Annotated in this window: 49 protein-coding genes, 1 riboswitch and 1 other annotated feature (2 of these 51 cut by a window edge); of the genes, 17 read left to right on the top strand and 32 right to left on the bottom strand. The window is 38.7% G+C overall.

What is annotated here, in order from left to right:
• From UFO1_RS13780 to sdaAB, 7 genes are all read right to left on the bottom strand, one after another.
• On the bottom strand, nt 1–1,090 hold the 5' portion of the coding sequence (locus UFO1_RS13780; protein ID WP_038671671.1) for an NADH-quinone oxidoreductase subunit C. 416 nt of this gene lie to the left of the window's left edge; the window shows 1,090 of its 1,506 coding nt (coding positions 1–1,090); it begins with the start codon at nt 1,088–1,090; the stop codon falls past the left edge of the window.
• 2 nt (nt 1,091–1,092) lie between these two features.
• Nucleotides 1,093–2,562: a hydrogenase 4 subunit F gene (locus UFO1_RS13785; RefSeq protein WP_038671673.1), complete on the bottom strand. Its 1,470-nt coding sequence runs from the start codon at nt 2,560–2,562 to the stop codon at nt 1,093–1,095.
• Between the two features lie 4 nt (nt 2,563–2,566).
• A complete protein-coding gene (locus tag UFO1_RS13790) occupies nt 2,567–3,193 on the bottom strand; it encodes a hydrogenase (protein WP_038671675.1) in 627 nt (208 codons plus the stop codon).
• 77 nt (nt 3,194–3,270) lie between these two features.
• Nucleotides 3,271–4,164, bottom strand: coding sequence for a respiratory chain complex I subunit 1 family protein (locus UFO1_RS13795; protein WP_236639197.1), 894 nt, complete (start codon nt 4,162–4,164; stop codon nt 3,271–3,273).
• 3 nt (nt 4,165–4,167) lie between these two features.
• Nucleotides 4,168–6,189 (bottom strand): hydrogenase 4 subunit B, encoded by a 2,022-nt coding sequence (hyfB, locus tag UFO1_RS13800; RefSeq protein ID WP_038671677.1) that lies wholly within the window; start codon nt 6,187–6,189, stop codon nt 4,168–4,170.
• 253 nt (nt 6,190–6,442) lie between these two features.
• On the bottom strand, nt 6,443–7,324 hold the full coding sequence (gene sdaAA, locus UFO1_RS13805; RefSeq protein WP_038671679.1) for an L-serine ammonia-lyase, iron-sulfur-dependent, subunit alpha: 882 nt from the start codon (nt 7,322–7,324) through the stop codon (nt 6,443–6,445).
• Between the two features lie 45 nt (nt 7,325–7,369).
• A complete protein-coding gene (sdaAB, locus tag UFO1_RS13810) occupies nt 7,370–8,032 on the bottom strand; it encodes an L-serine ammonia-lyase, iron-sulfur-dependent subunit beta (protein ID WP_038671681.1) in 663 nt (220 codons plus the stop codon).
• A 260-nt stretch (nt 8,033–8,292) separates the two neighbouring features.
• On the opposite strand from sdaAB, the gene UFO1_RS13815 reads away from it, so the two are divergent.
• The 3 genes from UFO1_RS13815 to UFO1_RS13825 all read left to right on the top strand — a co-directional run bounded on the left by UFO1_RS13815 (nt 8,293) and on the right by UFO1_RS13825 (nt 11,860).
• Nucleotides 8,293–8,952 carry a response regulator transcription factor gene (locus tag UFO1_RS13815; RefSeq protein WP_038671683.1) on the top strand — a complete coding sequence of 220 codons (660 nt, stop codon included), beginning with the start codon at nt 8,293–8,295 and terminating at the stop codon, nt 8,950–8,952.
• Between the two features lie 204 nt (nt 8,953–9,156).
• Nucleotides 9,157–10,539, top strand: a complete 1,383-nt coding sequence (locus UFO1_RS13820; protein ID WP_038671686.1) for an FAD-binding oxidoreductase — start codon at nt 9,157–9,159, stop codon at nt 10,537–10,539.
• Between the two features lies 1 nt (nt 10,540).
• Nucleotides 10,541–11,860, top strand: a complete 1,320-nt coding sequence (locus tag UFO1_RS13825) for a (Fe-S)-binding protein (protein ID WP_038671689.1) — start codon at nt 10,541–10,543, stop codon at nt 11,858–11,860.
• 209 nt (nt 11,861–12,069) lie between these two features.
• On the opposite strand, the gene UFO1_RS13830 is transcribed toward UFO1_RS13825, so the two are convergent.
• The 4 genes from UFO1_RS13830 to UFO1_RS13845 all read right to left on the bottom strand — a co-directional run bounded on the left by UFO1_RS13830 (nt 12,070) and on the right by UFO1_RS13845 (nt 18,368).
• Nucleotides 12,070–12,771, bottom strand: coding sequence for a TerC family protein (locus UFO1_RS13830; RefSeq protein ID WP_038671691.1), 702 nt, complete (start codon nt 12,769–12,771; stop codon nt 12,070–12,072).
• Nucleotides 12,772–13,073: 302 nt separating this feature from the next.
• Nucleotides 13,074–15,200: an anaerobic carbon-monoxide dehydrogenase catalytic subunit gene (gene cooS / locus UFO1_RS13835; protein WP_038671693.1), complete on the bottom strand. Its 2,127-nt coding sequence runs from the start codon at nt 15,198–15,200 to the stop codon at nt 13,074–13,076.
• Nucleotides 15,201–15,420: 220 nt separating this feature from the next.
• Entirely contained in the window at nt 15,421–17,094 is a 1,674-nt protein-coding gene (locus UFO1_RS13840; RefSeq protein ID WP_038671695.1) for a ribonuclease J, read from the bottom strand.
• Nucleotides 17,095–17,276: 182 nt separating this feature from the next.
• Entirely contained in the window at nt 17,277–18,368 is a 1,092-nt protein-coding gene (locus tag UFO1_RS13845) for a sugar diacid recognition domain-containing protein (RefSeq protein ID WP_038671697.1), read from the bottom strand.
• A 149-nt stretch (nt 18,369–18,517) separates the two neighbouring features.
• Nucleotides 18,518–18,692, top strand: a riboswitch (Lysine riboswitch).
• Nucleotides 18,693–18,774: 82 nt separating this feature from the next.
• Here UFO1_RS13845 and UFO1_RS13850 point away from each other — a divergent pair.
• The 7 genes from UFO1_RS13850 (at nt 18,775) to pgaD (ending at nt 28,410) form a co-directional block, all read left to right on the top strand.
• Nucleotides 18,775–20,196, top strand: coding sequence for an amino acid permease (locus UFO1_RS13850; RefSeq protein ID WP_038671700.1), 1,422 nt, complete (start codon nt 18,775–18,777; stop codon nt 20,194–20,196).
• Nucleotides 20,197–20,323: 127 nt separating this feature from the next.
• Nucleotides 20,324–21,280, top strand: a complete 957-nt coding sequence (locus tag UFO1_RS13855) for a metal-dependent hydrolase (RefSeq protein WP_038671702.1) — start codon at nt 20,324–20,326, stop codon at nt 21,278–21,280.
• Between the two features lie 168 nt (nt 21,281–21,448).
• Nucleotides 21,449–22,318 (top strand): hypothetical protein, encoded by an 870-nt coding sequence (locus UFO1_RS13860; protein WP_038671703.1) that lies wholly within the window; start codon nt 21,449–21,451, stop codon nt 22,316–22,318.
• Between the two features lie 11 nt (nt 22,319–22,329).
• Nucleotides 22,330–24,624, top strand: coding sequence for a hypothetical protein (locus tag UFO1_RS13865; protein ID WP_038671705.1), 2,295 nt, complete (start codon nt 22,330–22,332; stop codon nt 24,622–24,624).
• Between the two features lie 35 nt (nt 24,625–24,659).
• Nucleotides 24,660–26,510, top strand: coding sequence for a poly-beta-1,6-N-acetyl-D-glucosamine N-deacetylase PgaB (pgaB, locus tag UFO1_RS13870; protein WP_038671707.1), 1,851 nt, complete (start codon nt 24,660–24,662; stop codon nt 26,508–26,510).
• A gap of 31 nt (nt 26,511–26,541) precedes the next feature.
• Nucleotides 26,542–27,786, top strand: coding sequence for a poly-beta-1,6-N-acetyl-D-glucosamine synthase (pgaC, locus tag UFO1_RS13875; RefSeq protein ID WP_038671709.1), 1,245 nt, complete (start codon nt 26,542–26,544; stop codon nt 27,784–27,786).
• A gap of 72 nt (nt 27,787–27,858) precedes the next feature.
• Nucleotides 27,859–28,410 carry a poly-beta-1,6-N-acetyl-D-glucosamine biosynthesis protein PgaD gene (pgaD, locus tag UFO1_RS26220; protein WP_371256729.1) on the top strand — a complete coding sequence of 184 codons (552 nt, stop codon included), beginning with the start codon at nt 27,859–27,861 and terminating at the stop codon, nt 28,408–28,410.
• Between the two features lie 72 nt (nt 28,411–28,482).
• Here the strand turns inward: pgaD and UFO1_RS13880 are convergent, their stop codons facing one another.
• On the bottom strand, nt 28,483–28,902 hold the full coding sequence (locus UFO1_RS13880) for a bacteriohemerythrin (RefSeq protein ID WP_038671711.1): 420 nt from the start codon (nt 28,900–28,902) through the stop codon (nt 28,483–28,485).
• A 391-nt stretch (nt 28,903–29,293) separates the two neighbouring features.
• Between UFO1_RS13880 and UFO1_RS13885 the strand changes: the two genes are divergently transcribed.
• The 3 genes from UFO1_RS13885 to UFO1_RS13895 all read left to right on the top strand — a co-directional run bounded on the left by UFO1_RS13885 (nt 29,294) and on the right by UFO1_RS13895 (nt 31,654).
• On the top strand, nt 29,294–29,506 hold the full coding sequence (locus UFO1_RS13885) for a hypothetical protein (RefSeq protein WP_038671713.1): 213 nt from the start codon (nt 29,294–29,296) through the stop codon (nt 29,504–29,506).
• 358 nt (nt 29,507–29,864) lie between these two features.
• Nucleotides 29,865–30,158, top strand: a complete 294-nt coding sequence (locus tag UFO1_RS13890) for a zinc-ribbon domain containing protein (RefSeq protein ID WP_038671716.1) — start codon at nt 29,865–29,867, stop codon at nt 30,156–30,158.
• A 356-nt stretch (nt 30,159–30,514) separates the two neighbouring features.
• Nucleotides 30,515–31,654, top strand: coding sequence for a DUF2920 family protein (locus UFO1_RS13895; RefSeq protein WP_038671718.1), 1,140 nt, complete (start codon nt 30,515–30,517; stop codon nt 31,652–31,654).
• A 500-nt stretch (nt 31,655–32,154) separates the two neighbouring features.
• On the opposite strand, the gene UFO1_RS13900 is transcribed toward UFO1_RS13895, so the two are convergent.
• Nucleotides 32,155–33,366 (bottom strand): MFS transporter, encoded by a 1,212-nt coding sequence (locus UFO1_RS13900; protein WP_038671720.1) that lies wholly within the window; start codon nt 33,364–33,366, stop codon nt 32,155–32,157.
• A gap of 192 nt (nt 33,367–33,558) precedes the next feature.
• Between UFO1_RS13900 and UFO1_RS13905 the strand changes: the two genes are divergently transcribed.
• Nucleotides 33,559–34,434 carry a LysR family transcriptional regulator gene (locus tag UFO1_RS13905; RefSeq protein ID WP_038671722.1) on the top strand — a complete coding sequence of 292 codons (876 nt, stop codon included), beginning with the start codon at nt 33,559–33,561 and terminating at the stop codon, nt 34,432–34,434.
• Nucleotides 34,435–34,523: 89 nt separating this feature from the next.
• On the opposite strand, the gene UFO1_RS13910 is transcribed toward UFO1_RS13905, so the two are convergent.
• The 9 genes from UFO1_RS13910 to trpD all read right to left on the bottom strand — a co-directional run bounded on the left by UFO1_RS13910 (nt 34,524) and on the right by trpD (nt 42,821).
• On the bottom strand, nt 34,524–35,285 hold the full coding sequence (locus tag UFO1_RS13910) for a DUF4931 domain-containing protein (RefSeq protein ID WP_038671725.1): 762 nt from the start codon (nt 35,283–35,285) through the stop codon (nt 34,524–34,526).
• A 156-nt stretch (nt 35,286–35,441) separates the two neighbouring features.
• Nucleotides 35,442–36,317 carry a prephenate dehydratase gene (gene pheA / locus UFO1_RS13915; RefSeq protein ID WP_038671727.1) on the bottom strand — a complete coding sequence of 292 codons (876 nt, stop codon included), beginning with the start codon at nt 36,315–36,317 and terminating at the stop codon, nt 35,442–35,444.
• Between the two features lie 31 nt (nt 36,318–36,348).
• A complete protein-coding gene (locus UFO1_RS13920; RefSeq protein WP_038671729.1) occupies nt 36,349–36,912 on the bottom strand; it encodes an aminodeoxychorismate/anthranilate synthase component II in 564 nt (187 codons plus the stop codon).
• On the bottom strand, nt 36,896–38,395 hold the full coding sequence (trpE, locus tag UFO1_RS13925; RefSeq protein ID WP_038671731.1) for an anthranilate synthase component I: 1,500 nt from the start codon (nt 38,393–38,395) through the stop codon (nt 36,896–36,898). The genes UFO1_RS13920 and trpE overlap by 17 nt, the downstream gene beginning before the upstream one ends.
• Nucleotides 38,370–39,188: a tryptophan synthase subunit alpha gene (gene trpA, locus UFO1_RS13930; RefSeq protein ID WP_038671733.1), complete on the bottom strand. Its 819-nt coding sequence runs from the start codon at nt 39,186–39,188 to the stop codon at nt 38,370–38,372. Before trpA ends, trpE begins: the two co-directional genes overlap by 26 nt.
• The gene (gene trpB, locus UFO1_RS13935; RefSeq protein WP_038671735.1) at nt 39,188–40,369 is read right to left on the bottom strand and encodes a tryptophan synthase subunit beta; all 1,182 of its coding nucleotides are present in this window, start codon (nt 40,367–40,369) and stop codon (nt 39,188–39,190) included. Before trpB ends, trpA begins: the two co-directional genes overlap by 1 nt.
• Before the next feature lie 39 nt (nt 40,370–40,408).
• Nucleotides 40,409–41,173 (bottom strand): indole-3-glycerol phosphate synthase TrpC, encoded by a 765-nt coding sequence (gene trpC / locus UFO1_RS13940; protein ID WP_038671737.1) that lies wholly within the window; start codon nt 41,171–41,173, stop codon nt 40,409–40,411.
• Nucleotides 41,167–41,793 carry a phosphoribosylanthranilate isomerase gene (locus tag UFO1_RS13945; protein ID WP_038671739.1) on the bottom strand — a complete coding sequence of 209 codons (627 nt, stop codon included), beginning with the start codon at nt 41,791–41,793 and terminating at the stop codon, nt 41,167–41,169. The genes trpC and UFO1_RS13945 overlap by 7 nt, the downstream gene beginning before the upstream one ends.
• Entirely contained in the window at nt 41,790–42,821 is a 1,032-nt protein-coding gene (trpD, locus tag UFO1_RS13950) for an anthranilate phosphoribosyltransferase (RefSeq protein WP_038671742.1), read from the bottom strand. Before trpD ends, UFO1_RS13945 begins: the two co-directional genes overlap by 4 nt.
• 87 nt (nt 42,822–42,908) lie before the next feature.
• Nucleotides 42,909–43,169: a binding site (T-box leader), on the bottom strand.
• 495 nt (nt 43,170–43,664) lie between these two features.
• Here trpD and aroF point away from each other — a divergent pair.
• The 3 genes from aroF to UFO1_RS13965 are packed head-to-tail and all read left to right on the top strand — an operon-like array spanning nt 43,665 to nt 46,312.
• Nucleotides 43,665–44,678, top strand: a complete 1,014-nt coding sequence (gene aroF, locus UFO1_RS13955) for a 3-deoxy-7-phosphoheptulonate synthase (RefSeq protein ID WP_038671745.1) — start codon at nt 43,665–43,667, stop codon at nt 44,676–44,678.
• Between the two features lie 56 nt (nt 44,679–44,734).
• On the top strand, nt 44,735–45,802 hold the full coding sequence (gene aroC / locus UFO1_RS13960; protein WP_038671747.1) for a chorismate synthase: 1,068 nt from the start codon (nt 44,735–44,737) through the stop codon (nt 45,800–45,802).
• A 12-nt stretch (nt 45,803–45,814) separates the two neighbouring features.
• Complete coding sequence (locus tag UFO1_RS13965) at nt 45,815–46,312, top strand: shikimate kinase (protein WP_038671749.1); 498 nt, start codon at nt 45,815–45,817, stop codon at nt 46,310–46,312.
• Between the two features lie 62 nt (nt 46,313–46,374).
• On the opposite strand, the gene UFO1_RS13970 is transcribed toward UFO1_RS13965, so the two are convergent.
• The 10 genes from UFO1_RS13970 to UFO1_RS14010 all read right to left on the bottom strand — a co-directional run.
• Complete coding sequence (locus UFO1_RS13970) at nt 46,375–47,385, bottom strand: TRAP transporter substrate-binding protein (protein ID WP_051788938.1); 1,011 nt, start codon at nt 47,383–47,385, stop codon at nt 46,375–46,377.
• Nucleotides 47,386–47,458: 73 nt separating this feature from the next.
• Nucleotides 47,459–49,201 carry a methyl-accepting chemotaxis protein gene (locus UFO1_RS13975; protein ID WP_051788939.1) on the bottom strand — a complete coding sequence of 581 codons (1,743 nt, stop codon included), beginning with the start codon at nt 49,199–49,201 and terminating at the stop codon, nt 47,459–47,461.
• A 374-nt stretch (nt 49,202–49,575) separates the two neighbouring features.
• On the bottom strand, nt 49,576–50,877 hold the full coding sequence (locus UFO1_RS13980; protein ID WP_038671751.1) for an amidohydrolase: 1,302 nt from the start codon (nt 50,875–50,877) through the stop codon (nt 49,576–49,578).
• A 179-nt stretch (nt 50,878–51,056) separates the two neighbouring features.
• Complete coding sequence (locus tag UFO1_RS13985; protein WP_038671753.1) at nt 51,057–52,307, bottom strand: M20 family metallo-hydrolase; 1,251 nt, start codon at nt 52,305–52,307, stop codon at nt 51,057–51,059.
• Between the two features lie 203 nt (nt 52,308–52,510).
• Nucleotides 52,511–53,278, bottom strand: coding sequence for a formate/nitrite transporter family protein (locus tag UFO1_RS13990; RefSeq protein WP_038671754.1), 768 nt, complete (start codon nt 53,276–53,278; stop codon nt 52,511–52,513).
• 353 nt (nt 53,279–53,631) lie between these two features.
• A complete protein-coding gene (locus UFO1_RS25800) occupies nt 53,632–53,832 on the bottom strand; it encodes a hypothetical protein (RefSeq protein WP_236639199.1) in 201 nt (66 codons plus the stop codon).
• 591 nt (nt 53,833–54,423) lie between these two features.
• The gene (locus UFO1_RS13995) at nt 54,424–55,314 is read right to left on the bottom strand and encodes a LysR family transcriptional regulator (RefSeq protein WP_038671756.1); all 891 of its coding nucleotides are present in this window, start codon (nt 55,312–55,314) and stop codon (nt 54,424–54,426) included.
• A 245-nt stretch (nt 55,315–55,559) separates the two neighbouring features.
• Nucleotides 55,560–56,318 carry an amino acid ABC transporter ATP-binding protein gene (locus UFO1_RS14000; protein WP_038671758.1) on the bottom strand — a complete coding sequence of 253 codons (759 nt, stop codon included), beginning with the start codon at nt 56,316–56,318 and terminating at the stop codon, nt 55,560–55,562.
• A 12-nt stretch (nt 56,319–56,330) separates the two neighbouring features.
• Nucleotides 56,331–56,984: an amino acid ABC transporter permease gene (locus UFO1_RS14005; protein ID WP_038671760.1), complete on the bottom strand. Its 654-nt coding sequence runs from the start codon at nt 56,982–56,984 to the stop codon at nt 56,331–56,333.
• 71 nt (nt 56,985–57,055) lie between these two features.
• Nucleotides 57,056–57,671, bottom strand: the 3' portion of a protein-coding gene (locus tag UFO1_RS14010) for an amino acid ABC transporter substrate-binding protein (RefSeq protein ID WP_038671762.1). Its footprint extends 167 nt past the window's final position; only the last 616 of its 783 coding nucleotides appear in the window; its start codon lies off the right edge, out of view; its stop codon occupies nt 57,056–57,058.

Here is a 57,671-nt window from a genome sequence, read left to right on the forward strand (position 1 = left end):
CTATATTAATTCCCGAAGCTCTTGCGGCCACACCAACTACACCTAAATCAGAGCCAGCCTTATGAGTCAATATACCTGTATTTTCTACTCTGTCTAAAAAAGCACTGTTATCCTTTAATAATCCAATTAAATCTTTAAATTCTCCAGTTAACTCCTCTAAGGTGTTGCGTATGTCCCAAGCTAAGTCTGGTGTTACTTCCATACTCACACCACCAGGTATTATCATACCTCTAAGAAAGCGATTGCCTGTGATTTTTTCATTCAACCGCATTAATATTTCCTTTAACCTAGATCCATTACTAATTCCTATAGCAAAACCGACTCCAGCACACAAATTGCCAATATCGCCTACATGATTATACAGACGTTCTAATTCTGTTACTACTATCCTTATTACTTCTGCCTGTTCAGGGATTTTTATATTGGCTATGGATTCAATGCCTTGGGCATAGGACAAGGCATGCGACACACTGCAAGCACCACAGATCCGTTCTACCGAGAAGGCAGCCATCTCTATAGGCAAACCTTCTACTGACTTTTCAATGCCTCGATGAGTAAAGAATAATTTTGCATCTAAATGAACAACCTGTTCACCCGATTGGCTAAACCGAAAGTGTCCTGGCTCAATAATACCTGCATGAATGGGTCCTACAGGTACTTCAAACACACCTTCCCCCTCTACTCCCACCATATCGTACTTTTTATGTGCCTCAGATACATGAAGATTCGCTGGAAAATCCTTACGCATAGGATAAAGGCCATTTGGCCAATTCTCATGCAGTACTAGAGGGCGCAGATCCGGGTGTCCAGTTGGCTGTATACCAAACAAATCATGTATTTCTCTTTCAAACCATGCAGCTGTTGAAAAAAAAGGTGTCAAGGAAGGGAATTCTAGTTTTCCCCCTTGGTTTAAAACGCCCTTTATTGCCTTAATCTGACCCGCCCCAATAAAAATACAATAGATAGCAAAGCATCCATGAATCATACGCTCATCATTGGCAAACATAGCAGTAAGTCCATACTCTCCTGTCCGACATATGCTTCTTGCTTCTTTTACGAGATTCGTGGCAGTTACTTCTTGATACTCCATATCTAGTCTCCCCCCATAACAACAGATGCAGCCTTAATTAATAGTGTATGCAACCACAATGGAACATATAAACCTGTCACTATCATTACCCCTATAGAAAAGACAATTGACCAAAGAGCTGGCTTACCAACCTTTCCAACAGAAATATTGTGTCCTGGGTTACCAAAAACCATTTCTAAGCAGTAATACATCATACCCGCAAAAATACCAGCCAGTAAGAATAATACTCCTGCCCCTAACCAAAACCGTCCATCATTAAAAGACGCCCAAATAATGGTGAATTTACTGATAAAAAGACTAAAAGGAGGAGTACCTGTAATGGCCAAGATACTTATGATAAATAAGGTTCCTACTAACGGCATGGTGCGAATGAGCCCTCGAATACGCATAATATATTTTGTTTTATACTCCTGCGTAATTATCCCAGCTAGGTAAAACAAAGCAGATTTAGCAATCGCATGATTGATCACGTGGAGCAAAGCTCCATAAATTGCCAGAGGAGTAGAAATGCCGATACCAAGTAAAACAATCCCCATATGTTCTACACTCGAATAGGCCAATAGTCGCTTTATATCATGCTGAACTAAGATAAAAGGAATAGCAATCCCAATGGAAAACAGGGCTAAACCAATTAATAGGTATTGTAAAAATTCATGATTCAAAATAGCTTGCACCACGATTAGGTTACGTACAATAGCATAAATTGCACAACTTAAAAGTGCTCCTGATAGTAAGCCACTAATCGGTGATGGGGCTTGGCTGTGGGCATCAGGCAGCCAGGTATGCATTGGCGCTAACCCAGCTTTCGTCCCATATCCAATTAGTATAAAAATAAAGGCCAATTTTGTAATCGTTGGATCAAGCTTAGAGGCAATAGTTTTTAATTCTAACCAACTTAAAGCTTGCACATTTATACCTACCACATTAACCTGGGCATAATACAAAAGAATGGTCCCAAGTAGTGCTAAACAAATCCCAACCGTACATACCATAACGTACTTCCAGGCTGCTTCTAAAGCCGATTGGTTAAAATAAAAGGCAACTAACAATGCTGATGCCAATGTTGTAGCTTCCACTGCTACCCACATTAAGCCTAAATTTTCTACAACCAATACACTAATCATGGTAAAAATAAATACATTAAACAATCCATAATACCGCTTGAGCATTTTAATCGTAATATGGCCTTCCACTAATTCCTTTTCCATATAGGACATGGAAAACACCATGGAAGTAAGGCTTAATACTGCCACCACAGTTAGTAACACAGCACTTAGAGAATCAACATATAACAGCCCATTCAAAAATGCGCCTTGTGTACTAATACGAAAAACAATAAATGCTAATACGGAACTTGTCATGCTACTACCAACTAGATTTAAACTTTTTATTATGACTACTTTATCCTGGAACATAGACAGTAAACCCGTTACTAGCGGAATAAACAAGGCCAATAGCAGTAACTCCCCCACAATATCATCCCTTTAATTTTTTTAATCTACTAATATCTGTCGATATACCTGATAACTTGAGCCGGTGTGTCAAAATTACCAGTACCACTACTGCTACTAATACATCAAAAAAAATACCCATTTCGATGATTAAAGGCAATCCTTTTGTGGCCGATAATCCCACTAAGTAGATACCATTTTCCATCGTAATCAGTCCTACAATTTGCATAATCGCTTGCCTTCTCGTCATAATGATTAATAAACCAATCAAAGTCATAGCTAGTGCAGTGGCCAATGCATCACGACTATTTGCACCAGGTAAGGCCTGATCAATTAAACCATAGGCTAACACAATAGCAATACAAGCTGTCACTGAAGAGGAGTTTACGTTTAAAATTGGATGATCCTCCCGCTCGTACTGCAGCTTTTCAACAATATTCAACAAGGCATAGGGAATGAGGCCCACCTTTATAACTGCAGTGAGTATTGCAGCAACATACATATGAACTGCCCCTGCTTCTAGGCCATCTATCCCGCAGGCTAAAGCTACCATAAAAGACTGGATTAAAATAATAGTAACCGCTGTTTTTAGTCTAGATACACGGGTTAACAGCAACGATGTGACTAACAATATTATAATTAAAAAATTCATAGGCTCCTCCTTCCTCTTATACGAATAGAAGAATCAAAGAATCTTAAATGTACGTTATCTTAAAAATAGCTGTTTTTCTATTGCGCTACTAAAGCTAATAGGGATAGTAAACAAGATACAGCTAAAAAATTCGGTACTTTAAATAAACGCATCTTATTTGTACTGGTTTCAGCAAAGGCAATCCCTATCGATACTAACAATATTTTCCCGATTAACCCAATAACGCTAGCAGCACCTACTATATTCCATGGTATAAATAAGATGACAAAGAGTAATATCATAATCATTTGTTTTATCGCTGCCGCCCAAAGGATCAAAGCGAGTCTACGGCCCGAATATTCTAATACCATACCTTCATGAATCATAGTTAATTCTAAATGAGTATCTGGGTTATCAACTGGAATACGTCCAGTTTCCGTAATAAGTACAATAAAAAAAGCAATTGCAGCAAAAATATAAGCCAAGGAAAAAGGACTATTTGCTGCACTACTTGCCAATGCACCGAGACTACTGGAATGTGCTTTGAAAGCTATAGTGCATATGGGAAGTAACATAGCTGGCTCAACCAGCACGGCAATAAACATTTCTCGTGCTCCGCCCATGCCACCAAAAGCACTACCTGCATCCAGTGATGCCAGTACTAAAAAAAACCGCCCCAATGCTAACAAATAAAGTAGCGTAAATATATCACCAAAACCTCTGCCGGAAAAAATAAAGAGAGGCACTAAGGAACTAGCTGCCAGTACACCTGCAAAATAAATATAGGGTGCCCCTTTGAAGATCCAAGAAACAGTTGGAGATATTACACTATCTTTCTGAAGTAACTTCGCTATATCAAAGTAGGTCTGTAGAATCTTCGGACCGCGTCTACTTTGTAATCTTGCTTTAATTTTTTTAATAATACCTGCCAGCAAAGGTGCACATACTAAAATCCCCACAGATTGCAGTACACTAAAGAAAAAATCCATCATTTTTCACCACCTTGTACTCCAAATCAACACTACCACCGTTACGAACATAATATAGCCCACATACAACTGAACACTCCCCGTCTGAATGTTCTTCATAAATGTTGCAGTTTTGATTATCGCTTCATTTATTGGTCGATAAACTAAAGATACAAAAACATATTGTATGCGTACGTGATATGACAATTCACGTCCATAATATTGATTACTGCTTCTATTTACCAAAGTCTCATCGTAAGAATGAACAATATTTTTAAATACCATTCGTATTGATTTTGAAAAACCAGTAGCTGTATATTCCATACGGGGATTAGGCACAATTCCGCAGGTCCATGTCTCACTACCCGAAATCTTTTCCCGTTCCCAATTGCGATACAATACGTAGGCCAATAGACCTCCACCAACTAAAATTAAACCAATCAGAGCTGTTGATATTCCCTCTCCTGCCGCTCTCTGTACTAAAGGAATTTGATACCACACTTGATTACCTAGCATTGACACATCTAAACTCGAAAAGTTTTGTAATGTTTTATGAAGTAATAAAAGCATGACTTGAGGCCATATCCCTAACAAGATGCATAAAACTGCTAACAGCCCCATGGCGATCAGCATAGTGGGTGCAGCCTCAACAGCTTCTTCCGCTTTCTTATTACGTGGTTTTGCCAAAAAAGTAATCCCAAAAGTTTGAACAAAACAAGCTGCAGCTAATGCTCCTGTCAAACCTAATAGGGCAATCAATGAAGCGCTACTTACTTTGCCAATAATACCTGTTAAGGCAAGTGGCAAACATAGCAAAGCCTGAAATGTCAGCCACTCACTCACAAAGCCATTTAACGGCGGCAACGCCGAAATAGCCACTGCAGCAACTAGAAAAAATCCTGCAGTATAAGGCATCCTCTTAATTAATCCGCCTAATTGTTCCATATTTTTAGTATGAGCTGATTGCAACACTGCTCCAGCACCCATAAAGGCGAGTGACTTAAATAAAGCGTGATTAACAACGTGATACAATGCTGCGGTAAAAGCTACTCCAGCTAAAACAGGTTCATGGGAACTGATAAATACCATACCAGCACCCATTCCTAATAAAATAATCCCTATATTTTCAACACTGCTATAGGCTAACAATCTTTTCATGTCATGCTCAATAAAAGCATAAAGCACACCTAAGACTGCCGTAATGCTGGCAATGACAAGAATAACTACGCCCCACCATACAGGCCCTATACCTAAGAAATCTAGAAAAAAACGGCACATACCATAAATTGCAGTTTTTAGCATAACTCCAGACATTAATGCAGAAACATGACTAGGTGCCGCTGGATGAGCTCTTGGCAGCCAAATATGTAAGGGAACCATTCCTGCCTTCGTACCAAAGCCGATAAGTACACAAATAAATACGATATTTTTCATAAAAGAATTCACTGAGTTGCCACTTAAATGCTCAAAATTCATACTGCCAGCTGCCACAGCTAATAATAAGAAGGCCGTAATAATAAAAACCGTGCCAATATGGGTCATTAATATATAAATATAAGCCGACCTTGTATTCACTTTTTTTTCATATTCATGATTGACCAAGAAAAAGGATACTATGCTCATCAATTCCCAAGCAACTATAAAAGCAGCTACATGCTGGACTGTTAATACTAATACAATGGATAATAAAAATGCATTGTACAAACCTGCCATCAGCGGCAACCGGCACTCTTCATATTCACGACTATACCCGTAGGCATATAAGCTGGTAGCTACTCCCACCACTCCAACAACTAATAGAAAAAATGCTGACAAACCATCCATCCTGATTCCCATTTCGCCAAAGGGCAGCAGCACAGGCAAAGTAAATTTAAATTCCCCCTGAAAAAAAACAAAAATTGCACATAGTATAGCCATGGCACACCCCATGAGCGCTATACTATGTGCAATATAATTTGTGTATTTCACATTCCTTCTAGTGAAAAAAGCCGACAATATGCCTGTGCTAAATAATAACAGCATTATAAGATACAAATCTTCTGCAATCATTAGCTCACCACCTTATCATACTAAGCTATAATAAGTATAGTATAACATAAAAAAGGATTAAAGAAGTGAGAATAATCTGTATAATATATTTTTTACGGAATCAGAAAGTATAACCCTTCCTTGATTCCAAGTAAGAACGACTAAGACTTCTGCCTGTGTCCGAGGACTTGGCACAAGCCAAGTCTTTTCTTATCTCATTATGCGTCTTTTGCTAATGCCTTTATGCAAGTAGACTTTACTTACCCTCCAGCTGCTACTTAGCAAACAGTTTTTCAGCCCACGCTAAGCCTGTCGGCGATACAGCCAATCCGCCTTGCGCCGTTTCTTTTAATGAACAAGACATACTATTACCAACTGACGCCATCGCATCAATCACTTCATCCACGGGTATTACACTCTCAACACCTGCTAATGCCATTTCAGCAGCTACCATTGCTTGCGCTGCCGCACCTGCATTGCGCTTTACACAAGGTACTTCCACTAAGCCTGCTACGGGGTCACAGACCAATCCCAACATATTTTTTAACGTCATGGCCACTGCTTGCCCAACTTGATTCGGAGTACCACCATATAATTCTACCGCGGCACCAGCCGCCATAGCCGCTGCCGAACCACACTCAGCTTGACAGCCCCCCTCTGCTCCTGATAAAGAAGCTCGTGAAGCAATTACCATACCAATCGCTCCTGCTACAACTAAAGCCTTGGCAAGCTCTGCCATACTAAAATTTCGGGCTTCAGCCAAAGAAAATAGCACCGCGGGCAGAGTACCACTAGCACCAGCAGTTGGTACGGCAACAATACGCCCCATGGAAGCATTTGCCTCTCCTACTGCCAAAGCGATCATAATGGCCTTAGACATCGCACTACCTACAATACTCTTATCAGCAAATGCTTCGCGATAAGATTCTATCTTTTTTCCGTTACCACCAACCAAGCCACCCATAGATTTTACCCCTGTCAACCCCATCTCAATGGATTGTTGCATAACCTGTAGCATTTCTTCCATACGCCCCATTAAGACTGCTTCTTCTATTTCTAACTGCTTAACTTGGGCTGCTATGCAAAAATCACCGAAACTCTGATGATCTTGTGTTGCTAATTCAATCCATTCCTGCAAGGATAATTTTTCTTCCACTTTATGTCACCTCTACCATTTAAAAATTTATTACATCTACAGTTACTATACCAATTGAATGCGTCGCACCGATTGAATATGAGGTAATTTGCCAATCCCTTCATAAGTCCTATCATCAATGGGTTGATCTGTTTCCACAATCATCGCTGCCAAACCACCCTTTTCTTTCCGGAACACCTTCATCTGCGCAACATTTACACCTTGCGTAGATAAAACACTGGTCACTATAGCAATGGCACCAGGGCGATCGTAGTGCATTGTTAAAATAGTAGGAAAATCACCACTAAATTCTACGGGAAAATCGTCTATACTAGTAATAACAACACGCCCCCCGCCAATTGACTTTCCTGTCACTATACACTGGTTTCCTCTAACACCCGTTAACCAAAATCGAACGGAATTGGGATGAGCAAAGTCACCTAACTGAATGGTTTTAAAAGAAATGGCAATACCTGCATCCTTTGCAACCTCAAATGATTTTGGAATACGTTCATCATCCGTCGCCCATCCTTGCAGTCCAGCTACCAAAGCCACGTCAGTACCGTGACCTCGATAAGTTTGGGCAAAGGAACCGTGTAAGCCAATCACAGCCTCTTTTACATCTTCCCCTAAAATTGATAATGCCAAATTCCCTAAACGAACTGCACCTGCAGTATGAGAACTAGAGGGGCCAATCATAACTGGACCTATTACATCAAAAATATTCATATTATATCTGTCTCCTTTAAGATGCCATCTATAATTATAAAACCATGAAATCCCATAGAAAATTACCTCTTATTATAGTAGCATGTTTACTCTCAGTGGACAATAACTCAAAACGTTTATATTTCCATTATATGCTATAATTTTATTCTTTTAATCGTTGGAAACACAACAATTACAATATGTTAATAGGTTTACTCCGATATATATATATGTTACAGTATTAGAAAAACTTTCTACTCTGATAATAAGGAGGGAGTGTTATTATAAATAAGATCCATATTATCTTAGCCGATGATCATGCCGTTTTACGTTCAGGACTAAAAGCACTACTAAATAGTTCTTCCCAATTTGAAGTGGTCGGAGAAGCAGAAAATGGTCTTGAAGCAATTGAATTAGTAGAAACTCTTACCCCTGATGTGTTAATTCTTGACTTATCTATGCCCGACATGAATGGTATTGACTGTATCAAAGAAATTAGATCTCGTGGTCTAACTTGTCCCATTCTTGTGCTAACCATGTATGATGATGAAGAATATATCAAAGAAGTCATGCGTTCAGGAGCAAATAGTTATGTATTAAAAAAATCCGCAGATACGGAATTGATGGAGAGTATCATTAAGATTCACAAGGGCAAACGTTACTTAAGTGAAAATCTCTCCCAATCCTTACTGAATAGCCTGCTTTATGATGACGAGACTGCACCTGATAATCAAAGTCCTTACCGGGTTTTAAGTGTACGAGAACGGGAAGTACTTCGCTATCTAGCCCATGGCCATACCAACAGCGAAATTGCTGATATGCTTACACTTAGTCCCAAGACTATCGATACGTATCGTTCTCGTATTATGAACAAGCTAAATATCCATAAAAAATCAGACCTAGTTAATTATGCCATTCAATATAAGTTAATCACTATTTAACTTTTACATTGTTGTAGGACTGCATCCTACAACAATGTAAGGGACAACCTTACACAGCTTTACTGTATCTGCCTTATTTACATTTTTCTATATTTGAGTGAAAATGAAAATAGTCTATATTTTTTGTATATGCTGAAAATATAGATATATTTTTCTATTTCAGTCCAAACTTTTCAAAGTAAAAGATAAAGGGGTTAAAAAAAAATGGAAAAACACCACATCAATGCGTTAAAAGAGATTGTTGGAGAAGAAAATGTATTGACAAGCGCCGAGGACTTATACTGTTATTCCTATGATGCAACACCTGGTCATGCTCATATGCCTGATGCCGTTGTATCACCAGCTAATACTATGGAAACTTCACAGATTTTGAAACTGGCGAATGACAATCGCATTCCAGTTTACACACGAGGATCAGGCACCAATCTTAGTGCCGGTTGTGTTCCTACTAAAGGCGGTATTGTCTTACTAATGACTCGCCTAAACAAAATTCTTGAAGTTGACTTAGAAAATCTAGTAGCAGTAGCAGAACCTGGTGTTATTGTGGCCGACTTAAATAAAGAAATCGCAACTCTTGGACTTATTTATCCACCAGACCCTGGTACTGTAGCAACTGCGACTTTAGGTGGCACTGTTGCGGAAAATGCTGGTGGCCTTAGAGGCCTCAAGTATGGCGTTTCCAAACATTATATTATGGGCCTAGAAGTTGTCTTAGCAAACGGTGATATCATGAATACTGGCGGTAAAAATGTAAAAGATGTGTCTGGTTATGATATGACTAAATTATTCACTGGATCAGAAGGCACTTTGTGTGTTATCACCAAAATTATTACCAAACTTGTTCCTGCCCCAGAAGCAAAAAAAGCTATGATGGCGATATTCAAAGACTTGGATAACGCAGGTAAAGCAGTTTCTGCTATCATTGCAGCTAAAATTATTCCAGCTACGTTAGAAATTATGGATAATGCTACGATACGCACAGTAGAAGATTATGCAAAAGTAGGCCTGCCATTAGATGCGCAAGCTGTGCTTTTAATTGAAGTTGACGGCAATCCTATCGTTGTTGAAAAAGAAGCAGAAAAAGTTATGGAAGCATTAAAAGCAAACCATGCTGATTTTGTTCAAATCGCGAAAGATGATGCGGAAAGGGACAAATTATGGGCTGCTCGCCGCGCTGCTCTGCCTGCACTAGCAAAACTTCGCCCTACTACTTATGTAGAAGATGCTACTGTACCTCGTAACAAAGTACCTGATTTCCTTCGTGCTGTAAGTAGCATTGCAAAAGCGAATAACGTAACCATTGGTACTTTCGGTCATGCAGGTGATGGTAATATGCATCCTACTATCGTATGCGATATTCGTCAGCCAGAAGAAATGAAACGTGTATACAAAGCTATGGATGAAATGTTTTCGGCTGCTATAGAACTTGGCGGCACCTTAAGTGGCGAACACGGCATTGGTCTTGGCAAACTTCCGTGGATGGAACAACAACATGGTCCTGTAACAATGAACGCCATGAAATCCATCAAACGCGCACTTGATCCTAACTTGATCCTAAACCCAGGAAAACTAGTGGGAGAGTGTTAATATGACTGATAAAATTACTGCAAAGGATATTAATGAACAAGACAAAACCTTGTTAGCAGATCTTCAGGATGCTCTTGCCAATTGTATGAAATGCGGCAACTGTATGGAAGTCTGCCCTGTATATAAAGAAGTAGGAAAAGAAGCAGCCGTAGCTCGTGGGAAACTTTCCTTAATGGAAGGGGTACTTAAGGGTGCCATTCCACTGTCTGCCGCTTTTGATACTGCTATGTCGAAATGTGTTTCTTGCAAAGCCTGTACAGCGAAATGCCCGTGTGGTGTACCCGCTGATGAACTCATCCTTCGCGGACGTCAGGCCGCTGTAAAGGCAAGAGGCTTACACCCTATTAAGAAAAAGGTATTTGCCTTACTAAAAAGTAGACAGTTATTTGATTTTTCTCTGCGGATGGCTGGCATTTTTGGACCGTTAAATTTCAAAAAGCTCCCTGGGAAAATGGCGTCATTGGCTCGCTTCCCTATGCCTGGTATGGACTATAAAAGGGTAACAGCCCCTTTTGCTTCCACACCTCTTAGAAATCAGTACCCTGAAGTAATCAAAGTGGACAAACCTAAAATGAGAGTGGGCTTCTTTACGGGCTGCACCATCAACTATATGTATACAGATGTTGGACAATCCGTTCTTAATGTATTAAAAGAAAATGATATCGAAGTAACGATGCCTAGCCTTCAGCATTGCTGCGGTACACCTGTCTATATGTCAGGAGACGTAGACTCTGCCAAGATATTAGCAAAACACAATATTGAAGTTTTCGATGAATACAACTTTGACTATATTGTATCTGCTTGCGGTTCCTGTACAGAAGCTTTCCGCATCGAATTTCCTCATCTCTTTCACGATGAGCCAAGGATGAAGGAAATGACGGAAAGATTAGCTAAAAAAACCTATGAAATTAGTGAGTTTCTTATCGATGTGGTCAAAATTGATAAATCAAAACTCGGTCCAGTAAATACTACTGTAACTTTACACGATCCATGTCACATGGCGAGAGGCATTAAAGTAACAAAACAGCCTCGTGAGGTTTTAAAATCCATACCTGGATTAAAATTTGTAGAAATGAAACAGCCTGATCGTTGCTGTGGTTCAGGTGGTTCTTTCAGCCTCGGAAATTATGAACTGTCCCGTAAAATCAATGATAAAAAAATTGCGGATATTGCATCCACCAATGCTGATCTTGTGGCTACTAGTTGTGGAACCTGCCGCATGCATTTGATGGATGGCTTACACCAAAACAAACTGGATAAAAATGCTTTACACGTCATTCAATTATTAGATCAGTCTTATAAGGCAGGTCACAAAAAGTAAAGTATAATCAGTAAAGGCCCTTTACCATATGGTAAAGGGCCTTTACTATTTTCCATGAGAAAATGTCTTCGCAATACAAATCCCTAGATGATAAAAAAGTAAAAGTTTTTTATCATCCACGCCAGTTTTATTTGATTAACATCTCCATCGTGTTACTTAACTTTCCCTTATGACACATAAAACCATCCATTCATGCTAGTGTGTGCTCTTTATTTGTCTGGCGTTGGTATTAGGGCTTGTCCCCTTTTCATTAAATAACCAAACGTGACTACACCCGTTGTTAATAGAATTTTTATCCATAATTTATACTGACTAATGAATACGCTCACTGATCGATCGCTTACTATCATTTCAGCAGCTGCATATGCTAAAATACCTGCGCCAATATAAATGATAACTGGAAATTTATCCATTAATTTAACTAACATCTGTGCACCGAAAACAACAATCGGTATACTTGTCGCCAGGCCAACTAAAATGAGAGAATATTTATGATCGGGTACTGTCTGTGCAATGGCTGCAAGGGCTAATACATTGTCTAAGCTCATGATTAAATCAGCAAATAAAATGGTTTTAATAGCAGCTCGCAGAGAAGTCGCTTCATTACTAGTTTCATGATTGTCTTTTTTATTCAGTAAATTAATAGCAATCCACAGCAACGCTATACCACCTAAAAATTGCAGGAAAGGTACATCTAAGAGTGAAGCTGCAATTAAAGTAAGGATGACCCGGAGAACCACTGCGCCGAAACTCCCCCATAGGATTGCTTTTATACGCTGCTTTTCGGGAAGATTCTTGCTTGCCATGGCAATAATAACAGCATTATCCCCACTAAGAATAAGGTTTAAAAACAGGATGCTTCCTAAGGCAACAAACCACTCTGGACCTATGGCAGAAAATAAATCATACATTATAAAGACCTCCTCTAAAATTACATCAAAAATAGACCTCGTCTCCTAGGAGACAAGGTCTTGCATCAATAATATTATTGACGGTACAGCCAGGGATATACCCGTGATGACGACATGTACCATAAAGCTACTCCCCTTGTAGGAAATAAGAAATATTTTATTCTATTGTTATTATACCACAAAAGAACAGCTTGGCAACTATCGTTTTTTTAGTTCTCTTTGACAAAGACTTCCCCTACGGTAAGAGCATATAGTTATTCTTGCCTAAATAGCGAAATAGCAACAACCTATTGTAATACAACCTATATTCCAAGCTCTTTGCGTTTCTTTTCGATATGGTCTACATAAATTTGAATTGTTTTCTCTGCACTTGTTTCCACTGTTAATTTGCCTAAGCCTAAAGTTTCCGTAGTTTCTGTTAATGTTTTTACTACTAAATCACTACCTGTTACAGAAGGAACAGGGGCAACATGTACTAACCAACCAAGGGCAATTGCAGTACAAGCATCGGCAACAGCCTTTTGCTCCAAGTATTCTGGGGCACCGATAACAATTGGCAACATATTTGTATCTACATCTAAAGTATCCGCAATCTCCATAGCCGTCTGCGTCATCTTTCCAATGTCCACACATGCACCATAAGAGAGGACCGGGGGAATTCCTAGGGATTTACAAACCGCTTTTAGGCCGGATCCAGCCTCATCTGCTGCTTTTGGATCAGCCAGTCCAGTATATTGCATAACCGAAGAAGTACACCCTCCTGATAACACAAGAATATCTTTTTCAATCAAACCTTTTGTAATCTTAAAGATATTACTACCACCTTGACCATAACGAGCCGTAGTACAACCAACTATCGTTGCAATACCACGAATCTTCCCTTCTACAATTGCATCAATAAGAGGTTTCCAAGAGCCACCTAACGCTGCTTTAACTGATTCTGTACTAAAGCCAATCATGCAATCTGAGACATGTGGTGGAATGTAAACTTCTCTATTTTCAGCCTTACGTTTTGTATAGGCTGTAATGGCCATATCCAGAATTTTTTCTGCTTGTTTGCGCATTTCTTCAGGTTTAAATTCTACGACTTCTGTATCAGGCATACGGATGACTTCGTGAGTGCTTACCATGGTAGTACCAAAACGTTTCGCATAAAGAGGTAAGGTCGGAATGGTACAGTTATAATCAAACATGAATAAATCTACAGCACCTGTGGCTAGTAAATATTCCTCTGACAACCATTCTCCTTCTTGGCCAGCATAAGCAGACATTTTTCCAGTATCTTCATAGTTTAATAATTGTTGCCCTTCACAAACATGTCCTAATACCTGAAGACCTGTTGCGCCAGCCTTTTTAGCCTTTTCTTGCCACTCAGGAGAAGAGGCAAGTTCAATAACAATATGAGCTGCAAGTGGCATATGGCCATTTGTAATAATATTGACCTTTTCCTTATTTAACAAGCCCATATTTTGTTTTGCTGTTCTTATCTTTTGTGTACCCATTAATATTTCTTGTAATATATCTAATGCAAATAAACCTTGGTATTCATTGGCAATCCCTAAACGTACCGAGGTTAATAGAAAATCGACCGGATCGGCATTTAAGTTTGTCATACATTTTGTTTGTGCAAACGCAACCTCACTAAAGCCGCCACCAGGGAATAACTTTAATTTCCGCCACAGCTCTTGACGTTTAGGAGGAGCAAATACTTTAGTCATTGCTGACTCTTCCCAATAAGGCCGGCTAATATCTTCCAAAACCCAGTTTGCGAAATTTACAGCAACTTTTTTTACATCTTCATGACTATCTAATCCGGCCATTTCAGCATATTTGAGTAATTTATCTTTATCGCGAATTTTTAAACCACTATCTGGATTTTCTGCTGCTGCCTTTAAAGTTCGGGCCACCTGCTGGGCATGAAAAATATTAGCGGAAGTTCCAATCGTTACATGACGATATACAAAATTTCTTGATACCATTACATCCGCATCCACGCCACAAGCTCCGCGTGGTACTTTGGCATTTATACGACAAGGACCATTGGCACAAAGCTGACATGACAATCCTTGTACACAAAAAGTACAACGAATCTTTTCCTGTTGATCAAATCGATCAAATACATTTGTAAGCCCTTGAGCATGAACATGTTGGTACATTTCACGCATAGCTGGATCTACAATAACATTAAGAGGAAATCCCTCTTTCCCCTGATCCGTTCCCTGAATATGTTTACGCTGCCATTTATGTACCTCTTCCATAGAAGGAGATTTCTCAATATCATAGTATTTTTTTGCGTTTTGATGCACGTCAAAATGTCGATTTGGATCATTTGTACCACTGGCATCACCTTTTCCTGAAACAGATTCCACATCACCTCGACTGGTTTGATCTGTACTTTTAATTAATGTTTCATTTCCTTGATCTGACAACTGCATTACCTCCTTTTTTTCTAGCTTTTGCTATTTTCAAAGAGGCTATTCATCTATATACAACACTTTCACTATAACTAATAGAATATTGTAGCTATGAGGAAACGAAAAGATACTATTTAAAATACTATACTCTAAAAAGAAAAGAAGCCTGCCTAAAGGCAAACCTCTTCTCTTACTTTTAGATAAAACGTAATCTAATTATATAATCTCAGGGTTATTAAACCTCCATAATAATAGGTAAAATCATTGGACTACGGCGAGTCTTCTCATAAACAAATTTACTTAAGGCATCTCGAACACTACCTTTGATTGCAGCCCATTCAGTCACTTTATTGGCCTCACAATTAGCAAGGACCTGCTTTACTTTTTGTTTAGCTTCAACCATTAAGTGTCCTGATTCTCTAACATAGACAAAACCACGGGAAACTAAATCGGGACCCGCTACAACTGAGCCACTGGCCTTATCTATAGTGATAACTACAATGAGAACTCCATCTTGAGATAATTTGCTACGATCACGCATAACAATATTTCCTACGTCACCTACTCCTAAACCATCAACAAAAACCTTACCTGACGTGACTTTCCCTGATAACTTCCCACTAACAACACCAGCTTCTTTGGAAAACTCAAAGACCTGTCCGTTACTACCTATAAAAATATTTTCCTTGGCAACGCCCAATTCTTGAGCTATCTTTCCATGGCTTATTAACATCCGATACTCGCCATGCACGGGAATAAAGTATTGAGGACGAACTAAGGTTAACATTAATTTTAATTCTTCCTGGCTGGCATGCCCTGAAACGTGAATACCAGCAGAACGTTCATGTATCACTTCTGCTCCTAATCGTAATAAGGCGTCAATCGTCTTTGACACGGATTTCTCATTACCTGGAATCGGTGTCGCAGAAATAATAACAGTATCACTAGGACTAATCTCAATTTTTCGATGATCGTTCATTGCCATTCTCGTTAAGGCAGACATAGGTTCCCCTTGGCTACCAGTCGATAAAATCAATATTTGGTTTCCTGGATAGTTTTTAATCTCATCAATGTCAATTATGACACCTTCGGGAACCGTTAAGTACCCAAGTTCTGTAGCAATATTTACAACGTTAATCATACTGCGTCCGATAATTGCCACCTTACGGCCATATTTACAAGCAGACGTAATCGCCTGCTGTACACGTAATACGTTGGATGCAAAGGTAGCTAAAAGAATTCGCCCCTTCGCATTGTGAAATGCTTCATCCAAAGCAATGCCGACCTGTCGTTCTGATTTCGTAAAACCCGGTCGTTCCGCATTCGTGCTGTCAGACATCAAGACGAGTACACCTTCGTCACCTAATTCGGCGAATTTATGAATATCCATTGCTTTACCGTCAACTGGTGTATAATCAATTTTAAAATCACCCGTATGGACAATTGTCCCAACCGGAGTCTTAAAATACATTCCTACGGCATCAGGAATGGAGTGACATACGCGAATGAACCCTACTTGAATGGTACCAAATGATATTTGATCGCCTGGGTTCACTGGAACCAACTTGTAGTTTGCCACGCCATTTTCTTTTAATCGGCACTCGGCTAACCCTAATGCAAGACGCGTACCATAGACGGGTACATCAATTTGCTTTAATAGATAGGATAAAGAACCAATGTGGTCTTCGTGGCCATGAGTGATAACAACCGCCCTTATCTTATCCTGATTTTCAAGAAGATAGGAGATATCAGGTATAACTAAGTCAATCCCTAACATATCATCTTCTGGAAATGCTAAACCAGAATCAAGAATGATAATATCATCTTCGTAGCGAATTACTGTCATATTCTTGCCGATTTCGCCTAACCCACCAAGTGGAATAATGGCTAATTTATTTTGTTTTTCCAAGAAAAATACCTCCAATATTTGAGTTTGTACATTTAAGTTTTTTTCACCAATAGACGTTCCGTAAACCAACCGTTCCCGCTTTCGATTGGTTTCATCCAAATGTTCATAAATGAAAATACCCGCTCAAAACCCATTACTTTCTATTGTACTTCAAATTGCTTCAATATACAAGTTTTGGCGTATTAAACAATACTTTTTTCACAATTTTTACCCTTTAATGGAATTTCCACAAAAATTTTAGTGCCTTGACCTAGTGCTGATTTAATAACAAATTTTCCTTCCACCAAAGCAACACGTTCTCTCATTCCATAAATACCCAAACAAGTATGGCTATGGGAATTTCTAACGATTTCTGTATCAAAACCTACACCGTCATCATCAACCAACAAAATAAGTTTATCCTGTTTTTTATTTAAGGATACCCAAACCTGTTTTGCTTTTCCATGTTTGACTATATTCGTTAATGCTTCCTGTAAAATACGATATAATGTGATTTCTACTTCAGGAGAAAATCGTTCTCTTGATAAGTTATTAAAATCAACATACATAGAAATTCCATATTGCTTAGTATAGTTTTCTATATATTTTTTAGCAGCAGCTACTAACCCTAAGTCATCTAATAATACAGGGCGTAATTCAACTGCCATATGATGCACCGCTTCTAAGGTCGTAACCGCAAGGTCACGCATTTCTAGTATCTTTTCTTGCTCCTCGCTACTTTGCACTTGCTCTGCGAGGACACGTAGACCAACAATGATGGAAGTTAAGGACTGGCTTGTTTCATCGTGGAGCTCCCGTGATATTCTTTTACGTTCATCTTCTTGTATTGTAATTATTTTATTTAAAAATATAGACTGAAGTTCTTCTTTTTCTGTTAATGCCCCTACTAACCTTTCCTGCCTGGCATTTGATTGAAGATTGGCTTCTACGAAACGTGCAGCTAACCTCGCATAAGGCTCCGCAGTTTTTTGATCACCAGTTACGCCAATTAAGCCAATACATTGCTCCTCAAACATTATAGGAACATTAAAGCCATTGCGGGTACCAGGCATATCTATTTCATCTTCTTCACTAACATAAAACTCCTTCACAACCCCATTCTGCAGCATCTTTGCCCCGGCTTCATGAATTTGTCCAATACGTTCTCTACTAAAAGACGCAATAATTACTCCATGTTCATCAAGTATATTTACATTCTTATTTAATTCAACAGCTACAGTATCTACTAAAGACTGCGCAAATTTCGCATCTAATCGTCTATGTTCATTTTCCACTTGGAAACCTCCAAAAATATTCTTGCGTATCCTATTTCTTCAGACACTTTGCATAATCCTATATTTTTTAAAATTTCAAAAAATATATTTTAATTATTGATTGACAAGTAATCATAGTTTTAATAAAATAAGCAAAGAATTGAATAGGTTGTGATTATAGAGGTGCAAGTGTTATGAGTAAGTATAGTGAGCCGGAAGCAATGAACTATACTGAAAGGAATAGTTGCCGAAACAAAAAAATTCCTACTTTTTTTGTTGGGCTTGTATTGAATAAATGCAAGACTGTCACCAAAAGCTTCTTTTGGGTGGAGTGCTATCTCACACAAGCGGTAATTTATCTTTGTATAAATTTTTTGGTTGTGAGATAGCTCACAACCATTTTATTTTGTAAATTAGGAGGTAAATTATGTCAATTCCTACTGTAAATCTGAAAGAATTATGTCCAGAAAAAGTAGGCCTCAAGCGTGACATGAAATCACGCCACCTTATGATGATTTCTATCGGTGGTACCATTGGTACTGGACTCTTTCTAGGATCAGGTCAAACCCTTAGTCAAGCAGGTCCTCTTGGTGCTGTTCTTGCCTACCTAACAGGCGGTTTTATCATGTATATGGTTCTCTTATGCTTAGGTGAACTAACGGCAGCCATGCCTGTTTCTGGCTCGTTTCAAAGTTATGCCTCTCGTTTCATATCCCCTGGAGCTGGTTTCACCACTGGCTGGTTATACTGGATAAACTGGGCAATTTGTATTGCTGCTGACTTTACCGCTGCAGGTATTATTATGAATAATTGGTTTCCACAATTGGCGATCTGGATGTGGTGTGGAATCTTTGCTGTGATGTTAGCCTTATTAAACATCATCTCGGTAAAGGCCTATGGTGAAGCAGAATTCTGGTTTGCTGGTATCAAAGTAACTGCAATTTTAGCTTTTATTGTCGCTGGTGCAGGTCTGTTGTTTGGTTTTTCTAGTCATTCTCTCCCTATTGTCGGGCTCTCCAATTTTAATACTGGCTCTGGTCTTTTTCCGAATGGCTTTGAAGCAGTATTTTTAACTATGATCGCTGTAGTGTACTCTTTCCAAGGTGCTGAGCTTGTAGGGATTGCTGCAGGTGAATGCGAAGACCCAAGTAAAAATGTTCCTCGCGTTATTAAAGGGATTACTTTCCGCATTATTATATTTTATGTGTTAGCCATGGTTGTACTCGCAGGTATTATTCCTTGGCAAGAAGCAAGTGTCTTAGAAAGTCCTTTTGCCCATGTATTCGGTATGTTAGGATTCCCTTTAGCAAAAGATATTATGAGTTTTGTTGTTATGACCTCCGCCTTATCTGCAGGTAATTCCGCTTTATATGCCTGCTCTCGTCTCCTCTGGTCTATGTCCAAGGAAGGATTAGCACCTAATTTTCTAGGCAAGCTAAACTCTCGTGGTGTTCCTATCAATGGTGTTTATTTGACTCTAGTATTAGCTTGCATGTCTTTACTTACCAGTGAGTATGCTGCCGATACCGTATATTTGTGGCTTATGTCTAGTACAGGGCTTACAGGTTGTCTAATTTGGGTTATTATTGCTTGGTGCCAGATAAACTTCCGTAGAGAATTTGCTCGCCTAGGTGGTAAATTGGAACAACTCAAATTTCGTACACCATTCTACCCACTTGTACCTGTACTTGCTTTGGTATTAAACATTGGTGTTATTTTCAGTCTATATTTCGATGAATCACAACGTATTGTTCTTTACACTGGTATTCCTGTACTGCTTGCTATCTATTTATATTATGTAATATTTTTAGATAAAAAAATCACAGGATCGAAAGCCCAAAGCCTGTAAATATAAAAAATGGTGGCCTCTTAAATGAGGTCACCATTTTTTTATTTACAGGCAAAACTTACTATGAAACACAGCCCCCTATTTATGTTATAATATTATGTAAATTAAATAGGTAGGAGGCATCATTATGGATTCCTTATCCCATGCACTAATTGGCATGGCTGTTGCTGGTTTATCTGGACATCCTCTATCCTTACATGATCCTATTTATCTTGCGACGGTTATTGGCGCGCAAGCACCTGATTTTGATATTATCGCTCAAGTCAAAGGAAATTTTTCTTACCTTAGACAGCACCGCTCTTTTTCTCATTCCATCCCTGGTTTATGCATGTGGGCAGCTATGATTAGCTTAAGTCTTTATGCTTTTATGCCGGAAACCAATCTTTTTTCCTTATTTGGCTGGGCCTTTGCTGGTTGTCTGTCACACAGTATCATTGATTATTTTAATACCCATGGAGTGGCAATTTTATGGCCTTTTCGTAAGGAACGCAAAAGCTTACAACTTTTAAATGTATTTGACCCTATACTCCTATTGCTCATGACGAGTATCTATACTTTACCCATTACTATGTTTATCTTATCTTGTCTTACTTTTTTTACGATTGTGGCATATATTAGCCTTCGCATACTCCTCCGCAAAAAGGCAAGAAGGCAAATACATGAGATATTTTCCCATGAAGATATTGTACAAGTCTCAATTATGCCTTCCTTACAGCGTATATTATTTTGGGATTTTGTCTTAGAAACAAAACAATCTTATACAGTTGGACAACTAGGAGCTATTTATCCCGTATTAGAAACCAATGCCAACTTAACAAAACAAAAAGCTGTTTCTCCCTTTACCTTGCAAGCCCAAAAAACGATACTTGGTGATTTTTTCACTACCTTTACCCCCTTTATTTATTTTGAAGAGGAACAAAGCCTTCATTCCAGCTGTGTAAATATTTACGACCTTCGCTATATCGCAAATAAAGAATTTCTACACCGAGGGACGATCATTTTTGATAATAATCGACTTCCAACAGAGTCTTATCTTTATTCCTATGGAAATACAATGAAAATTCCATGTAACCAGCTAAGGTAACACAAACAGAAAAAAATTCTCCTGAGGATTTTTTTCTGTTTCTTTTTTTCTACAAATTTGAATTCCTTCTAGTACTTCCCTTACAACATTTACCTCTTCTTTTAGGAAAGGGCTTTCAAACTTTTTGGCGAATCTCTCTAACATTATGTAAACAAGAGGGGTTTTTCTATGTCGAAATGGATACAAGCTTTTTTATCGATTACATTAACATTTGTAACCAATACAACCTTGGCATCATCTGACTCTTTCTCAATTGGAACCTGGCATACTTCCGGATTACAAAGCTGGCAGACTACATTTCCTTTACATACAAAGGTAATTGATGGTGCCTCCGAATTGAATTACCCACACGAAGACATTTATCTCATAGCAAGTTTTGGCAAGAAACTAGCAAAACACCAATCTCTACAGCTTGAAGTAGGCATGACAACCAGTCCTACTACCAAGCTTGGCACTGATTCCGATTGGGACTATTCAAAAAATAATAATTTATGGTATTTTGGCACTTTTGACACGCAAAATAAAGGTCTTTTTGTCACAGCCGACTGGAAAAAAAATCTTACAAAACGCACTGATTTCTTAGCTGGGTATCAGTATAATCGAAACCTTTACTCTATGAAAAATGGCTTTTACTCAATAGAAGATTATTCAAACGTAAATGTCCCCCTCGTCAATTTAGATTCAAGCTATCTTATGATTTATCAAGGTCCACATTTCGGGGTACGGCATACAATTCCCTTAACGAATACAACTGCACTTATTGGCTCTTTCATATATTCCCCTTTACTGTTAGCCCAAGGTCAGGGCTGGTGGAATCTACGTGATTTATCATTTGCCCATTCTGGTACGGCAAGAATGTTTGATACAAAAATTGGTTTACAATTTGCTCTAAACTCAACCTCAGTACTTTCCTTAGGTTATCGCTATCAATATTTTAGTCTTTATAACGGCCGAGAAAATACAAATCCAGACATAATATGGAACAAGGCGGTTAATGTTCAAAAGGGCTATTATATGACTGGAATTATCAAGTTTTAGAGGAGCTTTCTATGGATATTCCTAAATACACACTCGCCTTCGCCATTACAGCATTACTTAGCACCAATTACTTTATTCCTCTTGCCTGGGCTAACGATATACACCTGCCGGCTTTACAAATCGCCTATGAACAAAACCCTTATAATGAGCAAGCGGCCTACGACTATGCCTTAGCCCTAGCTCGCAATGAGCAATTCCCTTTGTCATTGAACCTATTTAAGCAGCTGTCTGCAAATAGTACGAATCCGAATATACTATTTGACTATGCCACCGTGTTAGCATGGTCAGGAGATAATAGGGGCGCAATCTCACTATATGAAGACCAAATACTTCATCTTGAGAGGGTACCCCTATATGTTAAAAAGAACATAGCCGGTGCCTACTACAAGCTGGCAAAATTCAAAGAAGCATACCTACTCTATCATGAAGTTGGTGCAGCTGGAGATCGCCAGGCTAGGCGCTGGGAAGCGGAAGCCTTGATGCACATAAATGATTTCGCCCTCGGAAATAAAATCTATGATCAGCTTATATTTGAAGATCCAACTGATATTGAAACTTATGTTAGCCGCGGGTCAATGCTGATTTTAGCTGGTGACCCAGTAACTGCTGCCATTGATGTAACGAGAGCACTCCAGTTAATACCTGCTGGTCAGGAAGGTAACCCAGAGCGTCAATTACGCAATGAGATGTCTATTGCTTTTATACAACATGGTGATTACAGCAGGGGCATCCTGCTATTACAACCAACAATAACCGATGGTTCTGCTAGTATGAAAATGCAATCAAATTATATTTATGCCCTAAGATTAAACAATGATTATAAGCTAGCAATTCAGGAAGCAACCAAACTTTGGACAGACCTCAGCCTAGTACCGGATTTTGGTTTGCAAGCCCTAGCTGATTCCTATCTTCGCTCAGCACAACTGCAAAAAGCGATATCAATATACAATTTAATTCTCCAGCGAGGCAATGAGGGAACCAATTTAAAGTCTGTAAAATTAAGTTTAGCTTATGCCTATGTAAAATCTGGCAACCGAAGTAAAGGGTTGTCTCTCTATGATGAAATACTATCTGCCCATCCTGACTTGGCCTATATAGTAGCAGAAGACGCTGCTTCTTTTATAGAAAGTAACGAATTTCTCACGGGTAAAATGTTATATAAAAAACTAATTGCTGTTTTTCCAAATGATGTATTGTATCGAAAACAATTCGCTTATGCCTTATCCGAAAAGTATATGCCCCGAGAATCCTATGAGCAATATAAGGCCTTAAGTACACTGAAAGATGGTAATCTTGTTGGATTATCAGGTATCGTTAGCACAGCTCTAGCAGTAGGCGATTATAAAACAGCAGATACAGCACTTGATTCTCTTGAAGAAAGCTATTCCTATAGTCCTATTACAGATCAAGCAAGTAAACGGTATGAGGCTCGCCCCAAAGGCAGTATTGAATATAATTACCAGGTAGAAAGTGATTATAAAAACAACAACACAATAATAGCGGAACTTACGGCCAAGCTCCATATAAGGGGACGGTTCTCTCTATTAGCAGGGGCAAATAGGAATATCATGAACAACGGAGTAAACTCCGCTACTTTACAAACCAATTCTTTTGGTCTCAAATACCAAGACACCAGGCAAGATGCTACCATTTGGCTAGACAATTATCGTTTTACTAACCTATTTACCGGTTATCGCTTCTTTGCCAATCACTATTTTAATGACAATTCTGTAGTGGGGTTAAAAGTAGAACGTGCTCCCATAAAAGATCTAAAATCACTACTGTTGCCTATTATGTCTACTAATTATCAAGTAAGCTTTCATCGCCAATTGGGTCTTAAAGATCAGTATAACGTTGCTTTCGCCTCTTCCAATTACAGTGACAGCAATGTTTCGGAAACCTATGGAGTAAATTTAGAACACACTATGTTTTCAAATGAGAAAAAAACTCTAACCTGGTTTACATCTTTTGACCGAATTAATTACAAATACCAGGAAATAAAAGGTCAACCTTTGACCTATGAGCCTCCAACCGTTCGAGAAGCCTATGTTATAGGATTTAAAGAACGCTGGACTCTTGAAAAGAACTCTTGGAATGCAAATTTCAGAGCTGTTTGGGATCGAGATCGCCCTGAAGCATTTGCCTTTTCACCGAGCGTTGGTGTAGAGTTTAACCACCAATTTTCACCGAACAAAGTGCTCGTTGCAGGACTTGAGTATGGCTTTCATAATACCCTACCTACAAGCATAAACACTCTAGGCATTGGGTATAAACAATCTTACCTTTATTACCGAGTGAATTGGTAGTTCGCTGCCCCCAGTCTAGGAAAGGAGAACCAGATATGGTGCCTAATCTCTTGCTTACCACAGCTTTATCCTTACTGTTTTTTTTATCGTTTACAAGCCCAGTTATTGCAGCAGAGGAAAATGGTGTTATGATTCTTTGTTATCATGATGTTGTGGAACACCCCTACAACACCTTTACGATTACTCCCAATACGTTGAAAGAACACTTTGAATTTCTCAAGAAGAATGGCTACCATCCTATATCATTAGATCAATATCTTGAGGCCTCTACGCAGGGTACCCCTTTACCCAATAAGCCTATTTTACTTACTTTTGATGATGGTTATCTATCACTTTACACTAAGGTATATCCACTACTTAAAGAATATAATTACCCTGCAGTCTCGGCCATTGTTACCTCTTGGACAGACTATGCTCCACCGGATGTAGGAGAGGTAATAACATGGGGACAAATACGGGAAATGGAAAAGTCGGGATTAATTTCTTTTGCATCTCATACTCACCAATCTCATCGCTCCGCCATAATGAACCCCCAAGGTGATAGTGGAAAGATGACAGAAACCTTACAATATATTCACGGACAATATGAATCTATTGATATCTATCATCAACGTATACAAAGTGATTTAAAACAAAGCCAGACCGTCTTTGAAAAGGAGCTCGGACACAAGGTAAAAGCGATTGCTTGGCCTTATGGCAGTTACACGAAATCTGCAATTGACATTGCCCAGAAAGAAGGTTTTACCTTGTTTTTAGGGCTAGATGACGTTTTTAACTCTTTAACTCCCTCCAGCATGACAAATGCCCGTCGAGGAATTATAGAAACAAATTTGACAGGAGACAAATTTGCTAATTTTCTAAAATCAGGTACTCATACATCCAAACAAATGATGGCTGCGCAACTTGACATTGATCTTATTTATGATCCATTAAGTGCTAGCGAAACGGAAAATAATCTTGCCCTAGCAATTGAATCTTTGCGTGCTGCCGAAATAAATACAATCTTTTTACAAGGATTTAGTGATATAAATGGGAATGGGAACATCGAAAGTGTTTATTTTTATACTAAAGAAGCTCCTGTTCGAGCTGACATTTTCAGTCATATCGCTGCAAAACTCCGTAAAGAAGGATTTATAGTTTATGCTTGGATGCCCACCTTGGCCTGCCAATGGCTGTTAAAAGATCGACCAGAAGATACAGTTATTGCTTACTCAGACAAAGGGAAGGGTTGGTACAATCGAGCAACATCATTTAGTCCAGAGGTACAAACACATTTAGAAGCACTATTTAGTGACCTAGCAGCTTATAGTTACATTGACGGTATCTTATTTCAAGATGACTTATATCTTAACGACTATGAGGATTTTTCACCAGCAGCAAAGAGATCCTTTTATAATTCTACAGGTCTAGCATTAACTCCTGAAATCTTACAAGACAGTGAAACCCAAGCCCAATGGGCACAAATCAAAACAAAGGCTTTAACAGATCTAACTAAAAAACTTATCGTAGCGATGAAGCAGTATCGCCCTTATCTAGCAACAGCACGTAATTTATACCCTACCATTATAACTGAGCCTCAATCTGAATTTTGGTTGTCCCAAAATTATGATCAATACCTCACCACTTACGATTACACCATTGTTATGGCTTACCCCTATATGGAAAAGCAGTATGATAAGCCCCTTGTCTGGTTAGGCCAGCTTGCAGATACGGCTTTAAAAAATAAAGTCAATACCTCTAAAGTAGTCTTTAAGCTACAAACCTACGACTGGCATAAAAAACAATGGCTTAGTGTCAGGGAATTACAGCAGCAGGTTGCTACTTTAAAAAGCAAGCATGTCATTCATTTTGCTTTTTATCCTGAAAATATATTTTCATCACCATAATCCACCCCACCCAAAGAAAAAGGAGCTTCTTATGCTTACTAGCACAATAATTACTTTTTTTATAAACTTTCTTTTCTACTACCCTTTCGCTATGAGCATACTTTGGACATTGGGTGCATTGTTCTTTTATTTTCGGCGTGAACATAACAAAAGCCGTGAAGCACCGATATTTGATCAATATCCGTTTGTATCTGTTCTTATTCCTGCCCACAATGAAGAAATCTCAATTTCTAGCACGATTTTTAGTATCTTATCATCGAATTACCCGAATTTTGAGGTGATTGTCGTAGATGATGGCAGTATTGATAAAACACCTGCTATATTGGAAGAAATGGTGGACCGTTACCCCAAACTGCGCTTCCTGCGGCTACAAGAAAATAGAGGGAAACCTACTGCACTACGTTATGGAACCTTAGCAAGTCGTGGAGATATTATTCTTACCATCGATGCAGATGCCCATCTCGATGCTGACGCAATCCATTGGATGGTTGGTCACTTTTTAAGTGGTCCTAGGGTAGGCGCGGTTACAGGAAACCCTAGAGTACGAAACCGCACTACTTTACTAGCGAAAATTCAAGTAGGTGAATACTCGTCTATTATTGGTATGATTAAACGAACTCAGCGAATCTTAGGCAAGGTATTAACTGTCTCAGGTGTCATTGTTGCATTTCGTAAGCAAGCCCTCTTGGATGTAGATCTTTGGGACATTGATATGATTACTGATGATATTAATATTACTTGGAAGCTAGAAAAACGATTTTGGGATATTCGCTATGAACCCAATGCCCTGTGCTGGATTTTAGTGCCAGAAAGTTTATCAGGTCTATGGAAGCAACGAGTCCGCTGGGCCCAAGGAGGCGGTGAAGTCATTCGGCGTCATATTAACATTTGGACAGATTGGCGCCAGCGCCGTATGTGGCCTGTATATCTTGAATATGTAACATCTGTCATGTGGTCCTACACCTATGTTACTTTTCTGTCCCTATGGATTCTAAGCTTACTATTCCCGTTTATGAATCTTCATGCTATGAGTTTACTTCCTGGTTGGAAGGGGTCTCTATTGGTTTTGATTTCAGTTATACAATTTAGTGCGGCACTTTATATCGATAAACGTTATGAAAAAGGCCTTTTTAAATATGTATTTTGGGTAATATGGTATCCTTGGGTTTACTGGATTATTACTGCATTCGCCACAGTCAAAGCTACACCGACTGCCCTTTTTCGTAAAATGGGGACCCCTGCAACATGGGTGAGCCCAGATCGAGGTTTATCCTAAAATATTTTTTGAGGTGTTAAGGCCAGCATTGCTAGCATCTTCGGGGGTGATAAAATAGGTAGTCACTTACTAATCAATAAACCACAACTAAAGAGTTTCTTACTACGTATTTTAGAAACTTTTTTTTCCGCATTATTTTGGATATTCTTTCTTTACTTCTGCTATCCATTACTAATTGCTACTTTTTCCATATTTATGGACCATTGGTATATTTTAGACTTTTCTCCCTACTCATCGCCCAAACCCACTCTCGAAATGATGCTATATACCTTTATCTTTGCTCTATTTATTCTTATTTTACTAATAAGCTGGTCATCATGGAATTATTTGTGTTATGGCTGCTTAGATCGTCGCACCCCCCCTGCTACGGTTCCCAACTCCAAATTAGCCCTGGCCTTTAATATACCACTAGAAACTATTATCAATGCCCGTGACGCCAAATATGCGTTAATTACACCAGCACAGTTTACGTTTACCCTTACCCTGCTAAAAAGATTATCATCAACCTCTCCTTGTTTATACTTGGAAAGAGTAAGTCCCTTGCCTTGGAAGAAGCTAAATGATGCTTCACTGAAAACAAAGACACTCTATTTCCCTACACTTCACAGAAAGTTGATAGAATAGAAAAAACTATCTTATGTTATCACGTAAGATAGTTTTTTCTATTGCTATTCAAATTTTCATTCAACAGCTTCTTTAGTTTATGCCGCTATCATTAAAGAACTTTCCATAACTTTTATCGCGAACCATAATATGTTTCGTAATCCACTCTTTAAGAAACATAAAGGTAGGAAAAGACAGAGCGACTACTCCTTCGTTGTGCTGTTCTAAAAATTTATTTACTTCTTGTATATAATACTCATGTTCCTTTTTATGCTCTACATATTGAGGGAAATTAAACTTTATCATTAATTCTTCTTCTGCTGTAAAATGATACTTCACATATTCTAACAATTCTACTAATGTCTGATGTGTTAAAGCCCTCTCCTCTTCCAAGTCTTCACACTCAAATACTTGCTTATAAACCCCATTAAATAAATCAATTAATTTCTTATGGTCATTGTCAAATTCTTGCACATTTGTAGAATATGCTTCATCCCATTTAAAAAATGCCATCTTTATTCCTCCTTTCCACCATGCTTTCTTTCTCTCTCTCATTCGCCTGAAAATCCTTAGTTCCCTGCTTGACCACTTTATTTTATGCCTAAAATTGTAATGATATCATCTAGTTATACCATTAAAAATAATACAGTAATATTTTAGTAATGACCACATGTTAATTCAACAGTTGCTATTTGACGTAAAAAAAGCAAGCCTGATATTCTCTATTACCCTAATTTATTAAAGCAACAATAGGGCAATACGGCTTTCTAGTTTGATTTTATAATAAAAGACTCTTTTACTCAAATCGTTATGGGGCTAAGTATTATATGAAGAAAAGTTTTTGAAGACTTTTCATATATCTTTTGGACATAATAAAAGTAAGATCTAAAGAAGGAGGTACTATATGACTAAGAGACATATCAAAGAATGGTCAGAAATTAACCAAATCGTCCCAAAACTACCCGATGATAAACGGCAAATTTTGTACCAAGAATTGAAACGTTCCGGACAAGTTGAAAACCCCATTAATTATACCGAAACGCATCTCGAGGGCGGTGATGCAGATGATGAATACAGACGGACAGACAGACAGACAGGCAAGCCAGATCTAGAGTAAGCTTTGGGTCAAGAATGGTTGTGAAGTAAAAAGGGAAAAGCCAGTAACGCACTGCCAATACGTTGCTGGCTTTTTTCTGTAGCAGATCCAATACTACTGACGCACTTTTGAAATGCAGAAATGTAGAGAAACCTTTTCTCCATGACACATTGAAATAAACTTTTTTACAAAAAAATAATTTTTTTCAATTTTTAAAAAGAAATCTCTTTACTTTTTTTCTAATTTGGCGTATAGTTTAGAAGCACTCAAATAGATCGATTGGGGCTGACATCCGTCCTTGTTAAAGGTTACTTTAATAAGAGACAATGAAATTCTCATTACCTATTTTAGTAACAGATTTTAGGAGGCTATACAAAACATGACTCAAGACAAAACTTTAACTTGCCGCGATTGCGCAGACCAATTCGTATTCTCAGCTTCAGAACAAGATTTCTTCGCTGAAAAAGGTTTCACCAACGAACCAGGACGTTGCCCTTCATGTAGAGCAGCTCACAAACAAAGAAATGGTAACGGTGGCCGTAACAGCAACTACCAACAACGCGAAATGCATGACGCTACTTGCGCTTCATGTGGTGTTGAAACACAAGTTCCTTTCCGTCCAAGCGGCGACCGTCCTGTATATTGCAGAGATTGCTTTAGCCAGAACCGCTAGGATGTCAGAAAGTCCCTGTCTTATGACAGGGGCTTTTTTTATTTTCGACTTATTTTTTTTGCTACTAATTTATCATTGATTTTTTATTTATGAGCAAACAGTAGTTAACTCTTCTAGTTTATACAATGAAAGCGAAGAATCCTAGCACTGAAACCAAAGAAAAAACTCGTAAAACCTCCCCTCATTACACAGTTGAAACTTTTGAACTCATTCTCCATCGACCAATAATTAACTAATAATTCTATAAAAATAGCAAGTACTATGGTACAATTCTAATGTAGTCCCAAAACATATATGAGCATTCTTAACCAATATTTCAAATATTACTACAAGGGACAGCACATGGAGGTTTCATCTTGGCGAAAGAACATACTATTGATATACCTGCCCATTGTAATATTTATTGCAATGCAGCATTAAGAACATTACGAGTTTGTTTTAGTGAACCCTCAGATGGCATAAATGATGATACTGGAATTTTACTATTAATTCCAGGTTTTGGGGCAGATTTAAATTCAAACGTTTATAAAAAGATGCGAGAAATATTTGCTGATCAATATAATCTTATAACAATACAATGTGATTATTTCGGTCAAGAGTATATGCAAGAACCAGTTAACATGAGATTTGACATAGTCCGTTTTCTAGAAGATTTATCCTTTAAAAATCCAAAGTTGATTATAAATGAATCAACTTTAAGTGCGGATGTTATACAAGATCTGGCGTATAAGTATAATATTACAATTTTTCGTACTAGTAATTTTAACGAAACAATTGAAAATTTTAATGATATGGGCCTAATGCAAACTTTAGATAATTTAACAGCTATCTTAGCAGTGATAGCTATTTTAAATGATAATAAATTAATTTTTAATGCAAAAAAAATCATAGCTTATGGTCATTCCCATGGCGCTTATTTAGGCTATTTGTGCAACGCATTTGCCCCCACACTTTTTTCACTGCTCATTGATAATTCAGCTTGGCTATTTCCCCGTTATTTAAACCCTGAAACACCAAGAACTATAGTAGACATGATAGCTTCTAAAGATGAAACATATGTGTGTACATATATTTCATCTTTAGCAGCCCAGCTTTCACAGGATAAAGAATTATTAGAACTACCTTTATTATACAAACAATTCAATAATAATTGTATAATAAGTTCTTTTCACGGAACTACCGATACCCTAATATCCTGTACTGACAAAAAAGTTTATTGTTCCTCTATACCATTTTGCCAGTACAATGAAATTTCAGCGGCAGATATTGATGGTGTAATATTTCGTTCTACAAACCATGGATTAGATGCGGATTTTTTAGAGTTTTTCCACTATAATATGGCACGCTATAAAGATCAATTCAGTACTTCTTCTAAAATTCTACTTCCAGACGTAGTTTTTAAAACAACTCAATTTACTTATGAGGTAGACTATTCAATAGGGTTTCCTAATTTGATTATAAAAGGAGAACATTCAGGCAGGAATAAGGCCTTCTGAAAAAACGTTGCTTTTATAGACATACTCAGCTTGTTACATAAGAATTCTTAAATCTTGATAAAATTTTTCTTTTTAAGAATGTGACTAAAGAAATTAAAGGACTAATAGAGTAACTCGAATGATAGTTCTTTGGTCCATTCGATAGGTAGGCGGGCCACGACACGCTTTCCCGTAAAAACTTCTTTACTCCCTTTCCATTTCGCATTAAAATAAACGTAATTAATCTAAATTTAAATAGGATGGAGGTCACTTATGGCTGGATGTAACGAACAAAACTGCACCTGTCCAAAAACAGATTGCGAACGGCACGGTAAATGTTGTCAATGTATAAATTTTCATCGTGAAAAAGAGAATCTTGTCTATTGCTTACGGAAAATTGCCAACAAGAACTAGTATTCTTTTAAGCAGCAATGTAGAAAGACCTTACCTAAATTGGTAAGGTCTTTTCCATTATTCGAACCGCGTCATTATTTTTGTTAATAATGCTAGTCAATGCTACTCTACACTCGGATTAGTTCTTCTTTATAACGTGCTTCTTTAACCAAAAGAAAGGCGGCAATCAGTAATGCAAACATAAGAGATATGCCAATTAAAAGTACTACCCCTTCCCATCCATACCAGCTGAGAAATTGTCCTCCCATTGTTCCAATTAAACTCGCGCCTACGTAGTAAAAAAGTAGATATAAAGAAGCAGCCTGCGCTTTATCAGAATGAGCACACTTCCCTACCCAGCTACTAGCCACCGAGTGACTGCCAAAGAAACCATACGTAAAAATGGCAACGCCTATAATTTTTATATACAAATTAGCATGTAAGGTAATCAGACAACCTAGCAGCATAATACCTACAGACAAACATAAAATTTTAGAACTGCCACTATTGTCAGCAAGTTTTCCCATATAGGTGGAGCTAAAGGTACCAATTAGATATACTCCAAAAATACAACCAACAACCGTCTGACTTAAGTTATAAGGCGGAGACATTAATGAATAACCAATATAATTGTACAAGGTAACAAAGCTTCCCATAATCAAAAAGCCCGTCATATAGAGCAGAAATAACTCTGTATTTTTTAACTTTCTAGCCAAAGCAGGAACTACTTCTTTTATTGCTATGGTTTTAGGTGAAAAATTACATGAATCTGGTAAGCTAGCCCAGAACCATATGCTGACTAAAAGGCTGATCAAACCAATACCGACCAGGGCGATATGCCATGAAAAATAATCTGTCAAAGTACTGACAATAATACGTCCAGTCAAACCACCAACAGAATTGCCACTAATATAGATCCCCATAACCAAACCTGCAATACTTGGATCAAACTCCTCATTTATATAAGCCATTGCAATCGCAGGATATCCCGCCAGCATAATCCCCTGCAAAGCCCGCAAGGCTAATAACATTTCAAAGTTCTGACAGAAAGAAATAATAACAGCTAACACTGAAGAACTCAGCAAAGCTATACCCATTACTATTTTTCGCCCTCTTACATCCGATAACCATGACATAGCTAACATAAACAATGCTAACAACCCTGTAACAAAGGATATAGAGAGACTCGCATAAGAAGGTGCTACTTTAAACTCTTGTGAAAAAACAGGAATCAAGGGCTGTGTACAATAAAGCAATGCAAAGGTAACAAAACTTCCTAAAAATAATGCGGATATTCCCCGCCAATACAAAGGATCACCCTTTTGTATATTTCCCCTCATAACATCCAATCCTTCTTCTTTTCTTTAACTTTCCTCTTCATTCTAAACTTGGATTGATCATATGTCCAATGCATCATTTTTATATAATCAATGTTATATGATTATATATCATCAGTTTGACATTTCATCTTCTCCTAGTTATGATTTAACAAAAGAGTTCTGATTACATAGCAGAAAAAGGTGGTTTGTTTCATGGAATGGCATCAACTTGAATACTTTAAGCTAGTGGCGGAATTACAACACGTTACTCATGCCGCTGAACAACTATCTATTTCTCAACCAGCCCTTAGCCGTTCCATTGCTAAATTAGAGGAAGAATTGGGCTTTCCCTTATTTGAACGCCGTGGAAAAAACGTTGTACTTAATCGCTATGGAGAAATCTTTCTCCAGTATGTTGAAAAGTCAATGCAGGAAATCACCGCAGGAAAACAAGCCATTCATGATTTAATTCATCCCGACCACGGCAGCGTATCCTTATCCTTTCTTCATTCCCTAGGGCCAAATCTTGTACCAGGCTTATTAAGTAAATTTCGCCTAACATGCCCTAATATACAGTTTAAGCTTTATCAAAATACTACTACCCTCTTATTGGACCAACTGGAGAACGGTGAAATTGATTTATGCCTCTGCTCTCCCGTTGCAACAAGAGAGCACGTGGAATGGGAACCCCTCTTTGCTGAAGAATTATTTGTTGTTATCCCTCATGGTCATTACCTAGGAACGCGTGACACTATTGAACTTAAAGAAATTGCGGCTGAACCCATTATTACCTTCAAAAAAGATTATGGCCTCCGCATTTTAACAGACCAATTCTTTAAAGAGGCAAATATCGATCCATTTATCACCTTTGAAGGGGAAGAAATTATGACAGTTGCTGGTCTAGTTGAAGCCAAACTTGGTGTTGCTTTAATTCCACATGTATTTGGCTTAGATAAAGCGAAGATTTCTTTCTTACCTATCTCTAACCCCCTATGCCAGCGCACCATTGGTATCGCCTGGATAAAAGAACGCTATCTGTCCCCCGCTGCCCAAAAATTCAAGAGTTTTGTCATCCAGTCCTTCCAATAAATAATAAGACTTCTTCCCTTTATGGAAGAAGTCTTATTATTTTTGTAATACCTTAATGATCGTAGCCATCGGTATTATGAAAGGCAATATCAAAAATATATTTTCTGTATCTCTTCTATAACTTCCTCACCCCGGCTTGACACCTGAGGAATAGAATAGCCGATAAAAATAGGGGAAGTAACAAGTCGTGGCATAATCTTGGCAGAAATTTGACCCTCTAACTGGTAGAAAAATATATTATAACTGTTACATCTTTTATGAAAATGGTTTAATAAATAGTGGGCAATGATTTGTATATAGTCAGCCATTTGATTCAGCGCTTTTGCATTGTACAATCTTACGTTAAATTCACAAAACCCGACTCTCGGTTGTTTTGCTAGATTTAACTCTGCACCACTACTTTGATGAATAACAGTTCCTTCTAAACTATTCGCTGTTATTCTTGTGGTATAATCTATATTTTTCAAACCAACAATTTGCATATGAGGATGTCTTATCGTGCCACCTGAACAGGGACCATGATTTTTATAAAAAAGCACAGAAGCAAATTCTTTGCTTTGTATCATTTCTTGCCATTTTTCCACGCTAAAATGAAATAAACGGTATAAATGTTCTTTTGAATACAGTGACAATTCAGAATGACAATCCTCTGTTTCAATAATTAGAGTTTGTAACGTATCCCTTAATACTGGGTATTTATTTTTTAATAAAAGGATGGGGCCATCTTCTGCAATCACACCCTCTAACTTTTCCCTACAGCAAAATGGACACTTCACTTCCGTATTTACAATATTCTCTGGTTTAAAACTACCAATCGTAGAGTCAAAAATTAAATGATTCGTTTCCGCCATACTATATCTCCCCTATAATCTTGAAATGGTTCTTACCTATATAATAACCATTTCAAGATTATAGATAAATCTCCTTTAATAAATAAAAAACGCTTACGCGTTTTTTTCGAAATTGAGAGCATAGAATTTCAACATAGCCCCAGTCTTGGCTGATAACTAAAGAGTACTATTCTGCAAGGTACAAAGAGGATAAGAACCAAAGCTTTTAAACCACAAACTTTTGGCTTTTACTGCTTCTACGGCACTACGTACATTACTTTCCTCCATACTGCCATCTAGATCGAAGAAAAAAATATAGTTGCCGAGACCAGTACGTGCAGGTCTTGATTCTATTCTTGTAAGATTTACATCTCTCCCGGCAAATTCCTGTAGGATTTCACACAAACTACCTGGACGTGTTCCATCAATTTGGCACACTAGGGAAGTTTTATATTTATCTTGAGAAGAAGGATTAGCGGGGTGATTTCCTAATACAATAAACCGAGTACAATTCGTAGAACTATCCTGAATGTCCCTAGACATAATCTGCAAATCATAAATACCAGCAGCACCTAGACTGCCAACTGCTGCATAATTTTCTAAACCGCTAGCAACTAAAGTGGCAGCATCTGCAGTACTATTCATCGTCCGCAGCTCAGCTTCAGGAAACAATTTTCTCAAATTCCGTCGACACTGGGCCAACGCTTGGGGATGAGAAACGATTACCTTAATTGAATCCGTCTTCTCTTTAACTAGCAGATTGTGCCTTACTGGCCAAATCACTTCCTTGATAATATACAACGTAGTTTCGTGGGCTAAGATATCTAAGGTGACATTCACTGAACCTTCAAGCGAATTCTCTACCGGCACGATACATTCCGCTACTTCTTTAGATTCTACTGCCTTAATCGCCATATCAATACTAGAGTAGGTTTTAAAATCTACTTTCATATCTTGGTATAGGCAGAATGCCACTTCCTCGCTATAGGTCCCATGTGGCCCAAGGTAACCTACTATTTTTTCTAAAATGGGCCCACTGTTAGTGTAAGTCATCCTTAGTACCTCCCATTACGCATAAGTAATGTTATTTTTGTAAAAAATTATTAAACAATTTCATGCCTTCAGGTGTTAATACAGACTCAGGATGAAATTGCACTCCCTCTACTGTATATTCCCGGTGCTTAAGCCCCATGATCAAACCATCTTCTGTTTTAGACGTTACTTCCAGACAAGCAGGCACACTTTCTGAATCTACTAGTAACGAGTGATACCGTCCTGCTACAAAGGGTTGAGGTAAACCTTGATAGATTCCAGTTCCACTATGGTGCACAAAGGATACCTTACCATGTACGGGCTTTGGTGCACGCACGACCCGCCCGCCGAATACCTCGGCAATTGACTGATGCCCAAGACAAATGCCTAAAATAGGTACTTGCCCAGCAAATTTTGCAATTACCTCTTTGCTGATTCCTGCATCATCAGGAGTCCCAGGGCCTGGTGAAATAATAATAGCCGAATAATTCTTTGCGGCAATTTCCTCTACCGTGGTTTGATCATTGCGAACAACTTCTACCACATACCCTAAACTAGCAATGTATTGATACACATTATACGTAAAGGAATCATAATTATCAATAATTAAAATCATAATTCTCATCCTCCCCGATAACCTTAAATAGCACTTTCGCCTTATTTATAATTTCTTGGTATTCCATTTCAGGTACAGAATCGGCAACAATTCCAGCCCCCGTTTGAATCCCTACCTGCTCTCCATCAATCACCATGGTACGTATGGTTATGCAAGTATCCATATTTTTTCTAAAATCAAAATATCCTACAGCTCCCCCATAAGGTCCACGAGGCGCTTGCTCCAATTCATGTATAATCTCCATGGCCCGCACTTTAGGTGCACCACTTAACGTTCCCGCTGGGAAACAAGCAGACAATACATCGATAGGCGAATATTTCGGATCAAGTACACCAGATACTTCAGAAACCAAATGCATCACATGAGAGAAGTATTCTACCTCCATCATGCGACGAACCTTTACTGTACCTGGCACACTCACTCGCCCAACATCATTACGGCCTAAATCGACTAGCATACAGTGCTCCGCTCTTTCCTTTTCATCCGCTAACAATTCGGCTGCTAGAACTTCATCCTCCTCCGAATTTTTACCTCTGGGTCTCGTGCCTGCTATCGGACAAGTAAAAATATTCCCCCCCTCCAATTTAACAAGAGTTTCGGGAGAAGCCCCCACGATCTGACGATGACCTACATTAATATAAAACATATAAGGAGATGGATTAACTTGGCGTAAGCGTCGATACAAAGCAAAAGGTGTCTTTGTCAGTTTTTTATAAAAGGGCTTAGATAACACGACTTGAAATATATCTCCTGCTACGATATATTCCTTTGCCTTTTTTACCATCTCTATATAATTCTCTTTGATAGAAGACTCATCGACTTCAAATTTTGTTTTCACCTCTGATTCTTCTGTCCTACTACCTAAATTACCGGGTAGCACCACTGGTTGCTGCAACTTATCCATTAAATGTTGCAGCTGTTGTATCGCTTTTTCATAAACCTTCCCGATGTTGTCCTGCAAATCTACGCTCGCCAAATAAAGCAGCTTCGCAGAATGGGTTAAATGATCCATTACAACTATGACACGGCAGAACATAAACTCTCCCAACACTTCTTCATCAGGAATCATTAGCCCTCTAATACGTTCCCATGTCCCCACGGTTTCATAATTAAAGTACCCTACAGCACCGCCACTAAATGGTGGTAAGCCAGCGATATCAGGAAAGGAAAATCGTTCTAAAACCTGTTTTAACGCAATGAGGGGCGGCTCATCAATGAGTTGCGTCTCTTCTTCCATGGTAACCTGTGACTGTTTGCTTTTCCCGGTAACTGTGACAAAAGGTTGTGCGCCAATAAAAGAATATCTACCAAAAGCTTTACTCGTATCAGCGCTTTCTAGAATAAAACCAGGATCATTACCAGTAATTTTAGAATAAATGGAAACAGGAGTCTCTAGATCAGCAGAAATATCGATATAAACAGGAATCAAATTATGCTCTTTTGCCAAATGGCAAAAGTCACTTTGACTTGGAACTATCTTCACAATAGCCACTCTCCTCATCTAACCTTTTACGAATAGAGCGAACTAAGGTGCGGACCCCTGTAACACCTTCCGTGGTAAGTTTCTCTAGTATAGCACTACCAACAATCACTGCATCTGCGTACTGAGCAGCCGCAGCAGCCCCTTCTGGAGACCCTATACCAAAACCAATTGCCATAGGAATATCCGTAGCCTGGCGAGCCGTAGCTATAACAGAGCCTATTTGACTATAATCAATATTTCGTACTCCAGTAACACCTGTATTAGAAACACAGTACAAGAAGCCCTGCGCTTTCTGGCTAATGTTATGAATTCGATTTGTTGTCGAGGTGGGGGCAATGAGCTGAATTAGAGAAACACCTTCCTTATGGCAAATATTCTCTAATAGAGGGGATTCTTCAATAGGTAGATCAGGTACAATTAGACCATTGATTCCAGCTTCAGCAAAAGCAGCAATAAACTTCTCCATCCCATAACCTATTATGCTATTTACATAGGTCATCACTACTAAAGGTATCGCCGACTGTTTCCGTATTTCTTTTATTAATTGTATGGATTTTATTGTTGTGGCACCAGCTTTTAAAGCCAAGGTCGCTGCCTTTTGAATGACAGGGCCATCAGCAATGGGATCAGAAAAAGGAATACCAATTTCGACAACATCAGCGCCCTCCTTCTCCATTGCAAGAACTGCATCTAATGTTGACGCATAATCAGGATAACCAGCCGTTATATATACAATAAGCCCTTTTTTGCCAGAAGCCTTTAATCCTTGTAACTTTTCCTCCAAGTTCACCATCATAATCCCCCCATTACTTTTACTGCCATATCCACATCTTTATCACCACGACCAGAAAGGCAAACTATAACCGCCTCATCAGACTCTGTCTTAGGCATAATTTCTTCTAAGTAAGCCAAAGCATGGGAACTCTCAAGAGCAGGAATTATGCCCTCTACACGAGCTAAACGTTGAAAAGCTCCCAATGCTTCTTCATCAGTTACCGCTTTGTACTCTACAATCCCACTATCTTTAAAAAAGGAATGTTCTGGGCCCACTCCTGGATAATCAAGGCCTGCAGAAATGGAGTAAGGTTCTATAATTTGACCATCCTCATCTTGTAATAAATAACTAAAAGCTCCATGAAGTACACCTGGCCGCCCTTTGGTTAAGGATGCTGCATGTTCCGTTGTAGTAACGCCTTTCCCTGCTGCTTCCACACCAATCTTAATGACCTCTTTATCATTACGAAAAGCATAAAATATCCCCATCGCATTACTGCCGCCACCTACGCAAGCCACCATATATTTTAGCGTTCCTATGGCTTGGGTTTTCATTTCTTCTTTCACTTCTTCGCCGATCACTTTTTGAAAATCCCGGACAATCATGGGATAAGGATGAGGCCCAACCACAGAACCAATAATGTAATGAGTATCCTCTACATTCGTAACCCAGTAACGAATGGCTTCGCTTGTGGCATCTTTTAACGTGCCCGTTCCACTAGTTACAGGTACTACTTCTGTACCTAAAAGACGCATACGAAACACATTGAGAGCTTGCCTTTCAATATCTTCTTTCCCCATATATACCCGGCATTCTAAGCCAAAAAGTGCAGCAACCGTAGCGCAAGCTACCCCATGTTGACCAGCACCAGTCTCAGCAACAATTTTCTTTTTTCCCATCCGCCGAGCAAGTATCGCCTGCCCGATGGCATTATTGATTTTATGAGCGCCTGTATGAAGTAAATCTTCTCGTTTTAAATAAATTTTTCCCCGCCCATAATGTTCTGTCAAGTTTTTGGCAAAATACAATTTCGTAGGGCGACCGGCATATTCCCTTAGATAAAAACTCAACTCTGCCTTAAAAGAATCCTCATCTTTCAATTTCCCATAACTCTCTTCTAATTGAAGCAAGGCTGGCATCACCGTCTCAGGTACAAACCGTCCTCCAAAATCTCCAAATCGTCCGTTTTTATCAGGCATGTAGAATTCCTCCTTGTTTTATATCCATCATTTATCACTTTATTTTCGTAAAGCCATTTCTTGGGTCATACTACTAATGTCTTGGGCTCGAACCAACCCTTCCCCGACGAGTATTCCTTTGACTCCTGCCTGCTCTAGCCTTCTTGCATCTTCTCCTGTTTTAATGCCGCTCTCACTAATTAACAATACGTCGCTAGAACAATGAGGCAATAAGGAAAATGTATTGCTAATATCTGTCTTAAAGGTCTTCAAATCCCGATTATTAATTCCCACTAAATTAGCCGAAGTTTTTTGCACCCTAAGAAGCTCTTCTAAGGTGTGAACTTCTACTAAACAATCTAACCCTAGTTCCTTGGCAATCCCTAAGTACTCTTCTATTTCTGCATCCGTTAACACAGCGGCAATCAACAAGATGGCATCTGCTCCTACCAGCCTAGACTCATAAATCTGATAAACATCAATAATAAAATCTTTACGTAATATAGGTAAACTCGTAACGGCCCTTACCGCTGCTATATTTTCTAACTTCCCATTAAAGTGCAAATCGGTGTGAACAGAAAGAGCCGTTGCTCCATTTACCGTATATAATTCTGCTAATTGAGTTTCTGTATAGTTAGTGCATAGTTGACCTTTCACTGGAGAAGTTAGCTTACATTCTGCAATAAGTGCCCAAGGAGCTTCTTTGATAGCTTTATAAAAAGAAAAATGGCCTTTTTTTATACCTTCCCTAAAACTAGACAAGGGTTGTTGTTTTTTGCGTACTTCTACCTCAAGACGCTTTTTCATGACAATTTGGTTCAGCATGTTCTGCCCCCTCTTTCTGCCTTGCGAGCAGCAATAATAAATTGTTGGATTTTATCAAGATCCTTCTTACCATTTGTTTCTACCCCTCCTGAAACATCAATCCCTTTAGGAGCCATTGTTTGGATTGCTAACGCAACATTCTCAGGCGTAAGACCGCCAGCCACCATTAACGGAAGTGTAACTTGACGGGAAAGACTCTTCATAGACTGCCAATCAAAGGTTTTTCCTGTTCCACCATATTGACCGGGCGAAAAACTATCTAATAAAATCCAACTAACAGGATATTCCTTACACCTCTCAATAACAAACTCGGGACCTACTCGAAAAGCCTTTATAATAGGACGACCAACTAATCGGCAATACTCAAGGCTCTCTTCTCCATGAAGTTGGACAAAATCCAATTTACAACACTGAGCAATTTCTTGTACCTCTTGCAGAGATTTATTAACAAAGACGCCAACCTTACCAATGCCTTTTACTTGCTGCACAATCTTTATCGCCTCTTTTACTGGGATCTGGCGCTTACTCTCAGCAAATACAAAACCCAGTAAATCAGCCCCCGCTTCCTTAGCTGCCTGGGCTACCGCAGTAGAGGTAATACCACAAATCTTGATGATCATATTTTGCTTTCCTTATACCCTTGACTGAAATTTTTCAGTTCCTGCATTTTAGCTAAGGCAGCACCACTGTCAATACTCTTGGCAGCAATTGCGATACCTTCCTTTATGTTTTCAGCCTTGCCTGCAACAACAAAAGCAGCTCCTGCATTAAGTAACACAATATCACGTTTCGGACCGGATAAATTTCCTCGGAAAATATCCGAAATAATGTTAGCATTGTCTTCCGGCGTTCCGCCACGATATGCGTCTAAGCCACCACCACTAAAACCAAACTCGGTAGGATCAATCATATAGGTTCGAGTCGTTTGTCCGTTGACTTCTGTCACCTGGGTGGGTGCCGTCGTTGAAATTTCATCTAAACCGTCCAGACCATGTACTACCATTGCTCTCTTTACTCCTAACATCCCTAAGGCTTCTGCCAGCTTAGGAGTTAAAGAACGTTCATACACACCAATTAATTGATAGTTGGCTCCAGCAGGATTGGTTAAGGGTCCTAGCATATTGAATACGGTACGAAACCCTAACTCTTTGCGGGGTTTGGCAGCATACTTCATAGCCTTATGAAAAGAAGGAGCATATAAAAAGCCCAACTTAATAGCAGCCACCGACTGGATTATGCCTTCTGTGGGTAAGTCCACACGAACACCTAAAGCCGTCAGTACATCGGCACTACCACAAGAACTAGATAATCCATGGTTACCATGTTTGGCAACAACAACACCGCTACCTGCCAAGACAAAGGCTACCGCTGTGGATACATTAAAGGTGCCTGTTTTGTCACCTCCCGTGCCACAGGTATCAATCATATCCTTACTACCACATTCTATTTTCAAGGAATGGCTACGCATGGTTTCAGCAAAGCCAGTAATCTCTTCAATGGTTTCTCCTTTCATCCGTAATGCCGTAATAAAAGCACCAATTTGTGCCTCACTCCCTTGCCCAGACATAATCATATCCATAGACTGCTGTGCACCTTGACGTGATAAATGTTCACCCGCGATCACCTGTGCTAAAAACTCCTTAAACATAGCCATTCCTCCTTACAAATTAACCTAATACTAGTACCCTAGATTCCCCAAATGTTAAAAATGAATATAAAAAAACCACTCCGACCCGAAAGGGGCGAAATGGTTCGCGATACCACCCTAATTTGGAAAGCAAAGCTTTCCCTCTATTCAGGTACGGGATAGAAATCCGATACCCTAGCCCCATAACGGTGGCAACCGGTTCATCCTACTAACACAACGTGTTCGCATGAACAGCTCACAGGTCCATTCCATAACCTCTTTGGGCCGGTCATCACACCTCCAGTTTCCTGGTCACCGACTCGCTGATCCAACGTTTGATTATCTACTCATCCTGATCATCGCTAATTACAAATTCTATTTACGCACATTCTATTCAATAATTTCGTCCTTGTCAAGAGTTTTTTATTAATTTGTTCCCTCACACTGTACAAGTGTATCTTTCTTCTAACTTATATGTAACATTTATTAATTTTATATTAAAAATAAAACTATTGCTTGACACTTTTAAATCTTTTGATATAATGAGAAACAGTTACTGGAAGTTCAGTAACTCAACTAAGCTTTATCGGAGGATGTTCTCATGACACTTCACATGCATAAAGAAATTGAACAACAATATTTTTACTTTTTTGGTTGGAGCTACTTTTTTAGCTTCGACTTTTTCGCTTGGAAAAAAGTAAATGTATGGTTTTTCAATGAGTATTTAGATGCGAATGTCAGGATGACATCTAATGGATAATTACAATCCATTCCTAGCATCTCTACAAGACTCATGTGAGTCTTATTTTTTTTACCTAGAATCAAATTTTTCATGATAAAATAAAAATTAGGAGGCTATTACTTATGGTTATCGTACTACATCCTTCTGTAACAGCAGAACAAATCAATGAATTGAAAGCAGAATTAGAAAAAGGTGGCTGCAGCGCTTGGCCTACTTATGGAGAGTTCCAGACTATTATCGGTGTAGTGGGCAGTACTCACAAACTTGATAAAGATAAGCTAGCTAGTAAAAACTATGTAGAGAAGGTATTATCCGTGCAAGAACCTTATAAAAAAGCCAATCGGCTCTTTCATCCAGAAAACAGTGTCTTTTCCGTTGGAAACCAAACCGTTGGTGGGAATAAATTAACCATCATTGCAGGCCCTTGCTCTGTCGAGAACGAAAACCAAATTGTTACCGTAGCGAATCAAGTGAAAGCGGCCGGTGCCGGCTTCTTACGTGGTGGTGCCTACAAACCAAGAACATCACCTTATAGCTTCCAGGGTTTAAAAGAAGAGGGACTTGAATTACTCAAAATCGCTAGAAAAGAAACAGGACTGCCAATCGTATCTGAAATGATGTCAATTGCTACCTTGGATAAGTTTGTGGAAGACGTTGACATCATACAAATTGGTGCCCGTAACATGCAAAATTTTGATCTCCTAAAGGCGGTAGGCCAAACGAATAAGCCGATCTTATTAAAACGAGGATTAAGTGCAACCATTGAAGAATTACTGATGTCAGCAGAGTATATAATGGCAGAAGGCAATGAAAATGTTATTTTATGTGAACGAGGCATTCGTACTTTTGAAACTTACACACGTAATACTCTCGACTTAAGTGCCGTACTCGCGATAAAAAAACTAAGTCATCTTCCTGTAATCGTTGATCCTAGTCATGCCGCCGGAAAATGGTGGATGGTAGAGGCCCTCTCCAAAGCATCCATTGCGGTTGGTGCTGACGGACTTATTATTGAAGTACACAATGACCCAGCTAATGCTAGCTGCGATGGTCCACAATCCATTACACCGGAGCGCTTTTCCGCATTAATGGATACCTTAGGCCAGCTTGCAAAAATTGAAAACAGGGCTATTTAAATTTTGACGGTAAAAGTTCTCGCTTTTCCGAATTCTTCACTTCAGGAGGTTAACAAATGAGTGGCTCATGGGGTAAAAAAGTTCATTATACAATTTTTGGCGAAAGCCACGGAAAAGGGATTGGCATTACGATTGACGGACTGCCCCCTGGCCTAGAAATTGACTTGCAGGAAATAACTAGAGAATTAGAACGTCGTGCACCTGGAAGAAATCCTTTGTCAACAGCACGTAACGAAACAGATGCCTTTACCATTTGGAGTGGTTTTTTAAATGGTAAAACCACTGGGAGCCCGCTATGCGCCATCATTGAAAATCAGGATCAAAAGTCCACAGACTATGATTCCCTCGCCTTTACATTTCGTCCTGGCCATGCAGATTATTCTGGTTCTGTAAAGTACAAAGGGTGCAATGACTTAAGAGGCGGAGGGCATTTTTCTGGCCGCCTCACAGCTCCTCTAGTCTTTGCCGGCGCCATTGCCAAACAGCTTCTTAGACAGAAAAACATTTTCATCGGTGCCCATATACAGCGCATCGCTTCCACAGCGGAAGCTAACTTTGATGCCGTCGCGGTTGACAAGGAAACACTTGACCAATTAGGCAATCAAGCTTTTCCCGCCCTTGACCCCTTGTTAGGTGAAGCAATGCAAGAATGTATTCTTGCTGCTAAATCTCGAGGCGACTCTGTCGGCGGTGTCATTGAAGCAGCCGCTATTCACTTACCTGCTGGGCTAGGAGAACCTTTTTTTGACTCTTTAGAAAGCACACTGGCACATCTATTATTCTCTATCCCTGCCGTTAAAGGCGTGGAATTTGGTGCAGGTTTTGCTTTTGCTCAATTAAATGGCAGTCAGGCAAATGATGCCATGTATAACCAAAACAATAACATCATAACTTCTACCAATCACAATGGCGGTATCCTTGGTGGAATCTCTAGTGGCATGCCCCTTATTTTCCGTGTAGCAATTAAGCCAACACCTTCTATCGCTCTTGAGCAACATACCATAAACAGCAAAGGGGAAAACGTCTCCATCACGGTCGGTGGACGTCATGACCCTTGTATTGTACCTCGTGCTGTGCCAGTAGTAGAAGCCGTTACTGCAATGGCCCTATGGGATGTCTTATAGCAGGAGGTCACTATGAAGAATATTGTACTCATTGGTATGCCCGGATCTGGTAAATCCTCGATTGGCGCTATGGTAAGCGAGAAGCTAAAAACTACCTTTCTTGATATCGATCACTATATTGAAGTAAAAGAACAAAAAAAAATTCCTGAACTTTTCCTATCAGGAGAAGCTTACTTTCGTCAAATAGAAAGTAACGCAGTCAAGGAACTCTATCGTGAAAACTCCCTAGTTATTGCCACTGGCGGCGGTATTGTTACTCGTCCAGAAAATATGGTACTTCTGAGAGAAACAGGTATTATATTTTATATTGAACGCCCCCTTCCAATGATATTAGCATCTTCTGATCTTACCACTCGTCCCTTGTTAGCCGAGGATAATAATAAAATATATACACTTCACCAAGAACGTAAACACCTGTATGAAAACTATTGTCATTTTCGTATTCCGAATCATGGAATCTTAGAAAAAGCTGCCGAACAAATAGTAACTATTATAAAAGAATCTCAATAATTATAATGAATTTCTTAGTATAAAGAGATAAGGCTTCACGAATCTTCCGTGAAGCCTTATCTTTATTTCGTATCTTGAATTTCTTTTATCAAATCTTTATATTCGGGATATTTAGCATAAAGTGGTGCAACAGCTTGCTGAAATAATTCTTTATTAGGAATAATAACATTGACGCCTTGTTCTTTTAACTTCTCCATCGACTGTTTTGAAAATTCACTCCACAGTTGCTTTTGATACACTGTAGAATCTTTGGTAGCTTGCTGAATTAACTCTTGATCTTGCGGTGAAAGAGTATCCCAAGTTTTCTTGCTAATGATAATTGTTTCAGGAACAGATACATGTTCCGTAATGGTAAAATACTTTGCTAATTCATAATGCTTGGTAGAATAGAAACTTGGTGGGCTATTTTCTGCTGCATCGAGAGCTCCCGTTTGGAATCCCGGATATACATCTAAAAATGGCGTTGTTAAAGGTTCTCCTCCCATACTCACTATCATTTCTTTTTGAATTTTAACATCTAAGACTCTTGTCTTTTGACCCAATAAATCCTGAGGGGATTGAATGGGTTTTTTGGAATAAAAACTACGCGCTCCCGCATCATAGTAACCCAACCCAACAAAACCGTTTTTTTCTAGGCCTTTTAGTAATTTTTCTCCTATCGGACCATCAAGTACCTTCCACTCATGATCCGCATCACGAAAAAGAAAAGGTGTCATAAAAACATTAAGTTCTGGAGAATAACCCACTAATGAAGAAACGCTTATCCGACCAATATCTAAAGTTCCCACTTGCGTAGCATCAAGAATATCCTTTCCATCCCCTAAGATGGCACTGCTGTACACTGTCATCTTAATATGTCCATTGCTTCTTTCTTCTAATAATTTTGCCATGTACCTTAATCCTTTAGTTGTAGGATAGTCTTCTGGCTGATTATCCGTCGCTTTTAATAGAATGACCGATTTTTCTTTCGACACTGTAGATGTGCTTTTCGCATAAAAGCTAAATCCTGCACCAATTATGATAATGATCGCAAATACTATTCCTACTATTTTATAATATCCTGTTTTTTTCATAATATCGCAGTTAACCGTTCAGCTAAGGAACAATTAACCTACCCCCTTTTTCACTTCAAATAAACGACATACACTATAACTTAAACTGGCTCACTGTTTCTCGCAATTTTTCGGCTAAGTTTGTTAAATCAATACTGGCAGAAGCAATTTCCTCCATCGTTGCCGACTGCTCTTCAGAAGTACTAGAAATCGTCTGTATATTCGTAGAAGTATTATGGGTAATTTCTCTTATATTTGTTACAGAATCAACCATTGTACCACTTGCTAAATGTAGTGTATCCGCTGCAGAGCTAATGGACTGAATCTGCCTATTTAAGTCTTCAACTAATGTAACAATATTTTTAAATTGATCACCTGTATTGGAAATTACAACAGTCCCTTTATGTACTTCTTGGGTTCCTTGGTCCATTATAGTTATCGCATTCAAAGTTTCTTTCTGAATGTCTTGAATGATTAAAGCGATTTCTTCAGAAGCTCGATGAGATTGCTCTGCTAATTTTCGCACTTCATCAGCAACAACAGCAAAACCACGCCCAGATTCTCCCGCTCTTGCAGCCTCAATTGCGGCATTAAGAGCTAATAAATTAGTTTGATCAGCGATTTGCCGAATTACACTAATAATTTCTCCAATTCGCGTGGAACTGTGATTCAGTTGTTCGATATTTTGAGCCGATTTTGTTACTACATCATTTATCATTGCCATTTGAGTAACAGCACCTAAGACAGCTTCTCCGCCTTCTTTTGCAACATGCGCCGTTTGCTCTGAGTTAGCTGACACCGCCGTTACGCTATCTACAATGTTACCAATCGTCAAGGACATCTCTTGGGTCACTTTAGTAGTATGTTCTACACCTTCTTCTTGTTTAAAAGTATCCCCCGCAACATGACTGGCGATTTCTGCAGTATAGGTAACAGATCTAGCTGTTTCCTCCGTACTCGCATTCAGTTGTTGACTTGCCGCCGAAACTTGCTCTGTTGCCATAGCTACCTGCTGAATCAAGTTCCTAAGTTTGCTCACCATTACATTGAAAGAGCCAATTAAATCCCCTATTTCATCATTATAATTATATTTCACAGATTTTGGTGTTAAATTTCCTTCTGCTATTTCTTCAGCAATTTTAGCAACATTGCCCAGTACACTGCCAATTTTCTTTCCTAAAATAGTCGCAGCAAAAATGAGAATTAAAAAAATACTTATATCAATTATTGCAATGATTTTTTGCATGGTAGCAATGGATTCATTTGTTTCATTTACTTTTTCACTAATTTCTTGATTAGTGAAAACAATAAAGTCATCCATGATTTTTACCACTGCATCTGCTCTTTGCCCTGTTGAATCCATGTATTTAATCGTATCTTGAATTCCTACTTTATCCCGAACTTTCAGCCCTTGTTCTAATGTTTGATTATAGGTCTTAACAGCCATTTTTAAGACGGCAACTTCCTTTACTGCTTGAGGAGAAGTCATCTTTTTCTCTAATCTTTCTAGGGTATCTGCCGTCTTTTGTTTGGAGTTTTGGTATAATTGAGCATAGTTTTGGTTTCCAGTAAGTATGTACCCTCTAATTTGCGTATTTTGATACCATAGCTCTGTATTTACATCCTTAACATCTTGGATTTCAGGCGTTACTTCAGTAATAAGATAACTATACTTGTCCTTGGTTTGGTTAATTTGATAGAAGGTATAAATATTAATGCTAACAAATAATGATAATAAAATAATAGCTGCTAAAATAATCTTCCTGCCGATGGTAATTCGCATAGACCGAGCTTTTTGAAAGTAAAGAATATTCTTACTTTCAAAAAGCTGTTTCACCTACCTTTCTAATCTTTTTTATAAATGAATGGTAAATTTGAAATCATACCATTTATTTACTTACTTTTTTAATTAAATTAAGTTTAACATATTGTTAACAAAATTGTAACTAATAAAAGCAAAAAACTACTAAAAATCCCAGACGTTGCTTATATAAAGTCGATATTTAGATCACTGCCACCGCCCTTTAGCAGCACGCTTTCCGTAAGGAACAATTCCACTATGCAAATTATAACATTTTTCGTCATAATTCCCCGCTTTTTATAACTATTTAATTCAAATTTTATAAAAAATAAAAAAATGCCTTATTGTAACGTAAAACACATTACAATAGGGCATTCAACATTTACTTTCTAAAAAATTTTAATAAGTTATTACTTCAATAGCTCAGCAGCCATCTCTCCCAGTAATGCCGTAGACGAAACAAGGGCTTCTTCATTAAAATCAAAATGTGAATCATGATGCCCTGCCATTAATTCTGTTCCTACAATTAAGTAAGTTGCCTGTCCGCCTTTTTGCTGGACGCGCTCCATGAAGTAAGTACAATCCTCGCTGCCTCCAAGGTTGACAGAAGGTATGACTTCATCGAATAAACCACTATCTACAGCTACTTGTTGAAGTCTTGCTACCAATTCCGGATTACTTTCACATCCAACAGCGCCGCCCATTTCTGTAAGTTCTACAGTGACATCATACATAGCAGCTGCAGCTTTCAGAATTCGCACCGCTTCTTTATACATATATTCGTTAATTTCACTACTAGTCCCCCGGGTTTCTAATTTCAAAACTGCATTTGCTGGCACTACATTCCGGCCTGTTCCAGCTTGTATAAATCCTACATTAATCCGCGATGCTCCTTTACTATGGCGTGAAATAGCATGAAGATTCAAAGCCGCCGCCGACACAGCAAGTAATGCGTTACGCCCTACTTCTGGCGCGGCACCTGCATGAGCAGGAACACCAGTGAAAACTGCGTCTATCTTCGTAGTTGCTAAGAATCCCTCAGTATGACAAGTCACAGAATTGCTCTTCTTTAAAGCAAAACCTAAATGCATACCAATTAGATAATCTACATCATCTACCACACCACGAGTTACCATCGCTTTAGCTCCCCGAACTCCTTCCTCTGCTGGTTGGAATATGAGCTTTACTGTTCCTTTTAATACATCTTTTAAGCCAACCAATACTTCAGCTAGAGCTAAGCCTACTGCTGTATGACCATCATGACCACAAGCATGCATAGCTCCTTTGTTGACAGAGGAAAAACCTTCTTTATAAGGCCTATGCCCCTCTACTTCAGCCTCTACCACATCATTGGCATCCATGTCAAAACGAAAAGCTACTGTAGGACCGGGCTGAGAAAAATGCATAATACCTACCACCCCAGTCTTACCGCCTCTCATTTTTGCTAACCATGCTGGATTAGCCCCTTGTTCTAAAGCTCTTTTTTCCTGTTCTGCCAATTCTTTTGCTGATGGCACTCCCATCATTGCTTCTTGATTAATAACCTCTTCCCCAGTGAGTACTTGATAACCAAGGCCCGTCAAGGCATCTGCCACAATGGAAGCCGTCCGAAATTCAGTCCATGCAACTTCCGCATAATTGTGAAAGTCTCTGCGACGAGTGATAATTTTTTCGCTCTGCGCCTTAGCTAATTCCAAAATTCTTGAATTCATTTCCAATCTCCTTTATCTTTACTAAATCACTATTATCCTTTTCCATTATAATCAACATAGCGGTTATTAAAGTGAGAACCATATTTCAGCTTTGAATTGAACACTAATACACTTAACGTGTATTAGCCCGTCTCCCGTCGCTGCAATAGGATGAATACCAATTAACATAAAAAAATTCTTTATTTTTTCCAAGAGAATTCTTTTCTAGCAATTTCCCGGACTGCGGATAATAGTATTTCTGTTCCAGCTACCACATCATCTATACTAGCAAATTCCGCAGGATTATGACTGATTCCTTCTTTGCATGGTATAAATACAATACCTGTAGGAGCAAAAGACGCTAAGTGCATAGCATCATGCCCCGCACCACTCGGCATCAACATGCTTTGATATGGGAGTTTGCTACATACCTCCTGTAACACTACTGTCATTTCTTTTGATAACTGTACAGGAACTTCATCGGTAATGGTAATAATCTCAATACCTACATTTCGCTGTTTCTTCATTCTATCCATCGCTGCTAAAAGCTCACTCACTACCCATTGCTTGCTATCTATAGAAATACTGCGTATATCAATTCCTAGTTCTACTCTTCCTGGAATTACATTGATTGCGCCTGGATCTGCCTTAATAACTCCTGTTGTCCCCACCACGCCTTGGTGTCCAACCGATCTTGCCAACTGTTCCACCTGTAAAATAACTTCGGCGGCAGCCGTTAATGCATCTTGCCGCATATGCATTGGAGTGGCTCCTGAATGGTCTGCCTGCCCCGTAATAATTACCTTTAAACGGGTAGGTGCTGCTATGCCAGTGACAATTCCAATTTGCTTTCTCGTTGTCTCTAACACTTTCCCTTGCTCAATATGTAACTCCAAAAAGGCCTTAATCGGGTCCTCATATTGGGCTTTGTTAATGTTCTCTGGCACAAGCCCTCTTTGCCTAATTGCTTGACTTAAGGAAATGCCGTCCTTATCCTTATATTGCTCTAACTTCTCAAAAGAGAGCTTACCACAAAAGGCTTTACTGCCTAAGGTAGCAACCCCAAAACGACTTGACTCCTCCGCCATAAACACAACTACTTCAATTGGATGATCATGTATTTCCTTTGTATCCTCTAAACATTGCAATGCTTCTATTGCCCCTAGTACACCAACAACCCCATCATAATTCCCACCATTAGGGACACTATCAATATGAGAACCTAGCATTACTACTGGTTGGTTAGGGCATACACCATTTTTTCGGCCAATAAGATTACCAAACCCATCAACTCGAACTGTAAGTCCCGCTTGCTTCATAAGTTCTATGATTACTTCACGTGCTTCCCAGTCTTTGTCACTAAAGGCCAGTCGTGTAATGCCTCCTCCTTCCTGATTTCCTATCATTGCTAGGCGTTGAAAATTTTGTTCTAATCGCTTATAACTAACCATGCAATCATCTCACTTTTTCAAATTTTAGTACCTAACTTTATAACTTACAATGCAACCCTTATACAAAGTAAAAATAAACACCTAGGTCTATAGACCTAGGCGCCATTGCCATTGTTGAAAACTTCCATTTAAGTGTAAACCTTTTATTTCACAATGTCAATATAATACCTTTTATTGTAAAAAGAGACAAAGTATTCGCAATTTTATTCTTGCTGTGATATATACCAATATGGTAAGCCAACAAAAAGTGCACCACCAATAAAGTTCCCGATGGTTACAAAACTAATGTTATACAAAAATCCAGTTACAGTAATGCCTTCCAGAGTAGGCATGATAAGTACCGTAGATAATAAAGTCATATTCGCTACACTATGCTCAAATCCCGTTGTAATAAAGGCAAATAAGCACCAAAAAACCATAATCAGCTTTCCCGTCTCTTCCTTCATTTTGAAAGAACACCAAATCGCAAGGCAGACCAGTATATTACACAATATTCCTCTTACTAGCAGTTCACTCCATGGTAATGTCACTTTGGTATGAGCAACCTTAGCCATGAAAATAGCTGTACTTCCTTGTGCAAGCCCTGATAAAACAAATAAGTAGGATATTAAAACCGAACCTAATAAATTACCAATAAAACTAATAAGGTATATATTCATTGACTGACGGATTGTCACTTTCTTTTCCATGTTGCCAATTGTCATAATCATATTATTGCCTGTAAAAAGTTCAGATCCTGCCATAATGACTAGACTTAATGCAATACCAAAAGAGATTCCCATAATAATGCGTATTGCCGAAGAATCTATTTGGGATAATATACCACCGATACTAAAAATAAGTAAAATGCCAAATCCAACGTACATTCCTGCAAGAGCTGCTGAGAGTAAATACTTCAAGGGACTTTTCTTGAGGAACTTACTCTTTACCTGAGCAGCAGCCGACAGTTTATTAATCTCTTCGTAATACATATAAACCTCCAACACGTAATGACTATTCCAAAAGCTAACATCATCGTATCCCACAAACCCAATGTGGTCTGTGATTCATATCACCACGTTATGCCGACATTTAGAAAAAACACATTATTCGGTAGCGCTCACATAAAAACTTAGATGACCTTCATAATTAAAAAGCTACTGGAATATTCCAGTAGCTTTTAAAAAGAGCCCGTAATGATCTACGCTACAGCCAATACCGATCATTACATACCTATACGCAATCTTTCGACTACCCACAAGCATTACACAACCGATACTGACCTTTGCTCGACTGCCACAGATACCTACCGAACCGGTCGCAATCTCTCGACAACGGCCGACCCCTATACTTCAGCACCCATGACAGTCTTAGCTCGACCGTTACACATCCCTTTTGACCATACGACAACAGTTGGGCTGCCGTACAGCCTTACAAGACATATAACGATCTGCCCGCCGACTACTGCCGAACCTTTCGACCCGACAATAATCTTTGGCCGACCAATACCGAACCCTATTAAGATCCGGCACCGGTCTTGGCTCAACCATTACGAACCCTTTACACTACATAGTATGGTTTAATTACAGAATAGAATACGTGGTATTTTATTCCAATTAAATATTTTTTTGCAGGAAAACACATACATATATAGAAATTAGTAACAATACTAGTAAGGAGGCGTGCTATGACAATTGAATTTACCTGTTTGTCCTGCACTCGAACTTTTGCTATTCCACTCACTGACATACCAAAAACCGATTACCTTTCCTGTATATGCTGCGGAAAACCTGTCCCAGTTGACTTAATACATTCACTTCAACGAGTGTGTGGAAGCTTTTCCTTAAACTCGGAAAACCAGAAAAATGATTCCCACTGGTATATCCGATTTATGCAAAAGGATTAAAAAGTGCCACTACCTACAAATATGCCATAATAACAAAGAGTAAGCAGGCAAACGCCTGCTTACTCTTTTCCATTTCAATTTACTTTTACCTACATTACGTAAAAATTTTCAAAATAGAAATTACAAGCCCAAGGAGTACAACACTAAAAGCTCCCATGACTAACGCAGTCTTATCGCTTTGTGCAAAAATATTGTTAGTGTCCATTCTTATTTCCTCCTTTTTTCATAAAATTATTTCGCTATACCAAACATCTTAAAGATGTATTCCAACCAAGCCCTCGAAGCGTAGCTAAGATAGGTGTTGCTTTTCCATGCAATCGCCAAATGCCATGGTTTAATTTGATTTTTCAAAGGCAAATAGGTAATTGATTGAAGATCTAATTTGGCACATATGGTTTGAGGAAGAAAAGCGATTGCTAATTTTGACGCCACAATATCAACCATAAAATCCCATTGAGAAGTTTCACAAACAACTTTAGGAGTAAACCCAAGTTCTTTACATTTATCTAGAATATGATCATGCAAGGCAAAGTCATCTCTATATAATACAAAAGATTCATCACGCAGCTCACTAATATCAACAATGGATCTATTGGCTAGGGGATGACTTGAATTCACAATCAGCATTAACGGATCTTCTAGAAAAGGAACCGTTTCTAATTCCGCCTTCGTTTTTGTTGGTAATACAACAATACCAACATCAAGGGTACCCTCTTGAATTCTCTTCTCAATCTTTATCGACCCAACTTCCATCAAGTCGATGGTAATTTGAGGATAAAGAGAACTAAACTCAGCTATCGCTTTTGGAAACAGGGTTTGCACCATTGGAGAAATTCCAATCTTTAAATTACCGCTAGGAGTACCAGCTAAATTATACAATTCCGTATTAATACTATTTAACGTATCTAAAATAATTTTTGCTTTTTCAAATAGCAATACCCCTGCATCGGTAAGAATTACCCGCTTTGGAGCACGATGAAATAAGGATACGCCCAATTCACTTTCTAAATTTTTGATTAATTTACTTATGGTAGATTGAGAAACAAATAATACCTCAGATGCTTTTGTAAAGCTTTCTTGACGCGCCACTTCAGTAAAATATACCAAATGAATTATGTCCATTACATCACCAAACCAATACCGTTTTTACTTAAATAATAACCATAATTTGTAAAAATGTCTATGTGATTTTTTCATTTTGTATATATTACTTATATTCATTCTAGTAGAGATAAGTGAGTAAGTAAAATATCTCCTATCCATACCCTATATGGATATAAGTAATAGTAACTTTCAATTTCGTTAATACAGAATAAGACGACTGCTCCCTAGGAATAATCCTAAGGAGCAGTCATCTTAGCTGTCTTTTATAGCATACTACTTAAAAACGCCTGGGTACGAGCTTGTGTCGGACTATTAAATAATAGTTCTGGTGTGCCTTGCTCAACAATATCGCCATTATCCATAAAAATAACACGCTGGGCCACTTCACGGGCAAAAGCCATTTCGTGGGTAACTACTAACATAGTCATATGCTCTTGTGCCAACTGACGCATAGCCTTTAATACTTCTCCTGTCAACTCTGGGTCTAAGGCTGACGTCGGTTCATCAAATAACATAATATCAGGCTTCATAGCCAGGGCTCTAGCAATAGCAACCCGCTGTTGCTGACCTCCAGATAATCGAGAGGGATAACTATCCCTCTTGGCAAACAAACCTACTTTGCGCAGTAATTCTTCAGCTTCAGGAATAATAATTTCCTTTTTTATTCCCTTTACAACCATAGGCGCTTCAACAACATTGTCAAGCACCGTCATATGAGGAAATAAATTGAATTGCTGAAACACCATGCCCATCTTATGACAAATCATCCGGGCCTTTTCCTCACGAACATACTGGCATCGCCCATCTGCACCATCGGCAGCTAGAACTTCTTCTTCTATTTCAATGGTTCCCTGATCAATAATTTCTAACCTATTTAAACATCTAAGAAGTGTACTTTTACCTGAACCTGAAGGTCCAATAATGGCAACCACTTCCCCTTGCATCACTTCTAAGTTAATACCTTTTAGTACTTCAAGGCCATTAAAACTTTTGCGTATATTTCTTAAACGTATCATATTCATAAAAATTCACTCCTACTCATCATATGCTGCATAGCGCTGTTCAAGTTTATTAAACATCCAAGTTAATACAAGTGTCATCGCCAAATAAAATACTGCTGCAATGATAAAGGGGGTCATATCAAATTCTCTCTGTACAATCGTTCTCGCCGTTCTCAAAAGGTCATTCATCGCCAAAACATAAATGAGGGAGGTATCTTTTACAAGAGTGATTGTTTCATTACTAATAGGAGGCAATACACGCTTAATCATCTGGGGCAAAATAATTCGCCTCATCGTCTGTATATAAGTCATACCCAATACCTTACTAGCTTCGTACTGACCCCGTTCGATGGATTGAATTCCTGCACGAAAAATTTCTGCAAAATATGCTGCATAGTTAAATACAAAAGCGACAATTGCTGCAGAAAAATCTGGCAATTTAATCCCAATATAAGGAATGAGAGGCAAGGCATAATATACAAATAAGAGCTGAAGCATTAACGGTGTGCCACGCATTAACCAAACATAGATTTCTACTAAAAAACGTAAAGGTTTATATTTTGATATTCGAGCTAATGCCAAAACTAAGCCTAATGGGATTGATAACACTAAGGTAATAAAAAACATTTCCAGTGTAACACTAGCTCCGTCTAGCATTGGCCCCATCATGGTTATTACTTTTTCCATTGATCTTCTCCTCTTTACTGATCCTGCAAAATTGAAGGCTAATGGCAAATACCATTAGCCTACTTCTATTACTACTTAACTATGTCTGCTCCAAACCACTGTTGCGATATTTTTGCAGAAGTTCCATCTTTTTTCATTTCATCAAGTACTTTTTGTACTTTATCACGAAGTTCTTTATCTTCTTTTCTAAATCCGATGCCATAAGTTCCTACTTCGCCCAATGGCTTTTCAATCGCTACGTACTTGCCCTTTTCTTTGGACATATAGTATCTTCCTAGGATTTCGTCAGTAACAACAGCGTCTACCCTACCCGTATTAAGATCCATAAACGCAGCAATAAAGTCAGGATAAACTTTGAAGTCCTTTAAAGAGCTTTTTAATGTTGCATCTTTTACTACTACTTCTTCACCAATACTAGCTTGTTGTACAGCCACTACTTTCCCACTTAAATCCGCCGCACTTTTAATCGGGGAGCCTGCAAGAACGAAGATTAACTGTTTACTTTCCATGTAGGGTTCACTAAACAATACATTCTTTTTGCGTTCTTCAGTAATATTCATGCCATTCCACAAGGCATCAATTCTTTTCCCATTTAACTCCGCTTCTTTACTGCTCCAATCGATAGGTTTGAACTCTACTTCCATTCCTAATTTTTTAGCCGCTTCTTTTGCCATGTCTATATCAAAA

Origin of the sequence: Pelosinus sp. UFO1, from assembly GCF_000725345.1 — a bacterium.
Classification (GTDB): Bacteria; Bacillota; Negativicutes; order DSM-13327; family DSM-13327; genus Pelosinus.

Bases quoted from the DNA above. Each gene is read 5' to 3' on its own strand.
- UFO1_RS13790 (WP_038671675.1), bottom strand. From the start codon at position 3,193: ATGAATTTTTTAATTATAATATTGTTAGTCACATCGTTGCTGTTAACC.
- UFO1_RS13795 (WP_236639197.1), bottom strand. From the start codon at position 4,164: ATGATGGATTTTTTCTTTAGTGTACTGCAATCTGTGGGGATTTTAGTA.
- hyfB (WP_038671677.1), bottom strand. From the start codon at position 6,189: ATGATTGCAGAAGATTTGTATCTTATAATGCTGTTATTATTTAGCACA.
- sdaAB (WP_038671681.1), bottom strand. From the start codon at position 8,032: ATGAATATTTTTGATGTAATAGGTCCAGTTATGATTGGCCCCTCTAGT.
- UFO1_RS13820 (WP_038671686.1), top strand. From the start codon at position 9,157: ATGGAAAAACACCACATCAATGCGTTAAAAGAGATTGTTGGAGAAGAA.
- UFO1_RS13825 (WP_038671689.1), top strand. From the start codon at position 10,541: ATGACTGATAAAATTACTGCAAAGGATATTAATGAACAAGACAAAACC.
- UFO1_RS13830 (WP_038671691.1), bottom strand. From the start codon at position 12,771: ATGTATGATTTATTTTCTGCCATAGGTCCAGAGTGGTTTGTTGCCTTA.
- UFO1_RS13850 (WP_038671700.1), top strand. From the start codon at position 18,775: ATGTCAATTCCTACTGTAAATCTGAAAGAATTATGTCCAGAAAAAGTA.
- UFO1_RS13855 (WP_038671702.1), top strand. From the start codon at position 20,324: ATGGATTCCTTATCCCATGCACTAATTGGCATGGCTGTTGCTGGTTTA.
- UFO1_RS13860 (WP_038671703.1), top strand. From the start codon at position 21,449: ATGTCGAAATGGATACAAGCTTTTTTATCGATTACATTAACATTTGTA.
- UFO1_RS13865 (WP_038671705.1), top strand. From the start codon at position 22,330: ATGGATATTCCTAAATACACACTCGCCTTCGCCATTACAGCATTACTT.
- pgaB (WP_038671707.1), top strand. From the start codon at position 24,660: ATGGTGCCTAATCTCTTGCTTACCACAGCTTTATCCTTACTGTTTTTT.
- pgaC (WP_038671709.1), top strand. From the start codon at position 26,542: ATGCTTACTAGCACAATAATTACTTTTTTTATAAACTTTCTTTTCTAC.
- UFO1_RS13880 (WP_038671711.1), bottom strand. From the start codon at position 28,902: ATGGCATTTTTTAAATGGGATGAAGCATATTCTACAAATGTGCAAGAA.
- UFO1_RS13885 (WP_038671713.1), top strand. From the start codon at position 29,294: ATGACTAAGAGACATATCAAAGAATGGTCAGAAATTAACCAAATCGTC.
- UFO1_RS13890 (WP_038671716.1), top strand. From the start codon at position 29,865: ATGACTCAAGACAAAACTTTAACTTGCCGCGATTGCGCAGACCAATTC.
- UFO1_RS13900 (WP_038671720.1), bottom strand. From the start codon at position 33,366: ATGAGGGGAAATATACAAAAGGGTGATCCTTTGTATTGGCGGGGAATA.
- UFO1_RS13905 (WP_038671722.1), top strand. From the start codon at position 33,559: ATGGAATGGCATCAACTTGAATACTTTAAGCTAGTGGCGGAATTACAA.
- UFO1_RS13910 (WP_038671725.1), bottom strand. From the start codon at position 35,285: ATGGCGGAAACGAATCATTTAATTTTTGACTCTACGATTGGTAGTTTT.
- pheA (WP_038671727.1), bottom strand. From the start codon at position 36,317: ATGACTTACACTAACAGTGGGCCCATTTTAGAAAAAATAGTAGGTTAC.
- UFO1_RS13920 (WP_038671729.1), bottom strand. From the start codon at position 36,912: ATGATTTTAATTATTGATAATTATGATTCCTTTACGTATAATGTGTAT.
- trpA (WP_038671733.1), bottom strand. From the start codon at position 39,188: ATGGTGAACTTGGAGGAAAAGTTACAAGGATTAAAGGCTTCTGGCAAA.
- trpB (WP_038671735.1), bottom strand. From the start codon at position 40,369: ATGCCTGATAAAAACGGACGATTTGGAGATTTTGGAGGACGGTTTGTA.
- trpC (WP_038671737.1), bottom strand. From the start codon at position 41,173: ATGCTGAACCAAATTGTCATGAAAAAGCGTCTTGAGGTAGAAGTACGC.
- UFO1_RS13945 (WP_038671739.1), bottom strand. From the start codon at position 41,793: ATGATCATCAAGATTTGTGGTATTACCTCTACTGCGGTAGCCCAGGCA.
- trpD (WP_038671742.1), bottom strand. From the start codon at position 42,821: ATGTTTAAGGAGTTTTTAGCACAGGTGATCGCGGGTGAACATTTATCA.
- aroF (WP_038671745.1), top strand. From the start codon at position 43,665: ATGGTTATCGTACTACATCCTTCTGTAACAGCAGAACAAATCAATGAA.
- aroC (WP_038671747.1), top strand. From the start codon at position 44,735: ATGAGTGGCTCATGGGGTAAAAAAGTTCATTATACAATTTTTGGCGAA.
- UFO1_RS13965 (WP_038671749.1), top strand. From the start codon at position 45,815: ATGAAGAATATTGTACTCATTGGTATGCCCGGATCTGGTAAATCCTCG.
- UFO1_RS13970 (WP_051788938.1), bottom strand. From the start codon at position 47,385: ATGAAAAAAACAGGATATTATAAAATAGTAGGAATAGTATTTGCGATC.
- UFO1_RS13980 (WP_038671751.1), bottom strand. From the start codon at position 50,877: ATGAATTCAAGAATTTTGGAATTAGCTAAGGCGCAGAGCGAAAAAATT.
- UFO1_RS13985 (WP_038671753.1), bottom strand. From the start codon at position 52,307: ATGGTTAGTTATAAGCGATTAGAACAAAATTTTCAACGCCTAGCAATG.
- UFO1_RS13990 (WP_038671754.1), bottom strand. From the start codon at position 53,278: ATGTATTACGAAGAGATTAATAAACTGTCGGCTGCTGCTCAGGTAAAG.
- UFO1_RS13995 (WP_038671756.1), bottom strand. From the start codon at position 55,314: ATGGACATAATTCATTTGGTATATTTTACTGAAGTGGCGCGTCAAGAA.
- UFO1_RS14000 (WP_038671758.1), bottom strand. From the start codon at position 56,318: ATGAATATGATACGTTTAAGAAATATACGCAAAAGTTTTAATGGCCTT.
- UFO1_RS14005 (WP_038671760.1), bottom strand. From the start codon at position 56,984: ATGGAAAAAGTAATAACCATGATGGGGCCAATGCTAGACGGAGCTAGT.